This window comes from Prosthecobacter sp., assembly GCF_014879935.1.
Lineage (GTDB): Bacteria > Verrucomicrobiota > Verrucomicrobiia > Verrucomicrobiales > Verrucomicrobiaceae > Prosthecobacter.
The window spans coordinates 1-47,483 of sequence record NZ_JACSRD010000129.1; the positions used below are offsets into that span (position 1 = coordinate 1).

General features: G+C 60.6%; 37 protein-coding genes. 12 read left to right on the forward strand and 25 right to left on the reverse strand.

The window, feature by feature from the left end; all coding sequences use genetic code 11:
• Window positions 1–313: 313 nt before the first annotated feature.
• On the reverse strand, window positions 314–553 hold the full coding sequence (locus IAE77_RS10830) for a toxin-antitoxin system HicB family antitoxin (RefSeq protein WP_294226019.1): 240 nt from the start codon (window positions 551–553) through the stop codon (window positions 314–316).
• A 3-nt stretch (window positions 554–556) separates the two neighbouring features.
• Window positions 557–970, reverse strand: coding sequence for a PIN domain-containing protein (locus IAE77_RS10835; protein WP_294226020.1), 414 nt, complete (start codon window positions 968–970; stop codon window positions 557–559).
• Window positions 971–1,494: 524 nt separating this feature from the next.
• Between IAE77_RS10835 and IAE77_RS10840 the strand changes: the two genes are divergently transcribed.
• The 4 genes from IAE77_RS10840 to IAE77_RS10855 all read left to right on the forward strand — a co-directional run bounded on the left by IAE77_RS10840 (window position 1,495) and on the right by IAE77_RS10855 (window position 6,321).
• On the forward strand, window positions 1,495–2,109 hold the full coding sequence (locus tag IAE77_RS10840; protein WP_294226022.1) for a response regulator transcription factor: 615 nt from the start codon (window positions 1,495–1,497) through the stop codon (window positions 2,107–2,109).
• A 103-nt stretch (window positions 2,110–2,212) separates the two neighbouring features.
• Window positions 2,213–2,608, forward strand: coding sequence for a BlaI/MecI/CopY family transcriptional regulator (locus tag IAE77_RS10845; protein WP_294226024.1), 396 nt, complete (start codon window positions 2,213–2,215; stop codon window positions 2,606–2,608).
• Complete coding sequence (locus IAE77_RS10850) at window positions 2,605–3,699, forward strand: M56 family metallopeptidase (RefSeq protein ID WP_294226028.1); 1,095 nt, start codon at window positions 2,605–2,607, stop codon at window positions 3,697–3,699. The genes IAE77_RS10845 and IAE77_RS10850 overlap by 4 nt, the downstream gene beginning before the upstream one ends.
• Window positions 3,700–3,726: 27 nt before the next feature.
• The gene (locus tag IAE77_RS10855; protein WP_294226031.1) at window positions 3,727–6,321 is read left to right on the forward strand and encodes a DUF1800 family protein; all 2,595 of its coding nucleotides are present in this window, start codon (window positions 3,727–3,729) and stop codon (window positions 6,319–6,321) included.
• Window positions 6,322–6,683: 362 nt separating this feature from the next.
• Here IAE77_RS10855 and IAE77_RS10860 read toward each other — a convergent pair whose 3' ends face one another.
• Window positions 6,684–6,926, reverse strand: coding sequence for a hypothetical protein (locus tag IAE77_RS10860; RefSeq protein ID WP_294226034.1), 243 nt, complete (start codon window positions 6,924–6,926; stop codon window positions 6,684–6,686).
• A gap of 64 nt (window positions 6,927–6,990) precedes the next feature.
• Between IAE77_RS10860 and IAE77_RS10865 the strand changes: the two genes are divergently transcribed.
• The 5 genes from IAE77_RS10865 (at window position 6,991) to IAE77_RS10885 (ending at window position 16,156) form a co-directional block, all read left to right on the forward strand.
• Window positions 6,991–8,421 carry a DUF1501 domain-containing protein gene (locus IAE77_RS10865; protein ID WP_294226037.1) on the forward strand — a complete coding sequence of 477 codons (1,431 nt, stop codon included), beginning with the start codon at window positions 6,991–6,993 and terminating at the stop codon, window positions 8,419–8,421.
• Between the two features lie 235 nt (window positions 8,422–8,656).
• A complete protein-coding gene (locus IAE77_RS10870) occupies window positions 8,657–12,289 on the forward strand; it encodes a DUF1553 domain-containing protein (RefSeq protein ID WP_294226039.1) in 3,633 nt (1,210 codons plus the stop codon).
• 47 nt (window positions 12,290–12,336) lie between these two features.
• Window positions 12,337–13,602, forward strand: a complete 1,266-nt coding sequence (locus tag IAE77_RS10875; protein WP_294226042.1) for a DUF1501 domain-containing protein — start codon at window positions 12,337–12,339, stop codon at window positions 13,600–13,602.
• 125 nt (window positions 13,603–13,727) lie between these two features.
• Window positions 13,728–14,927, forward strand: coding sequence for a hypothetical protein (locus IAE77_RS10880; RefSeq protein WP_294226045.1), 1,200 nt, complete (start codon window positions 13,728–13,730; stop codon window positions 14,925–14,927).
• A 35-nt stretch (window positions 14,928–14,962) separates the two neighbouring features.
• Window positions 14,963–16,156, forward strand: coding sequence for a DUF1080 domain-containing protein (locus tag IAE77_RS10885; protein ID WP_294226048.1), 1,194 nt, complete (start codon window positions 14,963–14,965; stop codon window positions 16,154–16,156).
• 167 nt (window positions 16,157–16,323) lie between these two features.
• Here the strand turns inward: IAE77_RS10885 and IAE77_RS10890 are convergent, their stop codons facing one another.
• The 3 genes from IAE77_RS10890 to IAE77_RS10900 all read right to left on the reverse strand — a co-directional run bounded on the left by IAE77_RS10890 (window position 16,324) and on the right by IAE77_RS10900 (window position 19,207).
• A complete protein-coding gene (locus tag IAE77_RS10890) occupies window positions 16,324–18,423 on the reverse strand; it encodes a prolyl oligopeptidase family serine peptidase (protein WP_294226051.1) in 2,100 nt (699 codons plus the stop codon).
• A 65-nt stretch (window positions 18,424–18,488) separates the two neighbouring features.
• Window positions 18,489–18,956, reverse strand: a complete 468-nt coding sequence (locus tag IAE77_RS10895) for a hypothetical protein (protein ID WP_294226053.1) — start codon at window positions 18,954–18,956, stop codon at window positions 18,489–18,491.
• Window positions 18,957–18,967: 11 nt separating this feature from the next.
• On the reverse strand, window positions 18,968–19,207 hold the full coding sequence (locus IAE77_RS10900) for a UPF0175 family protein (RefSeq protein ID WP_294226056.1): 240 nt from the start codon (window positions 19,205–19,207) through the stop codon (window positions 18,968–18,970).
• Window positions 19,208–19,294: 87 nt separating this feature from the next.
• Here IAE77_RS10900 and IAE77_RS10905 point away from each other — a divergent pair, with 87 nt between their 5' ends.
• Window positions 19,295–21,700: a DUF87 domain-containing protein gene (locus IAE77_RS10905; protein WP_294226061.1), complete on the forward strand. Its 2,406-nt coding sequence runs from the start codon at window positions 19,295–19,297 to the stop codon at window positions 21,698–21,700.
• A gap of 82 nt (window positions 21,701–21,782) precedes the next feature.
• Window positions 21,783–22,421, forward strand: coding sequence for a transposase (locus tag IAE77_RS10910; RefSeq protein WP_294226064.1), 639 nt, complete (start codon window positions 21,783–21,785; stop codon window positions 22,419–22,421).
• A gap of 73 nt (window positions 22,422–22,494) precedes the next feature.
• Here the strand turns inward: IAE77_RS10910 and IAE77_RS10915 are convergent, their stop codons facing one another.
• The 12 genes from IAE77_RS10915 to IAE77_RS10970 all read right to left on the reverse strand — a co-directional run bounded on the left by IAE77_RS10915 (window position 22,495) and on the right by IAE77_RS10970 (window position 34,616).
• Complete coding sequence (locus IAE77_RS10915) at window positions 22,495–23,658, reverse strand: sulfite reductase subunit alpha (protein ID WP_294226065.1); 1,164 nt, start codon at window positions 23,656–23,658, stop codon at window positions 22,495–22,497.
• Window positions 23,659–23,885: 227 nt separating this feature from the next.
• Window positions 23,886–25,319, reverse strand: coding sequence for a two-component system sensor histidine kinase CreC (creC, locus tag IAE77_RS10920; protein WP_294226067.1), 1,434 nt, complete (start codon window positions 25,317–25,319; stop codon window positions 23,886–23,888).
• Window positions 25,316–26,014 (reverse strand): two-component system response regulator CreB, encoded by a 699-nt coding sequence (creB, locus tag IAE77_RS10925; protein WP_294226070.1) that lies wholly within the window; start codon window positions 26,012–26,014, stop codon window positions 25,316–25,318. The genes creC and creB overlap by 4 nt, the downstream gene beginning before the upstream one ends.
• 113 nt (window positions 26,015–26,127) lie before the next feature.
• The gene (locus tag IAE77_RS10930) at window positions 26,128–27,312 is read right to left on the reverse strand and encodes an inner membrane CreD family protein (RefSeq protein WP_294226073.1); all 1,185 of its coding nucleotides are present in this window, start codon (window positions 27,310–27,312) and stop codon (window positions 26,128–26,130) included.
• A 37-nt stretch (window positions 27,313–27,349) separates the two neighbouring features.
• Window positions 27,350–28,498, reverse strand: coding sequence for a hypothetical protein (locus IAE77_RS10935; protein WP_294226076.1), 1,149 nt, complete (start codon window positions 28,496–28,498; stop codon window positions 27,350–27,352).
• Between the two features lie 312 nt (window positions 28,499–28,810).
• A complete protein-coding gene (locus IAE77_RS10940) occupies window positions 28,811–29,509 on the reverse strand; it encodes a sulfite exporter TauE/SafE family protein (RefSeq protein WP_294226079.1) in 699 nt (232 codons plus the stop codon).
• Window positions 29,496–29,651, reverse strand: a complete 156-nt coding sequence (locus IAE77_RS10945) for a hypothetical protein (RefSeq protein WP_294226081.1) — start codon at window positions 29,649–29,651, stop codon at window positions 29,496–29,498. The genes IAE77_RS10940 and IAE77_RS10945 overlap by 14 nt, the downstream gene beginning before the upstream one ends.
• 49 nt (window positions 29,652–29,700) lie before the next feature.
• Complete coding sequence (gene ccoG / locus IAE77_RS10950; RefSeq protein WP_294226084.1) at window positions 29,701–31,134, reverse strand: cytochrome c oxidase accessory protein CcoG; 1,434 nt, start codon at window positions 31,132–31,134, stop codon at window positions 29,701–29,703.
• Window positions 31,135–31,176: 42 nt separating this feature from the next.
• Window positions 31,177–31,860: a cbb3-type cytochrome c oxidase N-terminal domain-containing protein gene (locus IAE77_RS10955; RefSeq protein WP_294226086.1), complete on the reverse strand. Its 684-nt coding sequence runs from the start codon at window positions 31,858–31,860 to the stop codon at window positions 31,177–31,179.
• 28 nt (window positions 31,861–31,888) lie between these two features.
• Window positions 31,889–32,044 carry a hypothetical protein gene (locus tag IAE77_RS10960; RefSeq protein ID WP_294226089.1) on the reverse strand — a complete coding sequence of 52 codons (156 nt, stop codon included), beginning with the start codon at window positions 32,042–32,044 and terminating at the stop codon, window positions 31,889–31,891.
• Between the two features lie 19 nt (window positions 32,045–32,063).
• Entirely contained in the window at window positions 32,064–34,451 is a 2,388-nt protein-coding gene (ccoN, locus tag IAE77_RS10965) for a cytochrome-c oxidase, cbb3-type subunit I (protein WP_294226094.1), read from the reverse strand.
• Between the two features lie 18 nt (window positions 34,452–34,469).
• Window positions 34,470–34,616, reverse strand: coding sequence for a hypothetical protein (locus IAE77_RS10970; protein ID WP_294226096.1), 147 nt, complete (start codon window positions 34,614–34,616; stop codon window positions 34,470–34,472).
• 166 nt (window positions 34,617–34,782) lie between these two features.
• On the opposite strand from IAE77_RS10970, the gene IAE77_RS10975 reads away from it, so the two are divergent.
• Window positions 34,783–37,239 carry a PVC-type heme-binding CxxCH protein gene (locus IAE77_RS10975; protein WP_294226099.1) on the forward strand — a complete coding sequence of 819 codons (2,457 nt, stop codon included), beginning with the start codon at window positions 34,783–34,785 and terminating at the stop codon, window positions 37,237–37,239.
• 22 nt (window positions 37,240–37,261) lie between these two features.
• On the opposite strand, the gene IAE77_RS10980 is transcribed toward IAE77_RS10975, so the two are convergent.
• From IAE77_RS10980 to IAE77_RS11010, 7 genes are all read right to left on the reverse strand, one after another.
• On the reverse strand, window positions 37,262–40,135 hold the full coding sequence (locus tag IAE77_RS10980; protein WP_294226102.1) for a type I restriction endonuclease subunit R: 2,874 nt from the start codon (window positions 40,133–40,135) through the stop codon (window positions 37,262–37,264).
• A 52-nt stretch (window positions 40,136–40,187) separates the two neighbouring features.
• The gene (locus tag IAE77_RS10985; protein ID WP_294226105.1) at window positions 40,188–41,261 is read right to left on the reverse strand and encodes a Fic family protein; all 1,074 of its coding nucleotides are present in this window, start codon (window positions 41,259–41,261) and stop codon (window positions 40,188–40,190) included.
• A gap of 314 nt (window positions 41,262–41,575) precedes the next feature.
• On the reverse strand, window positions 41,576–42,028 hold the full coding sequence (gene tnpA / locus IAE77_RS10990) for an IS200/IS605 family transposase (RefSeq protein WP_294226107.1): 453 nt from the start codon (window positions 42,026–42,028) through the stop codon (window positions 41,576–41,578).
• 493 nt (window positions 42,029–42,521) lie between these two features.
• Window positions 42,522–43,757 (reverse strand): restriction endonuclease subunit S, encoded by a 1,236-nt coding sequence (locus IAE77_RS10995; protein ID WP_294226110.1) that lies wholly within the window; start codon window positions 43,755–43,757, stop codon window positions 42,522–42,524.
• Window positions 43,754–45,325 carry a type I restriction-modification system subunit M gene (locus tag IAE77_RS11000; protein ID WP_294226113.1) on the reverse strand — a complete coding sequence of 524 codons (1,572 nt, stop codon included), beginning with the start codon at window positions 45,323–45,325 and terminating at the stop codon, window positions 43,754–43,756. Before IAE77_RS11000 ends, IAE77_RS10995 begins: the two co-directional genes overlap by 4 nt.
• A gap of 106 nt (window positions 45,326–45,431) precedes the next feature.
• Complete coding sequence (locus tag IAE77_RS11005) at window positions 45,432–46,652, reverse strand: alpha/beta hydrolase-fold protein (RefSeq protein ID WP_294226115.1); 1,221 nt, start codon at window positions 46,650–46,652, stop codon at window positions 45,432–45,434.
• An 82-nt stretch (window positions 46,653–46,734) separates the two neighbouring features.
• Window positions 46,735–47,451, reverse strand: coding sequence for a hypothetical protein (locus IAE77_RS11010; RefSeq protein ID WP_294226117.1), 717 nt, complete (start codon window positions 47,449–47,451; stop codon window positions 46,735–46,737).
• Window positions 47,452–47,483: the final 32 nt, after the last annotated feature.

Consider the following 47,483-nt stretch of genomic DNA (forward strand, 5'->3'; position numbering starts at 1 on the left):
TCACTGCTCGCTTTCGCCGCTGTCATCGATTGGATGCAGCCGCTCAAGAGGTTTTAAAACACTGCCTAAATTGTGGGCGAATCTGATTCGCCAACAGTTTTTATGGGATGACCGGGTTGACTTGAGGAAGTGGGCACGAGTTCACTGACATTCAGGCTCTTGATTTCACCCATAGATGGAAGCGAAAAAGCCGCGAGGGGTCAAGCCTTGGCTGTGGCGGGTCGTCGAGGCTGCGAGCGTTTGGAGGCGATGTCTCGCGTCATCACCTCGGTGAACTCAGACCTTGCTCCCTCAGATTGCCGCCTGTTTGCGGTCATGGGAGTTCGTCGCCTGGGTCGGGGGCCACGTTGGGAATCCGCGTCATGATGCGATCAAACTCCGCAAAGTCAGCTCTTGCCGCACGCTCGCGAAGATAATCCATGGTGGCAAATGAGGAGAGTTTTTCTGCCGCCGCACAGACGAGAAACTGGTTCAATGAATAGCCATCCTTGGCAGTCAGTTCTTCGATGCCGTCGCGGAGTGAGTCGGGAATGTCGATGGAGAGTGTAGCCATAAATCAGGGGCGGATAAGTTTTAGCGCTTCGGCTGGCGTGACCGTTCGTATGCCAAGCGATTCACAGCCACTAAAGTGGCGAAGATTGTTTGTGATGATGTATGGCGTGCCAGCCGCAAGAGCCACCTCCAAAACCATGTCATCTCCAGGATCAATGAGGTAAGGACGCCATGTGAAATAGACCTTTTGCTGGACAGCCAAGGCACACAGGACATCAACGACGACTCCAATGCTCCGCGCATCAAGCGCAGGCACCACCCCAGGCCGGGTGGCAACATCCTCATACTCCAGAGCCAAGGCGACCGATAAAGCGATCTTGATTCGCTTGGCTCGGATAGCTTGGAGCACGGCATAGCTGGCCCCCGCACTGGAGCGCAAGGCAGAGATGAGAGTGCTGGTATCAAAAACTGCATACATCTGGTGAGAATCATCAATGAAACGGGCAAGCCCACAACGAAATTGTTCGCTCCCGTGCTGGTGGCCAGCATCGGACCGATGGGAGCTACAAAGCCACGAGAGGTCAAGGCTTGGCTGTGGCGGGTCGTCGAGGCTGCGGGCGTTAGGAGGCGCCTTGCGTCATCACCGGGGCCAAACCAGACCTTGTCTCCCACAGATTCAGGGAGGCCCACAGATTGGCTCCAAAATAGAAATCTGCTGACCTCCCTGAATCTGTGGAAAATCACAAACCGTGCGAGGCAGACGGATCAAACCGCTGATTAGACGCTAATCAGACGCTGATGTCAGAGGTTTGGGATCAGCGTCTTATCAGCGGTTAAAGATCACCCATCTGAACGCAGAGCTGCCAAACCCAAAATTCTGCCGCAGATTCAGGAAAACCGAAGATGGAGTTGTTGGGTCAAAAAATCTGTGGCTTCCCTGAATCTGTGGCAAACCCCTCTTCACAGCGGCATTGATTTAGAACTCGTCTTTCCCCACACCTCATGATCTCCCTCCTCCTCATCGACGATCACTTTGTCGTCCGCAGCGGCCTCGTGGCCTCGCTGGAGCTTGAGGACGACCTGAAAGTCGTCTGCGAGGCGGATCGGGGCGAGGACGCTTCGAGGCTTTTTGCCCAAACGAAGCCCGATGTCGTGCTCATGGACATCCAACTGCCCGGGATCAGCGGCATCGACGCCACCGCCGCGCTGCTCCGCGAGCATCCGGCCGCCCGAGTGCTCATTTTCTCCACCTTCGCCCGCGACGACGAGATCCACACCGCGCTCAAAGCCGGAGCCCTCGGCTACCTGCAAAAATCCTCCACCCGCGACGCCCTGCTCGCCGCCATCCGCAGCGTCGCCCGTGGCGAGCGCTCTTTGCCCGCCGACCTCGAAAAGCGCCTCCAGGACCGTCTTTCCGAGCCCGAGATCACCCCCCGCGAACGCGAAATCCTCACCCTCGTCACCCGAGGCAACGCCAACAAGGAAATCGCCTCCATTCTCGGCATCGGCGAGGACACGGTGAAGCAGCACGTCAGCCGCATTCTCATGAAGCTGAAGGTCAACGACCGCGCCCAGGCGACAGCGGAGGCCATCCGCCGCGGTTTGGTGCAGGTGTGACCGCGATTGATCGAAGCCAGCAAAGGTTCCTTCACCCGTTCGGAAACGCCTTCATCGGACGTTTGATTGACAAACTACGAGTTATTTCGTATTTCATGCCGCCATGCCTGTTCGCTCGTCCAAAATGCCCACCGAGGCAGAAATGGAGATTCTTCAGATTCTCTGGGAACGTGGTCCCTCGACCGTGCGTGAGGTGCACGAGCTTGTGAACGAGCCTCGCGGCACGGCTTACACCACGACGCTGAAGGTGATGCAAGTCATGCATGAGAAAGGCGTGGTCACGCGGGATGACTCGGAACGGTCCCACCGATTTAGCGCCGCCATCGACCGGGAAAAAACGCGGCAAAGCATGCTCAAACAGCTCATCGACCGTGTCTTCGGCGGTTCGGCAGAAGAACTGGTGCTCAGCGCGCTGGGCGCGGCAAAGGTGAAGCCGGAGGAATTGCAGCAGATCAAGGAGCTGCTGGCGAAACAGGGCGGCAAAGGAGGCGGAAAATGAACGTGTGGGTGCATGATCCGCTGCTGCACACGCTCGGTTGGGTCGTGGTGCACCTCATCTGGCAGGCCACCATGGTGGCCGCGGTCTTGTGGGGTACGAACCGCATGCTGAGCCGTGCTTCAGCTCGCAGCCGTCATGCCTGCGCCTGGCTGGCGCTGCTCGTGTGCGCGGCATTGCCGCTGATCATCGCGACACGCTTTCTGAACCACTTTGACAATCAACGCGGCATCGTCCAAGCCGTCGCAGAGGCACCAAGGGAATCGCAAACTCCGGGTGTGCATGTCATGCTTCGCTGGCGTGGCCCCGTGCCGGTGCCTCGCGTGACGGTGATTCTGACCGTGGAGCAGACGCAGGTGGTCTTGAAGATTTTTCCCGTGCTGGCCGGACTATGGATGATCGGAGCCCTCTTCCTGCTCTGGCGTTTCCGCCGGGGCTGGTCGCTCCTGCTGCGACGGCTCGACAACGCTGTGATCGCTTCGCCCGAGACGCTGCAAGTGCTGGCCGAAGTCTCCAAATCCATGAACAGGCAGCGCCCTGTCGAGTGCCGGCAAAGTGCCCTGGTGCAGGCACCGGTCGTCGCAGGCGTTTGGCGGCCGATGATCGTCGTTCCGGCTCATTTTGACGCCGCATTCCCGGATGAGCAGCGACGCATGCTGCTGGCGCATGAGCTGGCGCACATCATCCGTAGCGATCCGTGGTGGAATGCTTTGCAGTGCCTTGTCGAGGCGTTCCTTTACTGGCATCCGGCCGTCCTGTGGATCTCGCGATGCATCCGGCACGAGCGTGAGTTGTGTGCGGACGAGCTGGCGGTGCGTCATTTGAATGACCGCTGCAGCCTCGCGCGTGCGCTAGGTCATCTCGCCGAATCCTGCAGCAGCCGGGCTTGCCTCGCCGTCGGCGCCAACAGCGGCAGCCTGCTGCGTCGTGTGCAGGTGCTGCTGGGGGGGGTGTTCCCGCTGCGGTTGCAAGCCGGACGCCTCGCGCTCGCGCTGGTGGCGCTCTCCATCACGCTTCGTCTCGGCTTCGAGGCACATGCTGGCGCTGTGCCGGCATCACGCGATCTCATTTCAAGCTCCGACAGGCCTCGCTGAAATCCACTTCTCAACCTCATTTCCGACATGAAGCGGCTCACCCTCCTTCTTCTCCTCTTCGTCGCCCGTCTGGCACATGCCTATGATGCGAACGCCAATCAGCAAAGCGACATCTGGGAGATTCTATACGGTGCCTCGAATCTGCCTGCGCTCGTCGATTCGGATCTCGATGGCTACTCAAACACACTGGAAAGCCTCGCGGGCACGAATCCGCTCGATGGGGCCGATTTTCCGAATTCCGGGCTCACGCCGGGCCTTGCGGGCCAGGTGCAGCTTTCGTGGCCAAGCCAGCCGGGAAAGCGTTATCAGCTTTTTGGCAGCCCTGACCTCAATCCGGCGAATTTCATGCTCCTGGAGACTTACACCGGCGATGGCGCCTCGATGCTCGAATCGCTCTCCACGGCCTCGCAAAGCCGCTGGTTCTTCAAACTGGCCGCGGATGATCTCGACAGCGATTCCGACGGCCTCAGCGACTGGGAGGAGCATCAGATCGGCTTCAATCCCCTGCTCAACCATAGCGACCGAAATGACACGGCTGACCTCACGCGGGTGCAAAGCACGCTGAACGCCACGAGCACGATCACCATGGGCCTCATTGATGGTGACATGCGGGAGGACTGGCCGGACAAAGGCGTGATCTCCATCCGCCGCAGCGGCGGCCTGAAGCCGCTAACGGTCAATGTGACCTTCACCGGCAGCGCCACGCGGAATGCGGACTACATGGCGAGCATCCCGGCAACGCAGGTGACCGTGCCATTTGGCGCACGCGAGACGTGGATCCAGCTCTCGCCGGTAAACGATGCCTCTTTGGAAGGCATTGAGGACATCGTGGTGACGGCGACCACAGGCACAGGATACACGCTTGGCAGCGTGACGAGTGCCACGGCGATGCTGGCAGATGCTTCTCCCCTGCCCTCGGCGAAGGAATCGGCCCGTTTCCTCATTCAGGCGGCTTTTGGTCCCGATCAGGATGACAGCGACGGCGATAGCGTGCCTGAAAACGTCGAGGAAGTGATGTCGATGGGCCTCGAAGCTTGGATCGATGACCAGTTCACGCGCCCGATCGGCTACATCCAGCCCTACGTGACGTGGGCGCTGCAATACGCCAACGCGATGGAGCTTTACGGCAACTACAAGGAGCACTCGTGGTGGCGGCGTGCGATGGGTTCGCCGAAACTGCGCCCGGATTCCGCGACGGACCAGCTTCCCGATCCGCTGCGGCAGCGCGTGGCATTTGCTCTCAGCGAGATCTGCGTCACCTCCGACCGCCCGGAGACACTGGCGGTCGATTACGAGGGGATGGCGCATTACTACGACATCTTTGAGCGTCATGCCTTCGGCAACTACCTCGATGTGCTCAAGGAAGTGGCGATGCATCCGGTGATGGGCGTTTACCTCAGCCATCTCGGCAATCAGAAGGCCAATCCCGCGCTCAACCTGCATCCCGATGAGAACTTCGCGCGAGAGATCATGCAGCTCTTCAGCATCGGCCTATGGAAACTGGAGACCAACGGCGTGCGCAAAACCTATCCCGTGGGCCATCCCTATGCCGGGCAGTTCATCCCGACCTACAGCAACGCGGACATCACGGAACTCGCACGCGTCTTCACCGGTCTCACTTGGGCGGACAGCATCGGCTTCAACCCCAGCAATCTCACCAACGGCGACCGCCTGCACCCCATGAAGATCTGGGACGCCTACCACGACTGCGACGCGAAGACGCTGCTCGGCGGCCTTTCATTGCCCGCCCGCACCGCGAGCCCAGGCAACACCGGCACCGCAGGCGCTCTCGACATCGACGCGGCCGTGACCAACCTTTTCAATCATCCAAATGTCGGCCCTTTCATCGCTTTCCGGCTGATCCAGCGTTTCGTCACCTCCAATCCGAGCCACGACTACATCGGCCGAGTGGCGGCGAAGTTTAACAACAACGGCAGCAACGTGCGCGGCGACATGAAAGCCGTGATCAAGCAGATCCTCATGGACCCGGAGGCGCGTGATCCGGCGATGATGGACTCCCCCACCTTTGGCAAGCTGCGCGAGCCTTTCCTGCGTGTGGTGAATCTGGCCCGCGCCTTCAATGCGGCATCGACTTCCGGGCATTATCCGCTGGACCAGTTCAATCTCGACCATCTGCAAGACCCGCAAAACTCGCCCAGCGTCTTCAATTTCTTCCTGCCGAATCACAGCCCGCCAGGGCCGGTGACGGAGATGGGTCTCGTGGCACCCGAATTTCAGATCCTGAACGCCAGCTCCGCCATCACCGGCGCAAACTACTTCCTCCAAGCCATCGGCGACAACTCGCTGCACCGCTGGGGAAGCGGCACACCGGAATACAACGTGCGGCTGAACCTCGACCCCGAGATTTCGAGGATTGTTCCCGCCGTCACGATCACTCAGGATGTCCCTGATGTGGGCGGCATCATGGACCTCGACGCCCTGATCCGCCGTTACGATCTCACGCTCATGGGCGGCACGATGAGCCCGCAGCTCTTCCAATGCATCCGCGAGTCCGTCGATCGCATCAAGCCACCGGACTACCAATGGCAGTGGCACCGCGAACGCCTCCGCCAGCTCATCAACGCCATCGTCACCTCCGCCGAGTTCAACGTGATGCGGTAAACCCGGCCATGCACACGCTCATGACTCCTCCTCAGCCAATGGCGGCCGACTTTCATGCCGGACAAGCAGCACACGAACCGTCCTTCGTGCCTTATCAATCCAAAACAACACCCGCCAGCCACGCCCGGACTGCCATGGGCGAAACAGCATGCGCCGCAGAGTCACCTCAGGATGCCATTTGCCATTCTCGGCAGCCAGCGCATGACGCTCAGGAGTCCGAGCGAGCAACTTTAGCGACACTCGCAGTTCTCGGAGCCAGCGTTCCGCGAGGGCATCTCCGTCAGGCCGCACCTGAGTTTCAAACCAGAGAACCTGTTCGTCGATGGAATCAATGGCCTCGGGAGACAGCTCCACTTGATAGCTCATGCAATGGCACCTGCACGCCGCTCATCCCGACGACGGAGAAGTGTTTCAAAAGCCTCTTCGATCTGGACGGCCTCAGTGCCTGCCGCGCAACCTTCCACCGCAGACTGCAACCTTGCATCCATGCGTTTGTCATACGCCTCCCAGTCCATTCTGGCCTCGGCGGTGCTCAAAGGCATCTCCGCCACGCCGCTGGACATGGCGTGGTAATGGACAGGCTCCTCACGAACGACCGGTTTCATGCCCGTAGAGTAGCATGACGCACCGCTTTTCCGCAAACAGCAATTCTCGCCGCCTCTCAACACCATGATCACCTTTTCCCAACATCGCCGTCAGTTCCTGGGCCAGGCCAGTTGTGCCGCGGTGAGCTCCATTCCGGTGCTCAACACGCTGCTGAACCTCTCCTTTGCGGAAAAGATCTCCGCAGTCACCGCACCGACGAACAGCGACTATCGCGCCCTGGTCTGCGTCTTCCTCTCCGGGGGCAATGACAGCTTCAACATGCTCGTCCCGCGCGAGGCCTCCGCCTATGCGCAGTATCAAACCACTCGCTCAAACCTCGCTCTGGCACCCGGGTCACTCATCGACATCCATCCCACGGGCCAACCGACCTTCGCCGTGCATTCCGGCATGCCGGAGGTGGCAGCGCTCTTCGAGGCCGGAAACGCGGCTTTCGTGGCCAATGTCGGCACGCTCATCGAAGCGGTGCAGAATCGCACGCAGGTGAACACGCTCGCGAAGCAGCTTCCGCTCGGTCTTTACTCGCACTCGGATCAAATCGAGCAATGGCAGACCAGCATGCCGCACCAGCGTTCCGGCATCGGCTGGGCCGGCCGCACCGCGGATCTGCTCCAAGGACTTAATGCGAACGTGAAAGTGCCGATGAACATCTCCCTCGATGGCAGCAATGTGTGGCAGACGGGCAACAACGTGGCCGAGTATGCCATCACCACCGGCGGAGCCGTCGCATTACAGAACTACAAGTTTGGCTGGCAGCAGTATGACACCGGCAGCCAGGCGCTCAGCCAGGGTGTGGACAGCCAGCTCGCGCTGCAATACTCCAACGTGCTGATGCAGACCTTCAACACCCGCAAGAAGGCGGCGCTTGATGCCTACGATGCCTTCACCACAGCGACTTCCGCCGCCTTGCCCGGCGGTGTCACCTTTCCCGGGACGTATGTCGGTTCACGCCTTCAAATGATCGCGAAGGCGATTCAAGGTCACGCGCATGCTGCGCTCGGGGCCGTCCGGCAGACCTTCTTCATCAACTTCGGCGGCTGGGACCATCACAGCGGCGTGCTGGGCTATCAGAGCCAGATGCTTCCCCAGGTCAGCGCGGCCATCGGCGCCTTCTACAATGCACTCACGGCCATGGGCATGCAGAACAACGTCACACTCTTCACCGCGTCGGACTTTGGCCGCACACTCACCAGCAACGGCCAGGGCAGCGACCACGCCTGGGGTGGCAACCAGCTCGTCGTCGGCGGTAGCGTGGCCGGCAAAAAGATCTACGGCCAGTTCCCCAGCCTCGCGTTGAATCCGCAAAGCGGTCCGGAACAGAACCCGCTCGACACCGGCAGCGGTCGCCTCATTCCCACGACGAGTTGCGACGAATTCTTCGCCGAGCTCGCCCTCTGGCTCGGCGTGTCGCCGACCGATCTGCCCCTCGTGCTGCCGAACATCGGCAACTTCTATTCGCCCGGCAGTTCCACCCCGCCCATCGGTTTCATGGCGTGATGACATCCAAGAACACCGTGCATCAGTACGTCAGCCGCATTTTGATGAAGCTGAAGGTCAGCGACCGTCTTCCGGCGACTGCGAAGGCCATCCGACGCGGGCTGATGCAGGCGTAGAACGAACTTCCAAGTTCGTTGGCCTCGAAACGAACTTGGAAGTTCGTTCTACGTCGCCCCTCACGAAAGTGGGGTGCCGGGAATGCTGAAAACAGGCCGCCATTCGCGTTCATAGGCGCATGACTTCCCACCGAGTCCTATTCGCCCTTTCAGCCCTCTCCATCCTGCCCGCCGCAGCGCAAAACGACAGCGGGGGCAATGACGCGTCTGACAAGCCTGCCTCCTCACCCGTGATGCAGTGGCGTTTTGATGATGGCGCGGAACCGGGGCCACGTTCGCCGACGTATCCGAGCTTCTCCGAAACAAACAAGGCGCGGAAGTTTGATGTGAAATCGCCCATCAAGGTCGCTGACAGCCCGGAACTGCGTTTTGGCCTGAATGAAACGATCACGCTGGAGGCCTGGGTGAAGGTCGCGGATGCCTCGGGCACGCCGTACATCATCGGGAAGGGCCGGCTCGGCACGAAGGAGTTCGGCGCGAACAATCAAAACTACGCGTTCCGGCTTCAGCATGGCAAAGAGGGCTCGCAGATCGGTTTTTTGTTTCATAGCGCCGATGTGCCGGGCACAAAGGGCGACTGGCATCGCTGGTGGTCGAAGGACACGGTGCCCACGGCGGGCTGGCATCATGTGGCGGTGACTTACACCTACGGGAAGCCAAAAAGCATCAAAGGCTTCATCGACGGTCGCGAGACCGACGGCACCTGGGACATGGGCGGCGCGACGGATCGTGCGCCGGTGACCGATGGCGACGCGGTGGTGATCGGCAATGGCTCGACGATGGCCGAATCGCACGCGTTTGAAGGCTGGCTCGATGATGTGGCCATTTATCGCGGCCCCATCGACACCGACGCGCTGAAGGCGAAGTATCAATTCATCCCGCCGCCTCCGCCGGTGGCGAAAAAAGACGTGCCCGCCGGTCGCGTGCTCGTGCAACTCGCCGAGGAAGGCATGCCCGACGCGAACGCGTGGCCCAGCGAGCCGCCGAAGGTCGGCGAGACCTACACCGAGGACGTTTTCGGCTTCTTCGACGTGCCGCAGAAGTATGTGGAGACCGGTGTGCGCGGTGATCGCCATGTGCCGTTCCTTTTGCGTGCCGCAGCGAGCGTGACCTTCCCGAAAGGCAAGCATCGCCTGCTGCTGCGGGCCCGTGGAGCCACGAATCTCTACATCGATGGCAAAAGCATGCTCAAGACGCCTTTCCCGCCGAAGGACAGCGACGGCCATCACCTCGTCGCCGATCAAAAGGACTACCTCGACCTCGGTCCCGACTTCCGCTTCGTGCCGCCGGGCAATCGCGAATCGTGGTGCGAATTCGAAGGCACCGGCAAACCGCAGTTCATCGTGCTGGAGACGCTCGTGGGCAGCTACGTCGGCAAATCCATCCGCCGGCCCGAACTCGGCGAAACGATCGTCGCGTGGTCGAAAGAAGGCTCGCAGAGCTGGCAGCTCATCTCCGCTGGCAAACGCAGCGTGCCTTACAACGACGCCGAATGGGCCGCGTATGAAAAAGAGCGCACCGCGCATTACGAAGTCGTGAATGACAAACGCCGCGCCGAACTCCGTGCAAAGTCCGATCCTTACTGGAAGACACGCCGCGATGCCGCGCAGCAGTGGCTGGCCAAAGCCGGCGATGTGAAGGTGCCCGAACTGCCCGCAGGCCTGCCGCGCCTCAATGACATCGACAACTTCATCGGCGCCACCATCGCCAAAGTGAAGTCGCAGACCTCGCATCAGGGCAGCGTGGACTTCTTCAAGCAAGTACAGCCCATTCTCGAAACGAAGTGCCTCGAATGCCATCGCGGTGGCAAAGCCAAGGGCGATCTGCAACTCGACACACTCGCAGCTGCGATCAAGGGCGGCGAAAACGACGGCGCAGCCATCACACCCGGCAAACCCGACCACAGCGCCATCTTGAAGCGTGTCGTGTCCACTGACGAAGACGAGGTCATGCCACCCAAAGGGGCAAAACTCACCGCCGCCGAGGTCGAGGCGCTCACGACGTGGATCAAGGAAGGTGCCGTGTGGCCGGAAATCCGCGCCGATCGCACCGAAGTGACTTCATTGACGGATGATCTGAGCTTTTTGCGCCGCGTGTATCTCGACGTCGTCGGCGTTCCGCCGTCGCTCGAAGAGATCGCGGCCTTCCAAAAGAATCCGGACCGCAAAGCGCTCATCGACAAAGTGCTCGCCGACCCTCGCTGGGCCGATCACTGGATGGGCTACTGGCAGGACGTGCTCGCGGAGAATCCGAACATCCTCAATCCCACGCTGAACAATACCGGCCCCTTCCGCTGGTGGCTCTACGAATCGCTGCGTGACAACAAGCCGATGGACTTCTTCGTCACCGAATTGCTGCGCATGAAGGGCAGCGAGCGTCTCGGCGGGCCGGCTGGATTTGCCACCGCCTCGCAGAACGATGTGCCCATGGCCGCGAAGGGCACCATCATCGGCAGTGCCTTCCTCGGTGTCGAAATGAAGTGCGCCCGCTGCCACGATGCCCCCGCCGCGAAAAGCACGCAGGAGGACCTTTTCAAGATCGCCGCCATGCTGAACTCGAAGGAGATCGAGGTGCCGCTCACCAGCAGCGTGAACCCGGATCGATTCAAGATGACCGGCCGCAAGCCGCTCATCAGCATCACCCTCACCGTCGGCACCAAGGTGAAGCCGCAGTGGTCGCTCACCGAGTTCTGCGACGAGTCCGCCGCGAAGCTCGCCGAGCATCCCGACGACACCCGCGATCAACTCGCCGCCCTCATCACCGCACCGCAGAACGAACGCTTCTCGCAGGTCATGGCGAACCGTCTTTGGGCCCGCTACATGGGCCGCGGCATCGTCGATCCCGTCGCCGATTGGGAAAAGGGCAAACCTTCTCATCCCGAGCTGCTGAAATGGCTCGGTCGCGAGTTCGTGCGTGGCGGTTACGACATGAAACACCTCGCGCGGCTCATTTTGAACTCGCACGCCTATCAACGCGCCACCGACACCGAATTGAAGGAAACCAGCCCGCTCTTCGCCTCGCCCGCACCGCGTCGTTTGATGGCCGAGCAGATCGTGGACGGCCTCTTCTCCGCCACCGGCAAGCCCTTCCGCACCGAAGAAGTCTGCCTCGACATCGACAACACCCGCGACCTCAAAAACGCCATCCACATGGGAAAACCTCGTCGTAGCTGGATGCTCACCAGCACCAGCAACGAGCGCGACCGCCCCAGCCTCAGCCTCCCGCGCATCCAGGCCGTCGGCGATGTCCTCAGCGCCTTCGGCTGGCGCGGTGCCCGTCAAGATCCCACCAGCGTCCGCGATCAAGCTCCGAACGTCCTCCAGCCCGCCATCATCAGCAACGGCACCGTCGGCGTCTGGCTCACGAGACTCAGCGACGACCACGGAGTCACCCAACTCGCGCTGCAGAAGCAAACCGTCGATCAACTCGTCGATAACCTCTATTTGAAGCTCCTCACACGCTTGCCGACGAAGGAGGAGAAGGAGCTTTACGTGAAGCATCTCACGCCGGGGTATGAAACCCGCGGTCAGAAGTCAGAAGTGAGAAGTCAGACGTCCACTCGCTCGCGTGAAAAGTATGTGAGTTGGTCGAATCACCTCGACGCCGAAGCCACCCTCGTCCGCCAAGCCCAAGAAGCCGCCGCCCGCAAAGGCGAGCCGCCCACCGCGAAGCTCAATCCCGAATGGCGTCAGCGCCTCGAAGACATCCTCTGGGCCATGCTGAACGCACCGGAGTGGGCATTTAGTCCGTGATCTCATCTCTTGAAACTTGGAACCTGAAACTTGAAACTCATCCGACCATGAAACGCCGCTCCTTCCTCACCTCCGCCGCCGCGCTCGGTGCATCGCCTTTGTTTGCCAATACAACGCCTGTCCACACACCGAAGGGCAAGGCGGAGCATTGCATCTTCATCTGGCTCGGCGGTGGCATGGGGCAGATCGACACTTTTGACCCGAAGGACCTCGGGGAGAACCTCAGCAAGCCATCGAAGCCCGGGTCGCTCTACAATTCCATCGAGACCAGCGTGCCAGGCGTTCGACTCAGCGAGCATCTCGGCAAGACGGCGAAGCTGATGGAGCATGCAACGGTGATGCGCACGGTGAACCACCACGTCATCGACGAGCACGCGTTCGCGACGAATCTCGTGCACACGGGGCGCATGATCTCCGGCAACGTGACCTATCCGAGCGTCGGTTCGATCATCGCGCATGAGCGTGGGGCGGCGGACAAGAATGTGCCGGCATATATTTTGATCGGCTATCCGAACGTCAGCCGTGGGCCGGGCTTTCTGGGTGCCAAGGCGGGCTACGTTTATCTCACGGACACTGAAACGGGCCCGGCGGGCTTCACGCGGCCGGACTTTGTCGATAATGACCGTGCAGCCGTGCGGCAGAAACTGCTGCAGCCCCTGATGGCGCGTGCCCTGAAGAGCAGCGCGGCGGCCGATTACCAGATGGCTCAGGAAGAGGCGCTGCGGCTCGCGGGACCGGGCTTCATGAAGCATTTCAACCTCAAGGAGGAGCCTGCGTCGCTGCGAAATGAGTATGGCGGTGAGTTTGGCCAGCGCTGCCTGCTTTCGCGTCGTCTGGTGCAGGTGGGCGTACGTTTCATCGAGGTGTCCCACAACCTCAATTTCATGAACGGCACGGGCTGGGACATTCACAACGAAGGTTTCAAGAACCAGCACCTGCTCATCCAGGAACTCGACACGGCGCTCGCCGCGCTGATCCGCGACTTGAAGGACAAGAAGCTGCTCGACAAGACGCTCATCGTCGTCGCCACCGAATTCGGCCGTCCTCCGGAGTTCGATGGCCGCGGCGGTCGTGGGCATCAGGGAACAGCGTTTTCCATGGTTCTGGCCGGTGGCGGTTTGAATCACCGTGGCGCGTATGGCGTGACCGACGAGCTCGCGAAGAAGCCGGTGGAGAACCCGGTCTCGCTTGTTGATTTCCACGCGACCATCCACGCCGCGATGGGCATTGATCCGGGGCATGAGCTCATGGACGGCAGCCGCCCTGTGCCGATCACAGATGGTGGCAAGGCGGTGGCAGCGTTGTTCGGCTGAGCGCCGCGCAACTCAGGAGCCCCGAGAAGGTCGCAAACATAAACGCGCATTCATCTGCGCGTTCAGGATGTGTTTAGCCACACGGGATTTTCATGACCACAGGCAGTTCAGCCTGCTCCCCGGCCATGAACCTCCCCCGCACCTCCTCCCTGCGTTCCCTTTTCACTGCTGCTGCCCTCGCGGCATTCACTCCACCGCCAGCATCCGCTGAAGGCATCGGCATCGAGCCACCTTACACGGACTTTCATGTTCCCAGCACACTCGCAGGGCAGTCCTATGCCGCACGCATCTGGGACGATCTGCAAAGGCGGAAAGACGCGCTGCTTCCAATCACGCTCGGTGCCTGGCACTGGTGGCGCATCCCGACCGGCGGTCCAGGCAGCGATGGCTACGGTTCATCGTCACTTCCTGGCACCTACTATTACTACCTGATGCTCGATCCGTGGTGGGAGACAGGCCACGAAGCGATCCAACGCGTCGGGTTGCACACCGAACTGCGGTCTCGTGAAGAGAATGCCTTTCGCGGCTCCAACGACGCTCTTGTCTGGCTGTTTGAGATGTATGCGTGGGCAAGCACACCGGTGGGCGTGTTCAAGGCGGGCCAGATCCGACGCAAGTTCGGCATCGACTGGGATGGCAGCTTCTACGGCAATGTCGCCTACTACGACGGCTTCAAGCTGAACTCCGACATCGGTGTCTCGTGGGAACGCACCTTCTGGATCAAACCAAAGTTCAGCATCGATGCGCATGCCCAGTTCTTCCTTCGCGAGGACGGCATCAGCTCCGGTCTCGTCGGTGCCGATTCGGAGAGCACCTCCGTGTTTCGTCTGCAAAACAACGCCGTCTTCCGCATCGTGCCCACGTGGTGGTTCAGCCCCACCTCCAGCCTCGCGCTCGGCCTTTCCGCCTCCATCGGGCAGATGAAGGCCCGAAACGCCGCGCTCAGCGATCACGCGTTCTCGGCCTGGGGTGTCGATCTCACTTACACGCGGGGCAGATTCAAGGCTTACGTCGAGGTTTTGCAACGCAATGGCGCTGTGAATCCTGTGCGTTACGTCTCCGGAGGCATGAGTTCACAGACCACTGACTTCATCGTCGGCCTCAGTTACATCACCGGCCCGGTCACCTGGCGTGCGGCGTATTCGGCAGGCTTTGACCAAAATCCGGGCGGCCACCAGCAAATGTATGTTCCGGGTGCCACGATTGCGATCACGAAGAACATCGATCTCTACCTCGAATACGTGTTCTGGCGTGTCGCCGCCACCGGAGCCAGTGCCGTCACCTTTGAAAACGGCTTCCAGGTTGCGCTCAATTGGCGCTTTTGAACAAGCCGCCGCCTTCATCGCGTTATCACACGCGCATGAAACCCACCACGCTGCTCGCCGCACTCTCGCTTTCGCTCACTCTTGCCAACGCCGCCGATGAAGAAGGCTTTGTGCCCATGTTCAACGGCAAGGATCTCAGTGGTTGGGTGAATGCGAACTGCGCCCCGGAGACGTGGAGCATCAAGGACGGCGTCATTCATTGCACCGGCCTCCCCACGGGCGCACTGCGCACCGAGAAGCAGTATGAGAACTTCATCCTGGAGTGCGAATGGCGACACCTCACCAGCGGTGGCAATTCCGGCGTCTTCATCTGGGGCAGCCCCATCTCCGCGCCCGGCGTGCCCTTCCTGCGCGGCATCGAGGTCCAGGTGCTCGACCACGGCTACATGAAGCATGCCGATCCGAAAAAACCACGCTGGTTCACCACGCACGGCGATGTCTTCCCCATCCACGGCGCCACCATGGAGCCGCATGGCGACCACAGCGGCCAGCGCAGCTTTCCCAGCGAGGAACGCAGCAAATCCTCGCCCGAATGGAACCATTACCGCATCACTGGCAACAACGGCACGCTCACGCTCGCCGTGAACGGCAAGGTCGTCAGCGGCGGCGACAAATGCTTCTGGCGCAAAGGCTACCTCGCCCTCGAGTCCGAAGGCGCTCCGGTCGAATTCCGCAACGTCCGCATCAAGGAACTGCCCTCCACCGGTGCCACCGCCGCTGATTCAGCGCCGCTCGATCAAGGCTGGAAGCATCTCTACAACGGCCTCGACTTTCGCGGCTGGAAAGTCCCCGCCGGAGCCGAAGCGAAATGGAAAACCTCCAACTGGAACCTCAAACTCGAATCCACCGACGGCAAACTCGGCGAACCGCTGTGGAGCGAGGCCGAACTCGGCGATGGCGAGTTCATCGCCGACTTCCAAATCCTCAAGACTGCTGATCTGAACAAGGACTACGTCGGTCTCTGCGTACGCGGTAATCCTGATCCCGTCGTCATCATCGGCGCTGGCGACGCCCCCATCGTCTTCGGCCCCGACAAGGTGAAACTCGGCAAATGGTATCGCGTCCGCCTCAAACTCGATGGCAACAAGGCCACTGCCACTCTCACCGAACCGCAGGACGCCAATCCACAAACCGCCGAAGGACTCATCAAAGGCAGCGCCAAAGGCCCCGTCGGTCCCGCCGACCTCGGCCAGCCCGTGACTTTCGCGAACTTCTTCATTCACGAATAGCGCCGGGAGCGCGGCTCTCCGAAGCCGCTGCAGGTCGTCTGCATGGTGCATATGTTTGACTACCAATGAGGCCGCAAACACGGTGATCGTCGATGCGACGAGGCATTGAGTAGCGCGGAGTGCGACTTGTTGATGGCGCGCAGCGGCTTCGGAGAGCCGCGCTCCCATCACATCCCCAGCACCCGCACCAAAAACGCCCACTCGTCCGCCACCTTCTCGATGGTCTTGTTCAGCGCGGTGCCGGCACCATGGCCAGCACTGGTTTCGATGCGGATCAGCACGGGCGGACCGTCCTTGGCCTGGCATTCCTGAAGTCGCGCACCGAATTTGAAGCTATGCGCGGGCACGACGCGGTCGTCGTGGTCGCTGGTGAGCACGAGCGTGGCGGGATAGCGCGTGCCGGGCCTGAGATTGTGATACGGCGAATATTTCAGCAGCGCGGTGAACTCCGCCTTGTTCTCCACGGTGCCATAGTCGCTCTTCCAGCCCCAGCCGATGGTGAACTTTTCGAAACGCAGCATGTCCAGCACGCCCACAGCCGGCAAAGCAGCCGCGTAGAGCTCCGGACGCTGCGTCATGCACGCGCCGACGAGCAAGCCGCCGTTGCTGCCGCCCTGGATCGCGAGTTTTTCGCGCGAGGTGTATTGATCGGTGATGAGCCACTCCGCGGCTGCGATGAAGTCATCAAAGACGTTCTGCTTGCCGAGCTTGATGCCCGCCTGATGCCATTCGCGGCCGTATTCACCGCCACCGCGCAAATTCGGCATGGCAAAGACGCCGCCCATCTCGAGCCATACGGCGCGTGAGACGGAGAAGCCCGGGGTGAGGCTGATGTTGAATCCACCGTAGCCGTAAAGCAGCGTCGGGTTCGCTCCATCGAGCTTCAGCCCCTTCTTGTGCACGATGAACATCGGGATCTTCGTGCCGTCCTTGCTCGCATAGAACACCTGCTTCGTCTCGTAGGCAGAGCTGTCGAATTTGACCTCCGACTTGCGCCAAAGAGTGCTTTCACCCGTCGCTAGATCGAGGCGAAAGATCGCGCCCGCCTCGGTGAAGCTCGTGAACGAGTAAAAGGTCTCCTTGTCCTCCCGATGACCGCCAAATCCGCCTGCGGAACCGATGCCTGGCAGCTTGATGTCACGAATCCACTTCCCGGCCAGATCGAAGCACTTCACCTCGGTCTTCGCATCCCGCAGATACTGGCAGAACATCTGGCCGCCCACCGTGCTGACATCCTCCAGCAGCACCTTGGGCACCTCGGGAACGAGGATGCGCCAATGCTCGCGCTGCGGCTTGCGCACGTCGATGGCGATGACCTGGAAGCACGGCGCGTTCAGGTCGGTGCGGAAGTAGAACACCGGGCCGTCGTTGTCGATGAACTCGTAGCGTGCGTCGTTGTCGTTAAGCAACTCCACCACAGGCGCATCGACGGCGACCTTCTTGTAAAACACCCGGTTCTTCGGCTCCGTGCCCAACCACACTTGGATGATGAGATAATCGCCATCTTCCGTCACATGGCCGCCAAAGCCCCACTTCGGCTCGTTTTTGCGCTCATACACCAGCTTGTCGTCGTCTTGCGTCGTGCCGAGCTTGTGGAAGTAGAGTTTGTGAAACTCATTTTTCGCGGTCAGAGCCGCACCGGGCTTCGGTTCATCATAACGTGAGTAAAAGAAGCCGCTGCCGTCCTTCAGCCACGAAACGCCACTGAATTTCAACCAGCGCACCACATCGTCCAGATCACGACCGCTGGCGATGTCGCGCACGCGGATGGTGTTCCAATCGCTTCCGGCCTCCGAGACACCGTAGGCGATGAGTTTGCCATCCTCGCTCGGCTCGTAGTCACTCAACGACGTCGTGCCGTCCTTCGACATCGCATTCGGATCGAGCAACACCGAGGCCTCGCCGTCCAGCACCTCGGTGGTTTTGAGCACGGCCTGGTTTTGCAACCCGGAGTTGTAGGAATAGAACCAACGCCCGCCTCTCTCGAACGGCATGCCGACGCGCTCGTAATTCCACAACTCGCGCAACCGGGATTCGATCTCATCCCGGCGCGGCAGTTTCTTCAGGTAGCCGAACGTCACCTCGTTCTGAGCCTTCACCCATGCCTTGGTCTCCTCCGAGTTGTCATCCTCCAGCCAGCGATACGGATCAGCGATCTTGACCCCATGCAGCGTGTCCACCACGTCCTCCTTGCGAGTTTTCGGGTAGTTCAGGGATTGAGCAGAGAGTGTGGAAGCCGTCAGCATGATCAAAAGTGCGGTGCGCATGTCTCATGCTGGCCGGTGACGGCAAGAGTGCAACGACGCGCCCGACTTTTTGAGGGCGCCTCGACTCAAGACCACGGTTCGCCCACCGAACTGCACACTGCCTGGATGAGATGCTCGCCAAACCAGCAGTTGCCCAGTTTCTGGGCCTCGCGAATCAACGGTGCCACCTCAGCAACCAAGCCTTTGTTTTTCGCCAGCACGAAAAAGCCCAGCAACCCTGTGACTCGCAGGTGATGCACCTGCGCGAGCTTTCTACCCAGCCGCTCGTCCATGAGCAGCGCATCAGGTTGGAGTTCCAGCGCGAGCGCGATGGCCTCGGTCTCACCAGCATCGAGTCCAGCATCGGAGATCACCTGCGGGATTTGAGCGGGCTTCAAGACCTCGATCCACACAGGCAGTGAACGATGCGCCTTCAACAGTTCTGATTGAACTGCCGGTGGAATCACCACGCGTCCGAAGACAAGCCGCAGAAGCTCCTCCCTCCGGCTGAGCAGAAGCGCCGTCAGAGGCGAGGTGTCGCTTATCACCAGCATGACGGCCTCCTTCAGCTCAAGGCTGCCACGGTCTTCAAATCTTGCTCGAAGTCATCCACATCGTAGTGCTGCGGGATTTTCCTCCGGGCCAGCTCCTTCATCATTTCGGCCTGGGACACACCCGCAATCTCCGCAGCCTGCCCCAAAGTCACTTCCTCCGCGGTGAAAGCGCCTATGGCAAGATGCAGCTTCGCATCACGCGGCTGCATCTTCTTCTCCAAGGCGGCTGGAAGCGGCAAAGTCAGGGTCATGGCCGGACACTGCCACACAAGGTGATTTTTCCAATTCCCATTTCGAGCTCCCTCCGCCATCCTGCGGCACTCTTCTCTCCAACAGCCATGCCCATCTCACCTGATCAATACGAAAAGCTCGGCACCTTCTACCTCGGCCGCGAATACGATCTCGAAGCCAAAGCCGTCAAAGACGACCTCGTGCTCTACGATTCGAAGGACCTCGTCACGCACGGCGTGGTGCTCGGCATGACGGGCAGTGGCAAGACAGGCCTGTGCCTCGGCTTGCTTGAGGAAGCGGCCATCGATGGTGTTCCAGTCATCGCCATCGATCCGAAGGGAGACATCGGCAATGCGTTGCTCACCTTCCCAAATCTCGATGCGAAGGAGTTCCGCCCGTGGATCAATGAGGACGAGGCACGGCGCAAAGGCCAGTCGCCGGACGAATATGCCGAATCGCAGGCCGCGACTTGGAAGAAAGGGCTCGGTGACTGGGGGCAAAGCGCCGATCGCATCAAGAAGCTGCGCGAGATGGTCGATATGGCCATCTACACGCCCGGTAGCAACGCAGGCCTTCCCGTTTCGATTCTCAGCTCGCTGAATTGCCCGCCCGCGGAGGTCATGGATGATGCGGAGGCGCTCGCCGATCGCATTGAGAGCACCGTTTCGTCGATGCTCGGTCTCATGGGCATCGAGGCTGACCCGGTGCAGTCGCCGGAGCACATTTTGCTCAGCAACATCGTCGCGCATTGCTGGAAGAAGGGGCAAAATCTCACGCTCGAAAACCTCGTGCGGCACATCCAGCAGCCGCCGATCCGCAAAGTCGGCGTCGTGGACCTCGAATCGTTCTTCCCTGAGGCCAAACGCGCACCGCTGGCGATGAAGCTGAACAATTTGCTCGCCTCGCCCGGCTTCAGCACGTGGCTGGAGGGCGAGCCGCTCGACATCCAGCGCATGTATTACACGAAGGAGGGCAAACCGCGCATCACGATCTTCTGCATCGCGCACCTCAGCGATACGGAGCGCATGTTCTTCGTCTCGTTGCTGCTGAATCAACTCCTCGGCTGGATGCGCACGCAACAGGGCACCACCTCACTCCGCGCCATCTTCTACATGGACGAGATCATCGGCTACCTGCCGCCGACGGCGATGCCGCCATCGAAGAAACCGATGATGATCCTGCTCAAACAGGCCCGCGCCTTCGGTCTCGGCATCCTTTTGGCCACGCAAAACCCCGCCGACCTCGATTACAAGGCGCTGGCGAACATTGGCACCTGGTGGCTTGGCCGATTGCAGACGGAGCGCGACAAGATGCGCGTGCTCGACGGCCTCGAAGGCGCGGCGAACACCGCCGGTGGCAAATTTGACCGCCAGCTCATGGAGCAAACGCTCGCCGGTCTCGGTGCTCGCGTTTTTCTCATGAACAACGTGCATGAAGACGCGCCCGTCGTTTTCCATGTGCGCTGGATTCTGAGCTATCTGAGCGGTCCGCTGGCTCGCAATCAGATCAAAGCCCTCATGGACCCGATCCGTCCGGCGAAAGAGGAAAATGCCGCTGCTGAGGATGATGGTTTCGCCCCTCCCGGAGCGAGCACATCCAGTGCAGATCGCAATACGACGCGTCCGAAGCTCCCCGAGGACACCACCGAGCTTTTCCAGCCCAGCGATGAAGACGGCGAGAGCCTCACTTACACGCCCGCCATCGTACGCAGCGCCGTGGTGGTCTTTGATGACGCAAAACGCAAAATCAGCGGCAAGAGCGTCATCACCAAGGTCAACGAGATCGACATCGAGAAGCAAAAGGTGCTCTGGGACAAGTTCGTGGACATCCCGGAGAACGACGACCTCTCGAAATACGACACCGATCCCAAAGATAACGCCGCCTACGCCGATCTGCCCGGCCCCGCGCTCAAATCGAGCACCTATACGAGCATCAAAAAAGACTTCGCTGACTGGGTTTACGCGAATCACAGCCTTGAAGTCTATTTCAGCCCGCTTCTGGAGGCCTATTCGAATCCCGGCGAGAAGCAGGACGAGTTCAAAGCCCGCGTGACGCAAACGGCGCGCGAGCAACGAGACAAGGCCGTGGAAGAACTCCGCGAGAAGACCGCCAAAGCCGTGAAAGCCCTGGAGGCCAAGGCAGACAAAGCCTCAGCCAAGGTGGAAACACAGAAGGCACAGGCCAGCAGTGCCACGCTGAGCAGCGTCGTCTCCATCGGCGGCGGCATTCTGGGGGCCATCTTTGGTCGCAAGAGCGGCATCACTGCCGCCAGCAGCAGCATCGCCGGGGCCAGCCGCGTCATGAAGGAACGCCGTGAGGCGGCCGCCGCCGAGAGCGAGCTTGCGGCCATCCATTCGGAGATGGCAGACCTGGAAAAACAACTCGCCGACGAAACGCAGAAGATCCGGGATCAATACGATCCGGCCGCGCTCACGCTGGAGACGTTCAAACTGACCCCGGTGAAGAAAAACATCCAGGTGACTGCGACGGGGATTTTGTGGCTGGTGAAGTGACAAGGGATGGGGGACTCTGTCCCCCTCTGAGTTTGGGGGACAGAGTCCCCCGCTCCGTGATGCTCCTTGAAATGCCAACGCCATGAAGTGGGACGATCTCAAGTTCTTCAAGCCCTTCGCCGAAATTGAGCACACGGCGAACAAACTGCCTCACTGGCAGCAACCCGGCGCTACTTACTTCATCACCTTCCGCCTCGGCGACTCCACTCCGACGGAGTTGCGGAATCGCTGGCAAGCTGAGCGCGAACAATGGCTGCTTCACCATCCGAAACCCTGGTCGGCGGAGGTTGAAGCCGAGTATCACCTCCGTTTCAGTCGGCAGATGGACCAGTGGCTTGATGCGGGATACGGCTCATGTCTGCTACGAGGATCAGAAGTGCGCAGTATCCTCGCCGGCACCTTGCAGCATTTTGATGGTGACCGTCACCATCACCACGCCTGGATCATCATGCCGAATCATGTGCACTGCCTGACCACTCTATCGAGCGGGTCGAAGCTGGAACAGGTGATCAAGAGCTGGAAGGGCTTCTCTGCCACGAGCATCAACAAGCATCTGCATCGCTCCGGCCCGCTGTGGCAGGAAGATTACTTTGACCGACTGATCCGCGATGCTGAGCATTTCACGAACTGCGCACGCTACATCCGCCGAAACCCGCAGAAGGCAAAGCTAAATCCCGACGAATTCACTTTGTTCGAGACTGAATTCGCCCAACGCCGCTGATCCAAGGAGTGGGGGACTCCGTCCCCCATGAACCCAGAAGGGGGGACGGAGTCCCCCGCTCCTTGAACAAAGCTCAATACACATCCCGGCGATACCGCTTCGCATCCTTCATCGCCTGAACGTAGGCGGCGGCTTCCTCGGGAGTCTTGCCGCCTTCTTTTTCGATGATGGCGTGCAACGCACGGTCAACATCCAGGGCCATGCGCGAGGCGTCGCCGCAGACGTAGAAGATCGCGCCCTGTTCAAGCCACGCCCAGAACTCGGCGCTGTTTTCGAGCATCTTGTGCTGCACGTAGATTTTTTCGGCCTGATCGCGGCTCCAGGCGGTGCTGAGCTTCGTCAGCGTGCCGTCAGCCAGATAGGCCTCGAATTCCTCCTTGTAGAAAAAGCAGGACTTGCTGCTGACCTCGCCGAAGAACAGCCAGGCCTTCCCTTTGGCACCGGTGGCTTTGCGTTCTTCGAGGAAGGCTCGGAACGGCGCGATGCCGGTTCCGGGGCCGCACATGATCACTGGCGTCACATCATGCGGTTCCGGCAGACGGAAGCCTTTTCCGTGATTCACGAAGCACGGGATGAGTGTCTCGTTCGGCGTCACGCGTTCGGCCAGGAACGAGGAACACACGCCAGCGCGGGCGCGGCCGTGGCTGGTGTAGCGCACCGTGGCGACGGTGAGGTGCACTTCATCCGGATGCGCCTTCTGGCTGCTGCTGATCGAGTAGAGGCGGATGTTGAGCTTTTTCTGCGTGGCGATGAACTCCTCCGGCGTGAACTTCGCGGTCGGGTTTTCGAGCAGCAGGTCGATCACAAAGCGGCCCCAGAGGTAGTTCTTGAGCTCTTCCTTCTTCTCGGGCAGCGAAAGTTCGGCGAGAGGCGTGTTGCCGCCGGTTTTCTCGACGATGGCCTTGATGAGCTTGTTATCGACCTCGGTGATGAGCGCGCCCTCGATCAAGGCCTGGCGAATCGGCACCTCGGCGGCGGTTTTGGGGTGCTTTACGATTTCCGTGCCGGAAAAGCCGAGCGCCTTGAGCGTGTCGTCCACGAGTGCGGGATCGTTCGTGGGTTGCACAGCCAGCGAGTCACCTGGCGTGTATTCGAGGCCGCTGCCGCCGAGGTCGATCTCATAGTGCGCGGTGTGCTTCGGGGCATCGGGGCCGGAAAGGTTGAACATGCGCTTCACTTTCGCGATGCAGGGGTTCTTGACGTTGTAAACGGGCTTTCCGGCGTCTGGGGTGCTCATGGTGGTTGGTTGAAAAATTCGCGCGAGACTAGGGAACGCTGGAGGACCTGTCAATCTGTAGGCCGGATGTGTTCGGCGGAAACGACGCCTCACCCGCAAGGGGAACCTTTGCCGAACTATCCGGCTGGAGCGTGTGTCTCGGGTGATAAACGCACGAGCAGAGCCGGATAGTTTGGCGAATGTCATGTAGGAGATGATGTGAACGATGTGCGCCAAACACATCCGGCCTACGTTCTGGCGGCAAAAATCAACATCGCCCTGGCACCCGGCCCGCTTTCAAGATTTGTCAGCTCCACGCTGCCGCCGTGCAACTCCGCGACCTCTTTGACGAAGCACAGGCCCAGACCGGTGCTCTTTTTGCCCGTGTCGGGACGCGGCAGCGAGTAGAAGCGCTCAAAGACACGTGCACGGGCATAATCAGGAATGCCAGGGCCACGATCTTCGATTTCGATGACCGCTTTCGAATCAAAGCGGTAGGCGCGAACGACGATGACGCTGCTCTTCGGCGCGAAGTCGATGGCGTTTTGGATGAGATTGCCCACCGCGAGCTCGATGAGCCAGGAATCGCCCTCGATGACGAGATCCTCCGCGACCTCGCACTTCAAAGAAACCTCACGGGCCGCAGCCACCAACGCGTGATGATCCCAGGCACGGTTGATCACCGCACCAAGATCCACCGGCTCACGCTTTTCGAGCTTCTTCTGTTTTTCGAGCGCGGCGAGGTGCAGCAGTCGTTCGAGCAGATCGCGGAGGCGACCGGCCTCGACGCGGATGTTTTGCAGGAAACGTGCACGTTTCGGTTCCGGCACATCGCCCTGAAGAATCTCGCTGGCGCCGAGAATGGCGGCGACGGGGCTTTTCAGCTCATGCGTGAGGCTTTGGACGTAATGCTCGACGTATTCGCGGCCTTCGAGCGAATCCCGCATCGACTCGAGGGCTGAGGCGAGCGTCTTCATCTGATGACCGGGCATGTGGGGTGCGGTGGAGCGCTCGCCACGGCTCACCGCCAGCGCATGCTGCGCCAGCACGTCGAGCGGACGCGTGGCCCAGCGTGCAGCCAGGTAAATGCCGAGCAGCATGAGCACGACGGTGGTGATGATGGACAGCTTCAGCCAGCGCTCGGTTTCCCAAACGAAAGCCAGCACACCGCGTTGAGGTTTGGCGACGCTGATCATGCCGATCGTCCTGCCATCCTTCACAATCGGAGCGCCGACATACATGACAACCGACAGCGGATCGTATTCGCTCGTGCGTGAGGAACGCGCCCCGTATTCGCCCACGAGCGTGAGATTCACGTCGCGATGATTCGAGATCGTGCCGATCTTTTCGATGCCAGAAGAGTCGAACAGGACTCGTCCCTGGGCATCAGTGACATAGACCTGCATGTCCACGCGGCGTTTGTTCAGGTTGTAGATGCGTGCGTTGAGCTGACGCTGCTGGGCGGCGCGGATGGCCTGCTCGACCTTCTGCGGATTGAGAACGCCGTCTTTGGCGTCCGCGCCGATGACTTCGGCCAGGATGTTCGCCACATCGACCATCGGCTCCTCGACGGCTTCAAAATATTGCCGCTCGACGCGGCGAACGAGCTGCGAAAACAGGACCGCCAGCCCGACGCTCGCCACGAGCGCAAAGCCGAGAAGAAAACGCGCGGTGAGGCTCATGCGGAAGGCCAGGTTTCGAGCAGCGAGTAACCCATGCCGCGATGCGTGACGATGGGATCGATGCCCTCCCGCACGCCACGCATGCGGGCCCGGAGGGTTTTGATGTGCGTGTCCACCGTGCGTTCCATGGAGGCATCCGGTTCCTCGGAGGCGTGGTCCATGAGCTGTTCGCGGGAAAAAACTCGGCCTGGATGCGCGGCAAAGGCCTTCAGCATGCGAAACTCGTAGCGTGAGAGATTCAGCGCCGTGCCGAAGTAAACCGCCTGACAGCGCAGATCGTCGATCACGAGCGGGATGGAGGTATCGTGACCGTTTGGCGGCAGAGGGACCGAAGAAACACGCCGCAGGATGGCGCGGACGCGGGCCACGAGCTCACGCGGGCTGAAGGGCTTCACGACATAATCGTCTCCACCGATCTCCAGTCCCACCACACGGTCCACCTCGCTGGAACGTGCGGTGAGGAAGAGGATGGGCAGCGTGCGAGTTTTGCGCACCGCCTTGCAGACCTCGAATCCGGTCATGTCCGGCAAGCCGACATCGAGGATGATGAGATCGAAGGTTTGCGACTTCATCTGCTCCAGCGCATCGCGACCAGTGGTGGCGGTCGCGACGGCGAATCCGTCTGCTTCGAGGGCATAGACGACGTTTTCGCAGATGGAAGGCTCGTCTTCGACGATGAGAATGCGTGAGGACATGTGTTCGGTCGAGTAAGTTTTTGAACCGCTAACGTGACGCTGACAAGACGCTAATTCAGAATCTCTTTGATTAGCGTCAAATCAGCGTCTCATCAGCGGTTAAGCTCAATGATTCACGCCAGCCTCGGCGAAACCACGCCGAGCTTCTGGCTCCAGTCGATCTTTGCTGTGAGCGCCATCAAGACACCGAGTGTGGCGATGCCGCCGAGCGTCAGCGTGAGACCGGTGAGGCCCTTGAAGAAGAAGCTGTAGCTGAAGAGCACCATGTAGGCCGTCTGGGAGACGACCGCGACTCCGAAGAGGAAATGGCCTGCGGCGGCCCGGATGTAGCCGCAGACCAAGGCCAGCGAGCAGGCGGCGGCGATCACGAAGCTGAGATGCACGGGCACAACATCGAGCATGTAGGAGAAGAGCAGCGGAAAGGCGAAGAATCCGGCGGCGAGGAAGAAGTAATTCACCGGATGCAGCGAGACGCCGCGCGAGATGGCGGTGATGATGATCACTCCAAAGAAGAGCAGCAGCGACAGCGGCGCGTAGAACGCGATCTGCGCGGCCACAGGCCCGGCATTCAGCTCACGGGGCATCTCCATGGCGATGCCAGGAGCGGAAATGGCGTCCTCATATTTCCAGACGAGCTGCATGCCTTTGTCCGCCTCCTTGCGATCTGTGGGAGAGCTGACGGGGAAGTTCACATCGGTGAAGTCAGTGCTCATGGTGAGCGTGAAGTCGCGGATGCGACTGGTGTCGGCGAAGGCGTAGCGCCATTCGTCCATGCCACGGCATTCGTAGCTCACGGTCACGGGAATGCTCTCCCCAGGGGCGAGTTGGACGCTGTCCGTGATCACGCCCTGCTCGGGAGCGGCGACGGAGCGTCGGGCTTTCTCGCCTTCACCGAGCGTGAAGTTGATCTTGTCCAGCATCGTGTTTCCGGCAGGAAGATCGAAGTCGATGGCCAGCGTCTGCGTGATGGCGGTGTTGTTGGTGAAGGTGTAGCCGCCTTCAAACTGCACGCCGTAGGTGCGGTGCCACAGAAGGCCCATTTTGACCGGCTGATAGGCCAGCTTCACTTTCACATCGCTCTTCGCGGGCTGGAGCACCACCTTTGAGCCACTCGACGAGGTGTAGCGAGCCACGGGATGCTTTTGCAAAAGCGGCGGCCCCCAGCGCCCGCTGACGCTGTCGCCGGTCTGATACGAGACGTGGTTGGTGCGATGCACGATGACGCCGCCCAGAAACCACCAGGCAATGCTGGTGCAGAGGAAGATGAGCGAGATGACGATGAGGTGGGAGAGTTTCATAAGTTCCAAGTTTCAGGTTTAAAGTTTCAAGTTGAGGTCAGTTGGAGGTGCGTTTGCGGTAGGTGATGCGGGCCTGGGGTTGTTGATCGCGGCAGAGGGATTTCCGCAGGTGAAGGCCGGGGGACGTGGCCTTGTCGGCGATGGGATCGACGTTCCCCGCGAAGCTGAGGTCGTAGGCGGCGGGGAGCTGCACATTCCAGTCGATCTGCTTCGCAAAGAACGGCGTCTGTGGCAGCGCCAGGTCGAGTTCTCCTTCGGCAGCTTGCAAAGCGGCGAGCGTGGCGGTGAAGGAGAGTTTGACCTCCGATTCGGCTCCGTCGGTCGCAGGATCGTCGAGGGGGATCTCCACGCGACCGGCGTCATTGACGACGGGGCGCACCGGATCGCCGTTGACGTGACATTGGAGGAGTTTCGCAGCCTCCGGGAGCTGCAACGCGAGTTTCACCGGATGGTCATGGCGCACCGTGATCGTGCCTTCGGTGAGCACGGAGCCATCACGCACGACTTGCGTGGTGTAAGTAGCGAGACTGACGATGGCGTCGTCTGTGAGGCCGGAAGCTGCAACTGGGGCCGATTTGCGGGCATCAACGAGTGACAGGACGATTTCACCACCCGCCGCAGGCAGCGCCATGAAGCCGGGTCTGGCGAGGGTTTTCACCTCCGAGCCGATTTGGAGACGCAGCACCTGATTCTCGGCCAATTCTTTCACCTCCAATGCCGCCACCGGAGATGCAGCGAGATGCAGCACGGTCCCCTGCCCTTCGGGTGAAAGCGAAAAAGTCAGCTTCACCGACTGCGGGCCGGCTTTGTCGGTGACAAGGCAGAGATGATCGCCGCTGACGATGATGCGGGCATCCTTGGGCTCGACGGCGATCACGCTGGAAGCCGCTCCCGTGAGAGGAATCGACTGCCAGCCGTCCTCAATGCTCTCCACCTGCATCTCGGCGGTGATCGTTCCCGATTTCGGATCGAGCTGATAATGACTCGCAAGCAAGGCCGCCCCGACCGGTGCCTTCGATTTGGCGCTGGAGGGCACTTCCTTTGGCAAAGTGGCCGCGACGAGGCGTTTCAGTTCGCCGTAGGTGATGCGCACCTCGCTGTCATCGAGCGTGGCAGCGGTGACGCGGGCGGGTGTTTGAGCCGTGAGGGTCACGGCTCCGAGCAGGAGGATGAGGAGTGCTTTCATCGCCCGCCATGCTCAAGAGCGGCGTGAAACCTTGATGAAGCGGGGATGAATTGGCCGTGAAAAGGGATTTCACGAGGCGGGAACGGCAGAAATGGCATCGGAACCCGTTGAAGGCGCTGCTGGTGACCGCGTTCCCTGGCGGAGCGCTGGGTTTGCTTCACGGTGGCCTGCGACAAACCCAGGGCGGCGCTCGCCAAGGCTCGCTTGCCCTGGGCTGTGTTACGCAAGCCCCTTGGGTGCTTTTCTGGGAGAAGAAAGGGATTGAAGCACATCCGGAACACGCCCCCTCAGTTGCGGCGCAACTGAGCTACTTTACAAAGCCGCGTGGCAGCAGCTCGGGATGGCGTCGCTGCTGAAGTCGAGGGTGCCGCGAAGGCGCCAGGCCATGACGAGGGCGGCAGTGAAAGCGAGGCCGCGCTGGATTTTGCGCATGGTCTGCGGCTGAACTTTGCCGCTGATGAGGTGGAGCTGTGTCTGCGCCAGCCAGAGCAACGGGAGGGTACCCAAACCGAAGGCGAAGGCAAACTCGCCGCCCTTGATAGCGGAGCCGTTTGCCATGGCGAGGGCGAACATGAGGTAGAGCGGACCGCAAGGCAGCAGCGGTGTGGCAAAACCCAGCAAGCCGGCACGTGCGGCGCTGTGCAGGCGGAAAGCAGCGGTTTGGATGCGGCGCACACCGGCACGGAGGAACTGCGGCTTTGGCAGGTAGGTCTCCAACCCCATGCCGACGATGGCGAAGGCGATCACGAGCATCCACGGCAGCACGATGCCGGCGCCGTGCTGGAAGAACTTCAGGGGCATGACGCCGATCATTCCGGCGAGCGTCCCGACCAGCGCATACGAGACGAGGCGGCCCAGGTGATAGAGCCCGGTGTCACGCATGAAACCGGAGGCTCCCGGCTTCGCTGACACCGCCCAGGAGCACGAAAGCGGCCCGCACATGCCCACACAGTGGACACTGGTGACGAGTCCGGCCAGAAAGGCGGCCGCACTGGTGTCAATGGCCTGCATGAACGGTGCGGGTGACGAGCGGAATCTCCTGCGGCGCATTCTTGACCGCCAGGGTGATGAAGAACACCCACCACGCGACGAATCCGGTGAAAGCCACGGCGACGAAAAGCCAGGGACGGACGGAGAGGAACTTGGGGATCATGGGGCGCGTTGGGGTTTGAGGAAAAAGCACGGGATTCCTCCCGCAGGATTCAGTGGATGAAGTCTTTGACGTCGAGGGACGAAGCGGGGCCGGTCTGCACGTTCGGGCCGAGGTATTCCATGACGCGCGTCTCCATGCTGTCGCCGCGCGCTGCGTCGGACACCTTCACGCGGAACTTGATGGGGCGCTTGTAGTCGGCCTGGGGCAGCGTGACGACGAGTGTCTTCAACTCCTCAGCCATGGGTTTGAGAGTGAGCGTCTGATCCTCGCCGATGACCTGGAGCGAAGGCGGAACCTCACCGATGAGCTCGATCGTGTAGGTGGAGCTGTCATTGCGTTTGTTGATGACGCGGAGCTGGAACTGGTTCCTGATGATGCCGTTGTCCACGTAGAAGGACGCGCCGCCCATGCGCACGACACTGGCGCGCAGCGGCGAGATCCGGGTGGTGGCGATGCTGAAGGCAACCATGCCGACGAGAAGAACGCAGGCGTAGAATATGGTTCGCGGGCGGATGAGGCGCGTCCTGCCCCCGTTGAGGCCGGTGTAGGAGTCGTAGCGCACGAGTCCCTTCGGACGGCCGAGCTTGGCCATGATGTCATCGCAGGCATCGACGCAGGCGGCACAGCCGATGCACTCGAGCTGCAGTCCGTTGCGGATGTCGATGCCGGTGGGGCAGACCTGGACGCAGCGGCGGCAGTCCACGCAGTCGCCCGCAGGTTTTTCGACGGTGGCCTTGCCACGCGGCTCACCGCGCTTTTTGTCGTAACCGATCACGACGGAGTTGTCGTCGGTCAGCGCCGACTGGAGGCGGCCGTAGGGACAGAGAATGATGCAGAACTGCTCACGGAACCAACTGAAGGAGCCATAGAGCGCGGCGGTGAGAAACACGACGACACCGAAGGCCTTCGCATGCTGCGCAGGCGAATGGTGCATCATCTCGTACAGCGCCTTGATGGAGACGAAGTAACTGAGGAAGACGTGGGCGATGGCGGCCGAGATGGCGATGAAGATTGCGTGCTTGAAGACACGACGGGCGATCTTTTGAGCGGTCCACGGCGCATCCTCCAGGCGGCGGCGGTTCGGGCCATCACCATCGATCCAGCGCTCCACCCGGCGATAGACCTGCTCCATGAACACGCTGTAGGGACAGGTCCAGCCGCACCAGATGCGGCCGAAGAGCGAGGTGACGTAGAAGAGCGAGAAGGCCAGCCCTGTGACGAGAAAGAAGCCGATCCAGAGGTCCTGCGTGGCGAGCGTCAGGCCGAAAAAGTGGAAACGGCGTTCCTGCACGTCCAAAAAGACAGCAGGAAAGCCGTTCACCGGAATCCACGGCAGTCCCACATAGATGGCCAGCAGCACCAGCGCGACCACGCGCCTCCAGAAGGTGAAGGGTCCACGGACATCCGCCGGATGGACGAATTTGCGTGAACCATCAGCATTGATTGTGGAGAGGGACTCGAGTGTGGGGGTGGATGGTTTCATTTGGTTGCCTGGCGCGACAGGCGGTGTGGACTGAGGCGGAGTTTAGTTTTGAGCAGATGCAGGTGCCGGGGCAGGAACGGCGGGAGCAGGAGCAGGAGCAGCGGGAGCAGCGGTGGCAGGAGCAGCAGTCGCCGCACCCGCTTTCAGAGGGGAGTCCGCAGCGAGTGTGACGGGTTCGCCCTTCTGATGCTTGCTGAGCACGAAGGCGACGACTTCGACCACGCGGTTGAGACCGAGCTGCGGCTCCCACGGCGGCATGCCCTTGGTGAGATCAGGAGCGCCTTTGCGGACGATGTTGAGCATCTGCAGCGGATTTCCACCGTGCTTCCACTCGGTGTCGTTGAGCGGAAGGCCCGGCAGCTTGGCTCCGGCGATCTTCGCCGAAAGGTCGGGCGCATGGCAGGCCACACAGGTCGCGGCAAAGGTGGCGGCGCCAGCGGCGACGACCTTCTCGTCCTTGGACATTTCCCAGAGCTTGTCGTCGGAGATCTTCTCCATCTCTTTCATCTGCACGTTCTTCACGTTGGCGATGGCATTCTCGACCTTGGCGATGTCGGAGTCGCCGAGGCGGAGCTGGTAGTAGGCCACCCAGGCGATGACAAACCACACGATGGTGATGTACCAGGTGAAGAGCCACCAGTTGGGCAGTTTTTGATCGTACTCCTGGATGCCGTCATAGACGTGATCGCGGAGGACGGGGCCGTTGTTGGGAGATTCGGGTTTCATGGGTTCAATCGAGGTGAGAAAAGTCAGGTCAGTCGTCCAAAGGCATGCGGGAGAGCCTGTCTGCGCGCTCCTTGCGGAGGGAGAGCGCACGCACGAGGAAGGTGAAGAAGACGAGCGCGGTGACGGCGAAGGCGACGTAGGGCACCCAGTCGAGGGCGGAGTCGTAAATCAGGCGTTTGTACATGGCGTCGTGAGGTCAGGGGTTACTTGGTCACGGCAGAGGTGCGATACCCGTCAGGAATGCCCGGCTTGAGCGGGAACGGAATGGCGAGCGGTGTGCCCTTGGTCTTGTCCTCGACCTGCGGCACATCGTATTTGCCGAGTTTCTGGAGGTAGGAGATCAGGGCGACGATCTTCGTGTCCGGCAGGGCGCCGGGGCGGCCTTGCGCTTCGAGTTCCTTGGCGATCTGGATGCCCTGTTCGACGGCCTTGGTCTTCACCTCGGTCTCCGTCATGGCAGGATAAGGCACCCCGAGCTTTGTCAGCACGCCGATCTTGCTCCACAGGGTCTTCTGATCGTATTTTTCGTCAAAGAGGTGGGGATAAGGGGGCATGTTCGAGCCGACGGAGATGAGGCGCGGGTCCTTCATGTGGTCGTAGTGCCAGCTATGCGGGTATTTGCCGCCTTCACGGGCAAGGTCCGGTCCGGTGCGCTTCGATCCCCATTGGAAGGGATGATCGTAGATGCTCTCGCCGAGGCGGCTGTAATCACCGTAGCGCAGCACGTCCGGCAGCATGGTGCGGATCATCTGCGAGTGGCAGTTGTAGCAGCCTTCGCTGACGTAGATGTCGCGCCCGGCGAGTTCGAGCGGCGTGTACACCTGCTGGATGCGATCCTCGACGTTCTGCGCACGATTCACCATGACGGTCGGGATGATCTGGATCAGGCCGCCGAGGGCCACAGCGACGAAGGTGAGCACGGTGAAGGGCATCCAGTTGTTCAGCAGGCTTTCATACCAGTTCGACCAGCGATGGTGGCTCTTCTGGAAACGCTTCACTGCAAGGACGGCGAAGATGCCAGCGCAGATGAGGGCGGCGATGTCGGCCCCCGGCGGCAGGAACAACCAGGCGAGCACCAGGATCAGCCCGGCGAACATGCAGGCAATGGGATCATTGAGGAAGGTCTCCTTCAGACCCATCGTGTCGCGCTGGTGGCGCTCGATCACGGCCACCTCACGGGTTTCGTTGACGGCCTTGCCCTTGCGGATGGTGATCCAGATGTTCAGCGCCATCAGGATCATGCCCACCAGGTAGAGCGAGCCGCCGATGATGCGGAAGCCCATCATGGCGCGGATCGAGGTCAGCGTGTCGATGAAGTTCGGGTAAACGAGCGCCGTGCCATCCGGAGTCGTGGCATTCAACATGAGGCCCTGCATGATGCCGGACACCCACATGGAGCCGACATAGACCAGGATGCCGATGAGGCCGAGCCAGAAGTGGAAGTTCGCCCAGCTCTGGGAGTGCAGCTTCGTGCCATACAGACGCGGCGTGAGCCAGTAGAACATGCCGGCGGCCATGAAGCCGTTCCAGCCCATCGCACCGGAGTGCACGTGGCCGATGGTCCAGTCCGAGTAGTGCGAGAGGGAGTTCACCGCACGGATCGAAAGCAGCGGGCCTTCAAAGGTGGACATGCCGTAGAAAGTCACGGCAGCGATGAAGAACTTCACCACAGGATCGGTGCGCAGCTTGTCCCAGGCGCCGCGGAGCGTGAGCAGGCCGTTGAGCATGCCGCCCCAGCTCGGAGCCCACAGCATCAGGGAAAAGAACATGCCCAGCATCTGCAGCCATTTCGGCAGCGCGGTGTTGAGGAGGTGATGCGGACCCGCCCAGATGTAGATGAACACCAGTGACCAGAAGTGAACGATGGACAGGCGATACGAATACACCGGACGCTCCACCGCCTTCGGCAGGAAGTAATACATGATGCCGAGGATCGGCGTGGTCAGGAAGAAGGCGACGGCATTGTGACCATACCACCACTGCACCAGGGCGTTCTGCACACCGGCGAAGACCGAGTAGCTGTGCGTCAGGCTCGTTGGAATCGACAGGTGGTTCACGATGTAGAGCAGGGCGATTGTGATGATCGTGGATATGTAGAACCACAGCGCCACGTAGAGGGAGGGCTCGTTGCGCTTTGCCAGCGTCCAGAAGAAGTTCACCGCGAACACCACCCAGATCAGCGCCACGGCGATGTTGATCGGCCAGATGAGCTCGGCGTATTCCTGCCCGCGTGTGAGGCCCAGCGGCAGCGTGATGGCCGCGCTCACAATGATCAACTGCCAGCCCCAGAAGTGGATCTTCGACAGCAGGTCCGAAGCCATCCGTGCCTTGCACAGGCGCTGCGTCGAATAATAGATGCCGGCGAACATCATGTTCCCCACGAAGGCGAAGATCACCGCGTTTGTGTGCAGCGGGCGGAGGCGGCCGAAGGTCAGCCAGGATGCGACATTGAGCTGGTGGAAGTTCAGCTGCGAGGCGATGAAGACGCCCGCCAGCATGCCGACGATGCCCCAGATGATGGAGGCCAGCATGAACTGTCGGACGACCTTGTCATCGAACTCGATCGTGATTTTTGAGGTGGTGGTGGTCATGGCGTTGGAGTGAGAGAATCAGGAAACCGGCGGTGCGTTGCGGACGCGAACGGGTGCGCCGTCATCCAGCGGGAGCAGGGCGTCCTGCTCGATGCTGCGATGCTTCCGCTGCGCCCTCTCCCCCAGGAACAGCACCGCGAACAAGACAGCGAATGCGAGGCTCATGAAGATGGTGACAGCGAAGACTTCCATTGGTGCGACAATAGAGCGCATCCACTGACCCGCTCAGCATGCGTTGCTTGATGCTGCACGGATATTGCGTGCCAGTTTTGTGCCCGGCGCGCAAAGGAAGATGCGTGCCGCGAGCGTTGGTTTGCAGCCCCCTCCCGCCATGCGCCCGCTCCCACTGCTCCTCGCCCTCGTTTTCACCTCCGCCCGCTCTGTTTTCCCGGCGGAAATTCCCGCAAACATGCGCCAGCATCCGCTGCCGGAAGGAGTCTCGCTCAAGGATGACCTGGGCCGCGACAACGGCGTCCGTTTTGTGGACATCAATGGCGACGGCAACGAGGACCTCATCATCTCCAATCCACGCGAATACGGCGTCTTCATGTTCGTGCCGAAGGAACGCGAGAAAAAGAACCTGCAATGGAACGAAGGCTGGACGCAGGTCATGCGCGAAGGCAAACCAGGCGATGCGAACAGCCTGCCGCTCATCGTCGATGCCAGCGGACGTGATCAAGGCATCACTTTTCGGCACGGTGCCATGGGGAGTGAGGCCAGCAAGCAACGCATCCCCTTCTCCGAACTGCTCAAGGTGCCCGGACCCGCGCCGAAATCACCGCAGGACTCCCTGAAGGCGCTCAAACTCAAACCTGGCTACGAGGCGACGCTGGTGGCGCACGAACCGCTCGTTCAGGACCCGGTTTTCATCGACTGGGACGCCCACGGTCGCATGTGGGTGGTGGAAATGGGCGATTATCCCTTCGCCCCTGGTGAAAAGACCAAGGATGGCAGCGTCGGGCAGGAAAAAGTCTCCGATTTGCAAAGCGGCCGCGTCAAGATCCTCACCGATACCGATGGCGACGGCGTCTATGACAAGGCTTCGCTCTTTCTCGACGGCCTGAAGCACCCTACCGGCCTCGCTTTCTGGAAAAACGGCGTCTTCATCGCGAACATCCCGGACATTTTCTACGCCGAAGACACCGATGGCGACGGCACCTGCGACAAGCGCGAAACGTGGTTCACCGGCTTCACCGCCGGCAATCCGCAGCATCTCGTGAATGGCTTCTGCTGGGGCCTCGACGGCTGGCTCCACGGCGCGAATGGAGACAGCGGCGGCGACCTCACCTGCGTGAAGACAGGCCAGAAGATCGCCCTCGGCACGAATGACTTCCGATTTGACCCGCGCACCGGCGATTTCGCACTCGAAGGCGGCCGCAGCCAGTATGGGAAGTGGCGCGATGACTTCGGCAACTGGTTCGGCAACAACAACAGCACCATCGGCTGGCACTACTGGCTGCCCTTCCGCTATTTGGAACGTCATCCCGAAGTCGTGGCGAAGTCCGTCCGTGCCACGCTCAATGAAGAAAAGGCCGTCTTCACCGCCAGCCCGCCCGTGCGCCGCTTCAACTGGGCCAGCGCCATCAACACGCTCACCTCCGGCTGCTCACCCATGCCGTTTCGGGACACAACTTTCGGTCCCGATGGCGAAAATGTCCTGTTCATCTGCGAACCGGCCAACAACCTCGTTCACCGCGAGGTTTTGAGCTACACCGGCGCCTCCATCACCAGCAAGCGCCACCCCGGCGACGTAGAAAGCGAGTTCATCGCCAGCCAGGACAACTGGTTCCGCCCCAGCATGGCCCGCTCCGGCCCTGACGGTGCTCTTTATGTCGTGGACATGTATCGCCTCGTGCTGGAGCACCCGGAATGGATTCCTGCGGAGATCGCCCGGGGCCTCGATCTGCGTGGTGGCGAGGACAAAGGCCGCGTCTATCGCATCGCCAGGGCCGGAACACTCCCGCGAAGCATCAAAATGCCCGATCCCGTCACCGCGATGGCTTCATCGAATGGCTGGATTCGCGACACTGCTCAGCGTCTGTTGCTGGAGAAAAACGCCACCGCCGCGGTGGCAGGGTTGAAGAACCTGCTCACCGCGTCGCCTGCGGTGAAGATCCAGGCCGCGTTCACGATCATGCAACTCGGCGGCATGCTCCCGGACGAGTTGCTCCCCCTCCTGCGCCCGCACGCGCCCTACGTCCGTGCCGCCACCCTCACCGCCACCGGCAGCACGAGTGATGACGTGTTCATCGATTTGGAGAAGCCCCTGCTCAAACAGTCACCCACCAAGGCCCCTGCCGCCGTTCAGGCGCCCGTCATCACGAACCACAATCCCAACCGGCAGAAAGTTGTCGCGCAATACGTCGCCGAGGCTGGAAAGCTCGGCGGCGATGCCAAACGCGGTGCCGCCGTGTTTCAGAAAGTCTGCATGATCTGCCACAAAGTCGGCGATCTCGGCGTCGAAGTCGGCCCCGACCTCAAAACCGTCGCCACCAAGCCGCGCGAGCAGCTCATCGAGGCCATCTTCGACCCCAATCGGGCCGTGGAGCAGCGCAACGCCGCCACCCAAGTCACAAAGAAGGACAAATCCCTCGTCGTCGGCCAGCTCGCCGCCGAAACGCCCGGGAACATCACGATCCGCCTGCCTGGCGGCGCGGAAATCGTCGTCCTGCGCACCGACATCCACGAGATGAAGACCCTCGCCACCTCCCTCATGCCCGACGGCCTCGAAAGCGTCCTCACCGCCCAGGACGTGGCCGATGTGCTGACGTTTGCAGGAGCGAAGTAGGAACCACGGAGGCAGGCCGAACTCAAGCCGCGATTCCCTTGATGAAGGTCGCGACATAGTCCACTACCCGCTCAAAAACTCTCCTCTTCGATGGTCCGCGCTCCATCACCTTCATCGGCTTGAGGATGATCTCGGCGATGTCGGGATCCGGCAGCGGGGCTTGGCCGGTATAGACGTAGCGGTCGATCACTTTCTTGAGCTTGTCGGCATCGAGGTCTTCCTCGGCCACGAGCTGGTCAAAGGCGGCCACGCGTTCCTTTTCCCAGAAGGCCTCGAAGCTGTCGGGGATCTCCGCTTCGCTGCCGACGTTCGGCAGGTTGTCCTCGATGAATTTCTCGATCAGCTTCGCCTTGCTGCGCAGCTCAATGTCGCCAGTCACGCTGTCGAGGATGAGCTTGCGGAGCTTCGGTGCCTCCTCGGCATCGGCGCTGTAGAGGCGGGCGAGCAATTGCAGGATGTACTGCACGTTGATCACGTCCCGGTGGATCAGTTCCAGCTCGAAATCCACGTCATTGAGGATGCTGGCCTTCTGCACCTGATTGTCGGACTTCACCTTGTCGTAGAGGTCCAGGTAGGCGCTGCGGTAGTCGGCGAAACGCTGGGCGGGCAGGGACAAATCGTTGTCGTCGAACTCGGAGAAGCTTTCCAGGATGTTCCGCAGGCGCATCAGCTCGCGGAAGATCTTCACGAACTGCATCTCCGCCTCCTCGTCCTTCAAATCCTTCACGCTTTTCACCGTCGGCGTCAGCTTGAGCAGCTCCACGACCACCTCGTTGAACTTGGCAACGTAGTCCTCGTAGGGCGGCACAAAGACCGTCTCCTTCGCGTTCACATCGGCAAAGAGCGCGAGAGCTTCGTCCGTGCGCTTCTTGAGGTTGCGAAAGACCACGATGTTCCCCTGGCTCTTCACCTCATTGAGGATGCGGTTCGTGCGGGAGTAGGCCTGGATGAGGCCGTGGTGCTTCAGGTTCTTGTCCACCCACAGCGTGTTCAGCGTCTTGCTGTCGAATCCGGTGAGGAACATGTTCACGACCAGCAGCAGGTCCACCTTCCGCTCCTTCACCTTCTTGGCGATGTCCTGGTAGTAGCTGTAAAAGCTCTGCGTGTCCTTCGTCGAGAAGGCGGTGCCAAACATCGCATTGTAGTCGCCGATGAATTTCTCCAGCTTCTCCCGCGTGTGCGGATCACCGCCCTCGCCGCCGATGATCTCCCCGCCTTCGTCGAGGATGCCGTCGGCGTCCTTGTCCTCCTCGTTGCTCGTGTAGCTGAAGATCGTCGCCACGCGCAGCTTGTGCTTCCCGGCGGCTTTCCGGGCGGCAAACAGCTCGTAATACTGGATGAGCGTTTCCACGCTGCTCACGCACATCATCGCGGTGAACTCCTTGTTCCGTGTTTTCACCGCGTGGTGCTCGATGACGTAGTCCACGATCTTCTCCAGCCGCTGCGGAGAGTTCATGAGTTCCTTCGTGTCGATGCCTTCGACCTCGATGTCCACCTCCGTGGCGCTGCCAGGCTTGCGCTGGTAGCGGCCCACATACTCCACGGCAAATTTCAGCACGTTCTCGTCCTTGATGGCGTCCGTGATGACGTAGCTGTGCAGCTTCTGGTGAAAGAGGTCCTTCGTGGTGTGCTTCTTGCCGTCCTTGCTCACCGCGTTCTCGGCAAAGATGGGCGTGCCGGTGAAGCCGAACATCTGGTGGTTCGTGAAGAACTCCGTGATGCGCCGGTGCGTGTCGCCGAACTGGCTGCGGTGGCACTCGTCGAAGATGAAGATGATCCGCTCGCCCCTCAGCTTCTCCATCTGCTTCAGATGCGCCTGCTTGCTGATCGCCGTGTTCAGCTTTTGCAGGGTGGTCACGATCAGCTTCGTCGTGTCATCGCTGAACTGCCGCACCAGCGTCTTCGTGTCGTTCGTGCTGTCCACGCTATCCTTCTGGAAGCCATTGAACTCCTTGATCGTCTGGTAGTCGAGGTCCTTGCGGTCCACGCAGAAGACCACTTTCGCGATGCTCGACAGCGCCGTGAGGATTTGCGCCGCCTTGAAGCTCGTCAGCGTCTTGCCGCTGCCGGTGGTGTGCCAGATGTAGCCGTTCGGGTTCTCGGCGGGCGGATTCAGCACCCGCTCCACGATCCGCTCCACCGCGTAGTATTGATACGGACGCAGCACCATCAGCACCTTGTCCGTCTCATTGAGCACGATGTATTTCCCGATCATCGCGCCCAAATGCTCGCGATTCAGGAAGGCGGAGGCAAAGGCCGGCAGCTCGCGGATCGTCTTGTTGTCCTCTGCCGCCCAGTAAAAGGTCTGCTTGAAGCTCTGCCGCCGCGCATTGGCGTAATACTTCGTGTTCACCCCGTTGGAGATCACAAAGAGCTGCACGAACTGGAACAAGCCCTGCCCGCTCCAGAAACTGTGCTTCTGGTAGCGCTGGATCTGATTGAAGGCCTCCTTCATCTCCAGCCCGCGACGCTTCAGCTCGATCTGCACCAGCGGCAGGCCGTTGACCAGGATCGTCACGTCATAGCGATTCTTGAAGGTGCCCTCCGCCGTCACCTGCTGCGTCACTTGGTAGCGATTCTTGAGTGGGTTCGCGCCTTCGAAGAAGCTGATCCACACCGTGCTGCCGTCGTCACGCTTCAGTTGCATCCGGTCCCGCAGCGTCTTCGCCTTCGCAAAGACACCCGCCGCGCGGTTCAGGTGGTTCAAGACCTTGCTGAACTCCAGCTCGGACAGTTTCAGCCCGTTGAAGGCTCCCAACTCGGCTTTCAGGTTTGCCAGCATCGTCGCCTCATCCGTCACCGCCGCCTTCGCGAAGCCCTGTCCCACGAGTTGAGCCACCAGCTCGTTTTCGAGAGCTTGCTCCGGCTGGGTGAATGGGAGGGTGTTGGGTGGCATGGCAGGAGATCAGTCAACTTTGAGCCAACCGATTGGTCAACCATCGGTCAACCTACGAGGAGGGGAGCTGGATCGTGGTGAGCAGGTGGTAGAGGGGGCGGTTGATGTAGAAGTTGCTCCGGCTGATCTTTGCTTTCTCGACGAAGCCTGCCTGCGTCAGTTGATCCAGGTATTTCATCGCCGTCGGGCGGGAGACGCCCAGCTCTTTTTCGATGAATTCGATCTTCGTATAGGGGTGGCGGAAGAGGTTGTTCAGCAGATCCTGGCTGTAGAGCTTCGGCAGCTCTGTCCGCAGCCGGTGCTTGTAGTCCAGCATCAGGTCCCGCAGGGCCTTGATGAGCTGGATTTCACTGCGGGCGGTCTGTGCCACGCCTTTCAGCATGTAGAGGCACCACTCCGCCCTGCGGTTCTGCTCCCGCACGGTTTGCAGCAGTTCGTAGTAGGCGGCTTTGTTTTGATTGATGTAGCGGCTCAGGTAGAGCAGCGGCAGCTCCAGTAAATCTTCCCGGATCAGCAGCAGGATGTTTAAAATGCGCCCCGTGCGGCCATTCCCATCATAAAAAGGGTGGATGCTCTCAAACTGATGATGCACCACCGCCATCCGTAGCAGCGGGTCCAGCCCGTCATCCGCGTGGATGTAGTCGATCAGGTTCCCCATCAGCGACTCCACCTCGGCGGCATCCTGCGGCGGTTCATAGATCACCCGGCCGGTGGCTTCGTTCTTCAGAACGGTGCCAGGCAGCTTCCGCAGTCCCGCGCGGTTCTGTTCCAGCTCTGCCTGCACGGCCAGCACCGTCTCCAGGCGGATCAGCCCGCTGCCACGCACGGCTTCATAGCCCGTCCGCAGAGCCGCCATATAGTTTTGCACCTCATTGGCCGCCGGGGTGCCAGACTGTCCATGGGCTGCATACAGCTCATCATGCGTGGTGATGATGTTCTCGATCTCGGAGCTGTCCTTCGCTTCCTGGATCGCCAGTGTTTCCAGCAGCAGGGCTGGATTTGGCAGGTAGGCACACAGCCCTTTCAGTTCCGCCAGCCACCGGTGCGCATCCCGCAGCGCCCGCCAGACCTGCGCAGACTCCAGCGCGGAGAGGTCAGCCAGCGGCAATGGGGAGAGGGAGGCCATGAGAAGTCAAGAAATCGGGGTTTTCAGCCACCGTGCGGGCTAACGTGTCAAGAAAACGCCAAAAACTTAACAGGCGGCGACTGACATGTAAAGATTTTCGGCTTTTCTTTACTCCAAGGCGTTACCCTTCGATTGGCCTTTGGCCCTTACCCAGGCCTTTGCCCTTCGCTGCGATAGATTGCACCGTTGGTGCTACTTCTTGAGCGCCAAAGGCGCGGCCTATCGCAGCCCAGGGCAACGCCCTGGGGTTGCCGCGCAACGACGCCGGAGCCCTGTAGGGGCGACCCAATTCAAAAGACAAGATCATCGGCACATCAATCCCACACATACCGTTCGTCATATTGGATCTTGTGCTTGGTCAGAAACTCCAGGTATTCCTCCTGAAAGGTCTTCACCCGGTGGTGCTCTTCTTGAGTGCGGATGTAGTTCGCCACCTTCGGCACGTTGGACTCGCTCACGGAAAATCCGCCGTATCCGGCTTGCCACGCAAACTGCCCGAACTTCGGCCCCTGTGTCTTGATCCATTTGGAGGACGACTTCTTCACGTCTTCCACCACCTGGGCCAAAGTCACCGTGCGCCCCATGTTGAAGAGGACATGCACATGGTCCTCCACCGAGTTGATGAGCACCGCCGGGGAGTTCAGATTCGCCAGCACCGTCGCCATGTAGGCGTGTAGATCGGGGCGCACGTCTTTGGAGAGAAACGGAAACCGTTCCTTCGTCGAGAAGATCAGGTGGACGTAGAGGTTGGCGAGCGATTGCGGCATGTGAGATGATGCGCGTTGGGATTTAGGTCGCCCCTTCAGGGCTCCGGGATGTCCTTCGTCCACGCTACCCCAGGGCGTTGCCCTGGGCTACGGTAGTTTGCACCGTTGGTGCGGAAGAATCAGACAAACGATGTAAAACCATGTGTGCCCCGTGGATCGGAGCGCCAAAGGCGCGGCCTATCGCAGCCCAGGGCAAGGCCCTGGGTTGGCGGCGCAAAGACACCGGAGCCCTGTAGGGGCGATCTAATGCGTGGAATGGCGGAAAGGCCTTCCTCACACAAACATCTGCTGCAGCAGCCCCTTCTTCCAGGCCTGCGTCTGCCTCATCTCCAGGGCGCTGCCCTTCGCTGCTATAGATTGCACCGTTGGTGCGCCTTCTTGAGCGCCAAAGGCGAGGCCTATCGCAGCCCAGGGCAACGCCCTGGGTTGGCGGCGCAACGACGCCGGAGCCCTGAAGGGGCGACCTAATTTGGGGGATGGGCGCGCACCTTCGTCACACAAACATCTGCTGCAGCAGCCCCTTCTTCCAGGCCTGCGTCTGCCTCATCTGCTCTCCCACCGCCCCGATCTTCCCGTCCAACGCGCTCAGGAAGCTCGCGATCTTCGTTTGTTCGGGCAGGCTGGGGAGGCGCAGCAACAGGCCCTTGAGCTGATCTGGGTAAAGATGCACCACCGAGCTCCCTTGAGCGACCCGCGCTATGGCGTGTTTGCAGGCATTGTTCAGGTAGTAGGCCAAGAAAACACCGTTCTGCTTGGTCTGCATGATGTTCAGGTCTCCTCCCAACGCGACATCGTCGTGAATGACACAAGCCGCTCGTGCGATGTCGATGTGGGTCTCTCCCGATGATGGAATAATGACATCGTTCTTGCGGCTCATGACCAAATCTTTGCGTGGAAGACTGGTCCGGGACTTAACTTCATCGATGAGCTCACCATAGTCGGTGTAGAGTTCGCCGTAGCGAATGCAGGGCGTGTCCCCGTTCGCATCAATATCAGCTTTGGAGATACCTGAACCCTTCGTGATCGTTGCCACTTGGCTTAACCGCTTCTCCTCCCAATCCGGGAAGTCGTGGCCGTGGTCGTCTTGGAAGCGGAGGGTTTGGGTGAAGAGCTGTTGCATCACGCCCTTCTTGTAGGCCTCCAGCAGGGCTTTCTTCCGGCTCAGTTGCTCGATCCGCCCATCCACCGCCGTCAGGAACGCCGCGACCTTTTGCTGCTCGGGGACATACGGGAGTGTGACTTCAAGATTCTTGAGCAAATCACCACTGAGGTTCTTTTGACTGCCATCATTACTCAATTGGCGCAGTTCGGTATATCGACGCTGCAGATCATAGAACAGATATTCGTTCACCAACCGGCGGTCGTGGATCAACATGGCTGCACATGCCTGATTTGTCGCTGCTTCAAACTCAAGTATCGCAACCTTACCTCTAGTGACCCCTTGCCCATACAAGGCCATTATCACTGTGCCTTTCGGAAAAAGTTTAGCGGACGAGTTATCCAAGCCTTCATCCGTGATAAACTCATCAGCACACGAGACGCGGTTAAAATCGATCAGAGAAGTTGTGACCCAAGGAATCTGACCATCCCAATATCTTGGTATTTGTCTGCTTGGTGTTCCGCCTGATGTGACTTTGGCCACCTCACCAAGTTTGATTTGGAATGCATCGTCACTAAACCCCGGAAACCTGAGCTTGGGCACGTGGGCGGATGTTTTCGTCGTGCTCATGCCAGCGGTGCTTTGATTCCCAACTCCGCGCAGAACCCGGCGATGACCTGGTCGTTCTCGCGCATGGACTTCTCCAGCTCGGCGAGCTGGGTGGCGACGGCATCGAGGTCGATCTGCTCCTCCTCGTCGAAGGTATCGACGTAGCGGGGGATGTTGAGGTTGAACTCGTTTTCCTGCACTTGGCGGAGGTCGGCCACGTGGCTGAACTTTTCCTCGCTGCGGCGCTGCCGGTAGGTGGTGACGATGCGCTCGATGTGCTCGGGGCGGAGCTGGTTCTGGTTCCCCACCTTTTCAAAGCCCTGGCTGGCATCAATGAACAAGATGTCGTCCGGGTGCTCGCGGCCTTTTTTCAGCACGAGGATGCAGGTGGGGATGCCGGAGTCTTTAAAAATGTTCGCCGGCAGGCCGATGACGGCGTCCAGGTAGTTGCAGGTGTCGATGAGGTAGCGGCGGATGTGCCCCTCCGCGCCGCCACGGAACAGGACGCCATGCGGCAACACGCAGGCCATGGTGCCTCCATGCTCCAGGTGGTGGATCATGTGCTGCACAAAGGCGAAGTCCGCCTTCGACGAGGGGGCCAGCTTCCCATAGGCGCTGAAACGGTCGTCGCCCTTCAGCACCTCGCTGGCGGACCATTTCACGGAGAAGGCCAAACTGGCCACGACGGCCTCAAAGCGCAGGTCGGCATGCTCCGGCGCGGGATGCTCCAGCGTGTCCTCATTCCGCAGGTCGAAGCGCTGATAATGCACGCCGTGCAGGATCATGTTCATGCGGGCGAGGTTGTAGGTGGTGGGGTTCATCTCCTGCCCGTAGAAGTGGCCCACGTCCTCCACCTCCTTCGCCACTCGCAGCAGCAGGGAGCCGGAGCCGCAGGTGGGGTCATAGACGCTCTTCAGGCTCTTCTTCCCGGTGGTGACGATCTTTGCCAAAATGGTGCTGACCTCCTGCGGCGTGTAGAACTCCCCGGCCTTCTTTCCCGCGCCGCTGGCAAACTGGCCGATGAGATACTCATAGGCATCCCCCAGCACGTCCGCCTCGGTATCGGCCAGGCGGAAGTCGATCTTGTCCAGATGCACGAGCACCTTGGCGATGAGTTCGTTCTTCTGGTTCTCGGTCTTGCCGAGCTTTGACGAGCCGAGGTCGAGGTCCTCAAACAGTCCCTCAAAGTCCTCCTCGCTGTCATGCCCCATGGTGCTGGACTCGATGTGCTTCAGGATGGCGGCGAGGTCCTCCAAAATGAAGTTGTCCTCCTTCCGCGCCCCTTTCTCCGCCACGCGATGAAACAGCTCCGCGGGCTTTAAGAAGTAACCCAGACGCTCCACCGCCTCCTTTTCGATGGCCTCCAGCATCTCTTTGCCCTCGGCGGACTTTTCATCCAGCTCGGCAAAGGTGACGCCGTCGTGTTTCAGGATCTCATCCGCGAAGAGGTGGATGCGCTCGGAGAGGTATTTGTAGAAGATGAAGCCCAGGATGTAGTCCCGGAACTCATCCGCCCCCATCTTCCCGCGCAGCGTGTTGGCGATGTTCCAGAGCTGGGTGTGGAGGGTCTGTTTGGCGTCGTCGGGCATGGGGAGGATTTTCATCCAAGCCGCGACCGTTTTGCCTGGCAAGCAGCATCGTTCGGCCCTGTTTGCCGATCTGGGGCGCAACAGCGCGAGCCTTTCGCTCCGGGCTTCACTTCACATCACGCCAGAGCCAGCGGAGGGCGTCGGGGAGGTGGGGGGCCATGCCTTTGCTGCCGTGGAAGCATTGCGTCCAGTCGATGCGGAAGTCATAGCCCATGTATTTGAGCGCAGCGGCCATCTGCTTGTTGGCGAGGGGCCAGTTGCCGAATTTGTTGTCGAGGTCGTTTTCGCCATCGAGGAGGTAGAGGCGCAGGGGTTTGCGCTCGGTGAGGCGGATGAGGGAGGGATAGACGTGGCCGCCTTTGAGATCGACGAAGGAGCCGACCCAGGAGAGGACTTTGCGGAATCTGTCGGGGCGTTCCCAGGCGACCGTGAAGGAGCAGATGCCGCCGGAGGAGCCGCCGGCTATGGCCCAGGCTTCGGGCTGGGGGCGAAACTTCACCTGATGGCGCTTTTCGACCTCGGGGAGGATTTCCTGGAGGAGGAAGCGGGCGTAGGCGTCGCCGAGGGAGTCGTATTCGAAGCCACGGTTGGCCGCTTTGTCGCCGGGCTTTTGCTGGGGCTTGCGGCCGGGATCGATGAAGACGCCGACGGTGCGGGGCATGTCTTTTTTGTGGATGAGATTGTCGAAGACGGTGGAGACACGCATGGAGCCGTGGGGATCGACATGGCGGGAGCCGTCCTGCCAGACCATGAGGCAGGTTTCCTCACCAGGCTGGAGGCCGGCGGGAAGATAGACGGTGACGTCACGGACGGTGCCAGGGAAGATCTGGCTGGTGGCCCACTCGAACTTTTCCAGCCGGCCCTGCGGGACGCCGGGCTGCGGGAGGCTGTCGGCGGTGTAGTCGTAGTGCTCGATGTGGACGGTGCCGGCGAGGCGGGGCATGCCTTCGGATTCGATGCGGTAGGCGGTGTCGGTGAAGTTCGGCATGTCGGCGACGAGCACCTGGAGGCCGTCTTCGCCGAGGGCGGTCATGTCGCCAATGAGTGCTCCGTCCTGGCTGAGGACGCGGGCCGGTTTGGGGTCGAGCACAGCCCAGGCGACGGTGGTGGCCTCGATCTTCGCGCCTGCACGGCCCTGGGTGAGGTTTTTGAGGCCGAAGAGGCGGAGCACCTGGTCGTGGAGGGCTTTTTGATCTTCGGGCTGCGTGGCGGTTTTCAGGCCCTCGCGAATCTGCCGGGGAGTGGCCGTGGCTTGGGGCGCAGGTCTGAGCTGGGCATGACCGGGGCTGGCAAAGGAGAGGAGCAAAAGGACGAGGACAACACGCATGAAGACGTTTTCTAACGCCGATGCATGCAGTGGAATATCGCCCGATTTCCGCAGCCGCTGACAGGCGTGCGCCTGGACGCGATCAAAGCGCGGCGGTGACAGGGAACTTCGCGTGGGACAGTCCTGCGGTGCGCAGCCGGGATTCGATGCCGTCCATCATGGCGCGGACGTGCTTCCAACGGGTGCGGTCGCGCATGAGATCCATGCTGCGCTCGAAGGAGCCCCACTGGATGACTTCGATGTCCACATGACGCACGCCCCACGCGTCCATCATGGAGCGGCTGGGCTTGTAGAGATCGATGGTGCCGGTGCCGACGAGGGCACTGCCGTAGTCATCGACTTCATAAACGACGCCGGGCTGGCCGGCGATGCGGAACCGGGTGCCGACGGGGAAGCGCGACCAGTCGGCGGCAGCACTGCGGACGCTGCCGAATTTCAGATTCGTGCCGATGGCGTTTTTGACGCCATAGATGATATGGTCGCTCTCGCTGTGAGTGTAGGCGGTGGTGCGAACGCGGATCTGAGAACTGCGATGCACATTCGACGCGGCGATGAGGGGAGGTTTTGCCTCCTGAAAGACGAAGGTGTAGCGCTGGATCTCGCCGGGTCGGAAGGGCACGTTGGAGGCGAGGGCCTTCCGCACCTCGTACGTCTTGCCCGTTTCAAGAGGGGAAACGCTGTTGGAACGACGCATTTCCTTCCAGTAAGTGAGCAAAGGCTGCTTCGGCAAGGCGCAGGAGGAAAGTGCGGCTGCAAGGACAGCGAGAGCGCCAGAGGTCATCAAACGTGAGTCGAACATGGCTGGTGTATTTTTGTTATTGAAAGAAGTTT

Excerpts from the sequence above, each read along its gene's own strand:
- IAE77_RS10885 (WP_294226048.1), top strand. The coding sequence starts at position 14,963 with ATGAAACCCACCACGCTGCTCGCCGCACTCTCGCTTTCGCTCACTCTT.
- IAE77_RS10910 (WP_294226064.1), top strand. The coding sequence starts at position 21,783 with ATGAAGTGGGACGATCTCAAGTTCTTCAAGCCCTTCGCCGAAATTGAG.
- IAE77_RS10985 (WP_294226105.1), bottom strand. The coding sequence starts at position 41,261 with ATGGCCTCCCTCTCCCCATTGCCGCTGGCTGACCTCTCCGCGCTGGAG.
- IAE77_RS10900 (WP_294226056.1), bottom strand. The coding sequence starts at position 19,207 with ATGACCCTGACTTTGCCGCTTCCAGCCGCCTTGGAGAAGAAGATGCAG.
- IAE77_RS10905 (WP_294226061.1), top strand. The coding sequence starts at position 19,295 with ATGCCCATCTCACCTGATCAATACGAAAAGCTCGGCACCTTCTACCTC.
- IAE77_RS11010 (WP_294226117.1), bottom strand. The coding sequence starts at position 47,451 with ATGTTCGACTCACGTTTGATGACCTCTGGCGCTCTCGCTGTCCTTGCA.
- IAE77_RS10830 (WP_294226019.1), bottom strand. The coding sequence starts at position 553 with ATGGCTACACTCTCCATCGACATTCCCGACTCACTCCGCGACGGCATC.
- IAE77_RS10855 (WP_294226031.1), top strand. The coding sequence starts at position 3,727 with ATGAAGCGGCTCACCCTCCTTCTTCTCCTCTTCGTCGCCCGTCTGGCA.
- IAE77_RS10970 (WP_294226096.1), bottom strand. The coding sequence starts at position 34,616 with ATGAGCCTCGCATTCGCTGTCTTGTTCGCGGTGCTGTTCCTGGGGGAG.
- IAE77_RS10875 (WP_294226042.1), top strand. The coding sequence starts at position 12,337 with ATGAAACGCCGCTCCTTCCTCACCTCCGCCGCCGCGCTCGGTGCATCG.
- creC (WP_294226067.1), bottom strand. The coding sequence starts at position 25,319 with ATGAGCCTCACCGCGCGTTTTCTTCTCGGCTTTGCGCTCGTGGCGAGC.
- IAE77_RS10960 (WP_294226089.1), bottom strand. The coding sequence starts at position 32,044 with ATGTACAAACGCCTGATTTACGACTCCGCCCTCGACTGGGTGCCCTAC.
- ccoN (WP_294226094.1), bottom strand. The coding sequence starts at position 34,451 with ATGACCACCACCACCTCAAAAATCACGATCGAGTTCGATGACAAGGTC.
- IAE77_RS10935 (WP_294226076.1), bottom strand. The coding sequence starts at position 28,498 with ATGAAAGCACTCCTCATCCTCCTGCTCGGAGCCGTGACCCTCACGGCT.
- IAE77_RS10945 (WP_294226081.1), bottom strand. The coding sequence starts at position 29,651 with ATGATCCCCAAGTTCCTCTCCGTCCGTCCCTGGCTTTTCGTCGCCGTG.
- creB (WP_294226070.1), bottom strand. The coding sequence starts at position 26,014 with ATGTCCTCACGCATTCTCATCGTCGAAGACGAGCCTTCCATCTGCGAA.
- IAE77_RS10975 (WP_294226099.1), top strand. The coding sequence starts at position 34,783 with ATGCGCCCGCTCCCACTGCTCCTCGCCCTCGTTTTCACCTCCGCCCGC.
- IAE77_RS10865 (WP_294226037.1), top strand. The coding sequence starts at position 6,991 with ATGATCACCTTTTCCCAACATCGCCGTCAGTTCCTGGGCCAGGCCAGT.
- IAE77_RS10870 (WP_294226039.1), top strand. The coding sequence starts at position 8,657 with ATGACTTCCCACCGAGTCCTATTCGCCCTTTCAGCCCTCTCCATCCTG.
- ccoG (WP_294226084.1), bottom strand. The coding sequence starts at position 31,134 with ATGAAACCATCCACCCCCACACTCGAGTCCCTCTCCACAATCAATGCT.
- IAE77_RS10835 (WP_294226020.1), bottom strand. The coding sequence starts at position 970 with ATGTATGCAGTTTTTGATACCAGCACTCTCATCTCTGCCTTGCGCTCC.
- IAE77_RS10860 (WP_294226034.1), bottom strand. The coding sequence starts at position 6,926 with ATGAAACCGGTCGTTCGTGAGGAGCCTGTCCATTACCACGCCATGTCC.
- IAE77_RS10995 (WP_294226110.1), bottom strand. The coding sequence starts at position 43,757 with ATGAGCACGACGAAAACATCCGCCCACGTGCCCAAGCTCAGGTTTCCG.
- tnpA (WP_294226107.1), bottom strand. The coding sequence starts at position 42,028 with ATGCCGCAATCGCTCGCCAACCTCTACGTCCACCTGATCTTCTCGACG.
- IAE77_RS10955 (WP_294226086.1), bottom strand. The coding sequence starts at position 31,860 with ATGAAACCCGAATCTCCCAACAACGGCCCCGTCCTCCGCGATCACGTC.
- IAE77_RS10890 (WP_294226051.1), bottom strand. The coding sequence starts at position 18,423 with ATGCGCACCGCACTTTTGATCATGCTGACGGCTTCCACACTCTCTGCT.
- IAE77_RS10940 (WP_294226079.1), bottom strand. The coding sequence starts at position 29,509 with ATGCAGGCCATTGACACCAGTGCGGCCGCCTTTCTGGCCGGACTCGTC.
- IAE77_RS10850 (WP_294226028.1), top strand. The coding sequence starts at position 2,605 with ATGAACGTGTGGGTGCATGATCCGCTGCTGCACACGCTCGGTTGGGTC.
- IAE77_RS10980 (WP_294226102.1), bottom strand. The coding sequence starts at position 40,135 with ATGCCACCCAACACCCTCCCATTCACCCAGCCGGAGCAAGCTCTCGAA.
- IAE77_RS10930 (WP_294226073.1), bottom strand. The coding sequence starts at position 27,312 with ATGAAACTCTCCCACCTCATCGTCATCTCGCTCATCTTCCTCTGCACC.
- IAE77_RS10840 (WP_294226022.1), top strand. The coding sequence starts at position 1,495 with ATGATCTCCCTCCTCCTCATCGACGATCACTTTGTCGTCCGCAGCGGC.
- IAE77_RS11000 (WP_294226113.1), bottom strand. The coding sequence starts at position 45,325 with ATGCCCGACGACGCCAAACAGACCCTCCACACCCAGCTCTGGAACATC.
- IAE77_RS10895 (WP_294226053.1), bottom strand. The coding sequence starts at position 18,956 with ATGCTGGTGATAAGCGACACCTCGCCTCTGACGGCGCTTCTGCTCAGC.
- IAE77_RS10880 (WP_294226045.1), top strand. The coding sequence starts at position 13,728 with ATGAACCTCCCCCGCACCTCCTCCCTGCGTTCCCTTTTCACTGCTGCT.
- IAE77_RS11005 (WP_294226115.1), bottom strand. The coding sequence starts at position 46,652 with ATGCGTGTTGTCCTCGTCCTTTTGCTCCTCTCCTTTGCCAGCCCCGGT.
- IAE77_RS10845 (WP_294226024.1), top strand. The coding sequence starts at position 2,213 with ATGCCTGTTCGCTCGTCCAAAATGCCCACCGAGGCAGAAATGGAGATT.
- IAE77_RS10915 (WP_294226065.1), bottom strand. The coding sequence starts at position 23,658 with ATGAGCACCCCAGACGCCGGAAAGCCCGTTTACAACGTCAAGAACCCC.